The organism is Streptomyces aureus, assembly GCF_000725495.1.
Taxonomy (GTDB): Bacteria; Actinomycetota; Actinomycetes; order Streptomycetales; family Streptomycetaceae; genus Streptomyces; species Streptomyces aureus_B.
Map to the genome: position 1 here is coordinate 55373 of NZ_JNZD01000015.1, position 56444 is coordinate 111816.

Consider the following 56444-nt stretch of genomic DNA (forward strand, 5'->3'; position numbering starts at 1 on the left):
CTGCCGATGTCCGCCTGCTGCAAAGCCTGTTGGAAGTTGTGCAGGAGATTCGGGCCGGGCCACAGCACGGGAGGGACACGCGCGATGTCGGCGTTGGACCGGCTCGCCGCGACGAGCGTGTAGTACAGCGGGAACATCGACGTCAGCGTCGCCAGGACGAGGAACGCGTAGGTGAGACGGCCCGCGTGCATCGTGCGGCCTGCGCGCTTGCGGCGCCGGGTGGTCGGCCGGTTCACGGCCGGCGCCCCGTTCGCGGGAGCCCGTCGGGTGTCTGTGAGAGTGGTGGTCACCGGGCGGTCTCCTTGGCCGGACGGCGGCGCGTGAGCAGGGCGTTGAGCCCGACGAGCAGCAGGATGAGCAGGAACATCACCCAGGCGATCGCGGCGGCGCGCCCGAGGTGGAAGAAGGACCAGCCCTGCTCGTACATGTAGAGGCCGAGGGTCTGGTACTGATGGCTGATGCCCCCGGACGCGGAACCCTCGAAGAGCAGCGGTTCGCCGAAGAGCTGGGTGGCGCCGATGGTGGACATGATGACGGCGAAGACGATCGTGGGACGCAGTCCGGGCAGCGTCACATGGAAGAACTGGCGCCAACGGGAGGCGCCGTCCATCTCGGCGGCTTCGTACAGGTCGGCGGGAATGGACTGCATGCCCGCCAGGAAGATGAGGGCGTTGTAGCCGGTCCAGCGCCAGATGACGATGCAGGACACGGCGGTCTGCGAGGTCCATGTGCCGGTCTGCCAGTCGACCGGACCGATCCCCACGAGGGACAGCGCATAGTTGACGAGCCCGAAGTCGTGCCCGAAGAGTTGCGCGAAGACCAGGGTTGCCGCGGCGACCGAGGTGGCGTAGGGCAGCAGCATCACGGTGCGGAAGAGGGTCCGGCCACGGAGCTTGTAGTTGAGCAGGTGAGCCAGCCCCAGAGCGAGCATGAGCTGGGGAATCGTCGACAGCGCACCCAGCGTGAAGGTGTTGCGCAGGGCCGTCCAGAAGAACGGGTCGTCGAACACGGCGGTGTAATTGCTCCAGCCGCGCCAGAGTTTGTCACCGGGTGTCTGCAACTCGACCTTGTAGAACGAGATGTACGCGGTGTACAGCAGGGGGAAGAGGCCGAACGCGGCGAAGAGGGTGAAGAAGGGAGCGATGTAGCCGTACGGGGAGAGGGCGCGCAGAGCCCGGCGAGCGGGGGCCGGGGCCGGCGGTGACGGACGGGCGCCGGGCGCCGGTGCGACGAGAGTCATGGGGGTGGTCCTTCGGACGGGGGTGCGGGAGGCGAGCACTCTTGGGCGGCTCACCCGCGGGAGTGCGGAGCCGGGGCCGGAGCAACACGGGGGCGTGCGTCGGGCGTCGGGTCGCGGGTCAGCCGATGGCGTTCTGGACGCCCTTCCTCGCGTTGCCCCACGCGGCGCTGGAACTCGTCCCCTTGCGCTCCACTTCGAACAGGGCCTTGGCGATCTGCTCCTGCACATCCTGGTCGTTCACGCCGAGGATCTGGACGGGTGCCTGTTCCGCGGCGGTGCCGAAGAGCCGGCCGATCGGCGCGTTCGAGAAGTACGGGTCCTTGGTGTCCGCCACCTTCTCGATGGCGGGGATGCTGGAAGGGAAGTTGCCGACCTTCTGGAACAGCTTGGTCTGCTGTTCCGGGGCGGTCAGCCACTTGATCAGCTCGTAGGCTTCCTTCTTGTGCGGGCTCATCCTGGGAATGGAGAGGTAGGAGCCGCCCCAGTTGCCGGCCCGGCCGGGCAGCTTGGCGACGTCCCACTTTCCGGCACCGCTCTTGCCCGCCTGGCCCTTGATGTAGCCCAGCATCCACGCCGGGCAGGGCAGGGTGGCGAAGGATCCGGCCGCGAACGCCTGGTTCCAGGAGGGTGACCACTGGTCGAGCGAGCCGCTCAGACCCGCATGCGCGGCCTCGACGGACAGATCCCAGGCTTGCCTGACGGTGGGGCTGGTCTCCCAGATCAGCTTCCCTGAGGGGTCGTAGTAGCGCTCCTTGGACTGGCCGGCGACATTGGTGTAGATGCTGCGCACGCTGTCGATCCAGGCGCTTTTGCCGGGGGCGTTCTTCTTGTACTGCCGGCCGAGGTCGATGTACCCCTGCCAGGTGGCCCAGCGCTTGGCGAGTTCGTCCCGGTCGGTGGGCAGACCGGCCTTCTTGAGGAGGTCGGTGCGGTAACACATCGCTTCGGGGCCGTTGTCGGTGCCCAGACCGACCACCGCGCCGTTCTTGGCGGTGGCCGCTCCCCACTTGGAGGCGGTGAAGTTCTTCTTGAGCTTGGCCGCTCCGTACGCGTCGAGGTCCTCGAACTTGTCGCTCTGCAGCTGGGCGACGGAGGTGATGCGGCCGATCTCCACGCCCTGGATGTCGGCGAGTCCGCCGCCACCCGCGAGGCGGGTCTGCAAGGACTTCCAGTAGTTCTGTTCCTGCTCGGTGTCGGTCTGCTTGATGGTGATGTTCGGGTGGAGCTTCTCGTACTCCTTGTAGAGTCCGGCCTCCTTGAACCCGAAGGTGCCGAACAGGTCGATGCTCAGCGTGACTTCGCCGTTGCTCTGGCCGGTTCCGGTCGATCCCGACCCGCAGGCGGCGAGCAGGACCGAGGCGAGGGTGACGGCACCCAGCCGGACGAGATTGCTTCTCGCGGCTCGTGCGATGTGCATGGGAAGCCTCCCAGGGCTTTCTCGTGGATGTTTGGAAGCGCTCCCAGTTGACGGCGGGAGGCTGCCGTTCCCGCGATGCGGGCGCTGTGCGGTGACGCGAGGTGACGTGACGAGGAGATGGGCGTCGCGGGTGGTCAGCGTGCCCGGGTGGCCCGTGCCGTCCGGCTCAGCCAGAGCGCGCTGTGCTTGAGCCTGCGCTGTTGGGTCGCGAAGTCGACGTGGACGATTCCGAAGCGCTTGCCGTATCCGTAGGCCCATTCGAAGTTGTCCATCAGCGACCAGGCGAAGTAACCCCGGACGTCGACACCTTGCGCCCGGGCCCGCGCCACGGCGGCCAGGTGGTCGGCGAGGTAGGCGGTGCGTCGGGTGTCCTGCAGCCTGCCCTCGGCGTCGGTGTCGCACGTGCTGTCGTCGAAGGCAGCGCCGTTCTCGGTCACGTAGATCGGCGGAGCCGGGTAGTCGCGGTGGATTCCGACGAGCAGGTCGGTCATGCCCTGTGGGTGGATCTCCCATGGCATCGCCGTCAGGGGCAGGTCGGTCCGCGGAACACGCCGCGGTTCCTTGGTGTCGCCCGCGGCGATGGTGTCGCTGAAGTAGTAGTTGACTCCGAGGAAGTCGAGCGGCTGGGCGATGACACCCAGGTCTCCGCCGCGCACGGGCAGAGGGGCGCCCCGGCGGTCGAGTTCCTCCGTGACGTCGGTGGGGTAGCGCCCCAGCAGGACCGGGTCGAGGTAGAGACGTCGGCCCATGCCGTCGGCCTGATGTGCCGCCGCCAGGTCCGCGGGTTCCGTGCCGGCGGCGTACACCTGGGACGGGTTGAACGTGATCCCCACCCGGGCATGGCGAGAGGCGGCGGCTCGGATGCGCTGGGCCGCCAGGCCGTGGCCGAGGAGCAGGTGGTGCACGGCGCGCACGGCGGAGGGGAAGTGTGTGCGTCCCGGTGCGTGGCAGCCGAGGTGGTAGCCCAGCACCGCTGAGCAGAAAGGTTCGTTGAGGGTGATCCAATGGCGGACCCGGTCGCCGAGGCGTCCGGCGGCGAGCTCGGCGAAGTCCGCCAGCCGGTAGGCGGTGTCACGGGCCGACCAGCCGCCGGCGTCTTCGAGCTCCTGCGGCAGGTCCCAGTGGTAGAGCGTCGCCCAGGGGGCGATGCCACGACCGAGCAGCTCGTCGACGAGCCGGTCGTAGAAGTCGAGCCCCTTGGCGTTGGCCGGTCCGCGTCCGCCCGGTTGGACGCGCGGCCAGGACAGTGAGAACCGGTAGGCGTCCAGGCCCAGTTCGTGTAAGAGAGCGACATCCTCCGGCATGCGGTGGTAGTGGTCGCAGGCCACGTCACCGTGATCGTTGTTCTCGATGGCGCCGGGGGTGTGGCTGAAGGTGTCCCAGATGGACGCGGTGCGACCGTCCAGTGCCGCGGCACCCTCGATCTGGTAGGCGGAAGTCGCGGCTCCCCACAGGAAATCGGTCGGGAGGTCGAGGGCTGCAGGGGATGTCCCGACACGTGGATCGGGCAGGGCGGAGCGCTGCTCCGTACTCATGGGTGTCTCCGTCAGTGGCAAGGTACGACCGGATACGCGGGCTCCGGCCCGTCAGGCGGATTCCTGCTCGGCGGCTCAAACTTGGGAGCGCTCCCAAGAAGATGGGCCGCTATGAAGAACCTGTCAAGGGGTGCGCGGGATGGGTGACGGGACGCCGAAGTCCCGGAAATCCGCCGGTCGCAGGCGTTCTGTAGGGCCTGAACTGCGCTTCTGTCGGCAGGAGCGTCGTCGGCGAACCCCGCTCGGGAGGCGGGATGTTCTTGTCGTTCAAGCGTGTATTCACGTCACAACTGGCAGCGCTTCCAGTTCTTGGACACAGGCATCGAAGACGGCTCGCCAGCCCACGCGTAGCCGGTCATGACGGCCGATGAAGCTTCCTTCGGAAGGCGGGAATTGAGGCCAGGAACTCGCCAACGCCGGATTCATTGCATGAAGAGCCCGAGGCGCTCCGGTCGGCTCGTGGGCGTTGGGCGGACACAGGCAGAGAGCCGGACATCCAGGGAGAAGTGGCTCGGGAAGTGTGGTGCGCGATGTACTCCGGGCAGCCTTCCGTGTCGTGAACCGAGCCCCGGTCCGCGTCCGCGCCGTCCGCTGATCCGTACCAACAGCGTTCAATTCTCGAACAGTTGGCGTCGATCTGCTTGACATGCTGTCACCCCCCTGGCCATCCTGCACATCAGGAAGCGCTCCCAAAACAGGTCGGCCCACCGACGCCGACCTCGGGCCCCGTCACCCCCACCTGGAAGACGCCCGCACGGGACCACCTCCAGCTCCATGGCCACCGTGGACGGCACGCCCCTCTTCACCGTCCCGCGTCATCGCCCGCGTCCTGCCCGGACCGCAGGATCCCCCCGACAAGGGAGAAGCACCTTCATGAGCCGTGTCAAACCCATACGCCGACTGGCCGTACTGGCCTGTGCCGCCGTCGCGGTGGCCGGCCTGACCCCACAGGCCACGGCCACTCCGCGCCCCGTGAACGGCCATCAACTGGCCCACAGCACACGCTTCTACGTGGACCCGAACAGCAAGGCGGCCCGACAGGCGGTCGCCGATCTCCGCGCCGGCCACCTCGCCGACGCGCGGAACATGGCCAAGCTGGCCTCGTGGCCCGAGTCCTTCTGGCTCACCGAAGGAACCCCGCGGCAGGTGCGCACGAAGGTCCGGGGCATCATGCGCGCCGCGAAGGCGACCCACACGGTCCCGGTCCTCGTTCTGTACAACGTCCCGGGCCGGGACTGCAGCAACTATTCCAGCGGGGGAGCGGCCAGTGCCGCGGCCTACGACGCCTGGGTGCGGGCGGTGGCCGGCGGGATCGGCGACGGCAAGGCGCTCACCATCGTCGAACCCGACGGACTCGCGCTGCTGCCCCGGGACTGCGGCAACGGCGCCGATCCCGACGGAGCGCGTACCGCCGAACGCCTGAGCAGTATCAAATCGGCGATCAAGACGCTCGAACGCCGGCCGTCCACCTCCGTCTACGTCGACGGGGGCACGAGTAACTGGCAGTCCCCGGGCGTCATCACACAGCGCCTGCTCGCGGCGGGTGCGGACAGCGCGCAGGGCGTCGCCCTCAACGTGTCCAACTATCAGCCCACCGACCAGCTCAACCAGTACGCGACATGGGTGTCCAAGTGCATCCACTACGCAACCCACGGCGGCACCGGCACCGCGGAGAGCCGTGCGACCGACTGCGCCGGCCAGTACTACTCGGCGTCGGCACCCAACGACGGCAAGCCCGGAAACTCGGTCACCTTCGAAGATCCCAGCACCTGGCACTGGTCCGACGCCTGGTACGACAGCCACGTCGGAACCGTCCCCGCCGACCAACTCACCCACTACGTCCTCGACACCAGCCGCAACGGCCTGGGGGCCTGGACCGCACCCGACAAGTACACGGACGACGAACACTGGTGCAACGCGCCGGGCCGCGGAGTCGGTGTCCGTCCCACCGCCGACACCGGCCGACCGCTCGCGGACGCCTATCTCTACGTGAAGATCATCGGAGAGTCCGACGGAACGTGCCACCGCGGAACCCCTGGACCGGGCGACCCCGAGTACGGAGGGGTCGAGGACCCGCCGGCCGGTGCCTGGTGGCCCGACTTCGCCCACACCCTGGCACGCAACGCACGCCCCTCGCTGGAGTGGAACCTCGCCCACTGAGCGTCGCCCGAGCGAACAGCTACATGCGGAGCGGGCGGCGGCGTTCGCTGGCTGACGGCGGGACGAGACGGGGTCGGTGCGCACAGTCTCGTGGCGCCGGCCACGCTTCGGCTACGGGCACAAGTCGGGCCGTCAACGCTGGGACAGCGGTCAGGAGTCGGGCACCTCGGCCAGACGGTCCAGGGGGCCTGAGCCCGTGCCCTCCTCGGCCTCCCAGCGCAAGAGGTCACCCGGTTGGCAGTCCAGCACTTCGCAGAGCGCGGCAAGCGTCGTGAAGCGCACTGCTTTGGCGCGCCCGTTCTTGAGTACGGCCAGGTTGGCGGGTGTGATCCCGATCCGGTCTGCGAGTTCGCCCACGGACATCTTGCGCCTGGCCAGCATCACGTCGATGTCGACGGCGATCGGCATCAGATGACCTCGTCCAGGTCCGCTCGCATCTGGGCCGCTTCGACGTCACGGTCGACGGCCTGGGCGAGCAGCGTCCGCAGAACGAGCACGATGAGCGCAACTCCCAGGATGGCCAAGCCGATTCCGGCCATGATGAGGGTCACTCCAGGATCGTCCCGCTGGCCGGGCGCGTTCAGGGCCGTGACCGCGAACCACACGAGCGCAGCCGCGACGATCGCGCCGATGATGACGTCCACGTACCGGAAGGCACCGTGGGAGAAGACGGTTCCGCGGCGCACCATCGTGACCAGTCGCCATACGCAGACCAGGGCGACCTGCGCCGCCCCGATGCCCAGGATCGTGACGACACGCAGTGGGGTCAGCGGGAGCGACCCGTCCTCGGGGTCATTCCCGCTGACCAACGCCCACAGCATCAACGCCTGAACGAACACGCTGCCGGTGAGCACCATCACGAGCACGGCGCGCAACGCGCGCACTGTCAGCTTTCCCATGCCTCATCCTCCATCGATCTACGATGGAAATCTATCGAATATCGATACATGCGGCAATGCGGCGGGCGGGACGTGTTGGCACCCTCGAGTGAGGGCTCAGCGCTTGAGCGTGAAGGTGAAGTCGCAGGAGAGTCTGCCGCTCAGCCGGACTGCCGAAACGAGTGTGCCCTCCGTGATCAGTCGCTCGACCTCGGCCCGCGAAACACCGAACCCTTGAGAGATCAGTCGCACCGGTCGGACCGGGATCCGTGCCGCGAAGCGGACCGACACGTCGATCACCTCGCGGTCCAGGTGATCCGATCCGCCGGTGTCGAGGCGCCAGGCGTTGTCCCAGTCGAGGGCTATGCGATTGCGGCGCTGCACGACTGGATCCTGGAGCAACTCGGCCGCGAGGCCGGGGTCGTTGTTGTGCATCAGGTCGAGCAGATCAGGTCGTACGGAGCGCACGTTCACCCGTTCCAGGACCGTGAGCTTTGCCGTGTCGCCGCAAGCGGTGCAGAGCACGAGGAGCCAGGCGTCGAGGAGCTTGTGGTGTGCGTTGACGCGGAATTTGCCGTTCGCCCGGAAACGGTTGGACGCGCACGCGGGGCAACGGCGGAGAACGGTCGGCAGGCAGGTGGGCATGACCACCCAGACATTGAGCACAGAAGTACACCGGTTTCAGTGAGAAGTCCGCAGCAAAAAGCAGCGCGGCGCACAGGCGCGACGCGCGACAGATCAGCACTCGGGGGGTCTCACAGGGTGTACAACGGCACGTCCTTGCCTAGACGACTTGGCTCGGCAGCACGGTAAGGGCACACGGCGGCGCTGCTCCACTGGTTTTCGGGCGCCTCACCGCCAGGTTCTGCCGCGGGGATGTTCCCTGTGCGGTGGGCTCGGGCAGGGCCGCTGACGGCACTCGCGCGCATACGACTGCCGGGCCGCGCCAGATTCACAACCCACCGCTCGTCCTGCGACCGCACTGCCGACCGTGCCGGCCCACTCCCTCGTCGGCATCGACACAACCGCCTCGCCGAAGACCGTCCCGAGTAGATACTGCTGCGCCGGGCCGGTGCCGGCTCCCTGCATAGTGAAATGATCTGGTCTGAAGTGGGCCGAGGGTCGTCGCGTGATCGTGCGTGTGGTGCGGGAAGGGGTTGAGGGTGCACCAGGGGGAGTTGCTGGCCGGCAAGTACCTGCTGGAGGTACGGATCGGCCAAGGCGGGAAGCGCGTACGGGCGCCCGGTTGCAGCATGTCGGCATTACCGTCGTGTACGACATCGGAGAACATCAAGGGCACCCGTTCTTCGTGATGGAGTTGCTGGCCGGCACCGACTTCCAGACGCTGATCGAGGCCAGCCCAACTGGTCTGCCGGTCGTCAGCGTGGCGCAGTTGATGGCGCCGGTGGCGGATGCTCTGTACTACGCACACCGCAAGGGGGTCGTGCACCGTGACATCAAGCCGGCCAACCTGATGGAATTGTCCGACGGCGGGGTGAAGATCTGTGACTTCGGGATAGCCCGCTACGCCGATGCCACCACAGGCGGCACCGCGCCCGGCGGCATGCTCGGTACCCCCGCTTACATGGCACCCGAGCAGTACGAAGGCAAGGACGCCACTCCGGCCGGCGACCTGTACTCCTTCGGCGCCACCCTGCACGCGCTGCTTGTCGGACGGCCGCCCTTCCCTGGCCCGTCACTTCCCAGCCTCATGCGCCAGCACCTCACGCAGCCCCCGCCACGCCTCACAGATCTCCGGCCCGACATCCCCGCCGAGCTCGAACGGCTGGTCCTGGATCTGCTGACCAAGGACGTCGCCGGCCGACCCGCATCCGCGGCCTACGTGCGCGACACCCTCCGTGCACTCACCGGCGACCTCGTCCAGTTGACGCCCCCGCCAACGGTCCAGCGTCCGGCGGGTTGGGCTCCGCTTCCTCCGCTGTCACCGGCGGAAGAGCAGACACTTCGTTCCACGGACGCTGACATCTCCACCCAGATCGAGTTCGTCAACCTGCGCAGACAGGCCGTACGAATCTGCTGGCTCGACTACCAGGGCTCCCGCACCTTCTACACGCAACTCGCCCCAGGCATGTCCTACATCCAGCAGACATATGTCTCACATCCATGGATCATCACGGACACAGCAGAAATCCCGATCGCCATCTTCCATCCGACCACAGCACCGGGCCAGGCGACCATCTACTGACCAGGCTGGGCCACCGACCCCGCGAGATGGGGGTTTGGCGCGGACCCCCGTGGCTTCCTGGTGTTGGTGAGGCTCGCGTCGCCGTCGTAATGGGCCAGCAACCGTGGGTCCATGACTCGGCGCCACAGTGGTGGGGCCCAGGCGAGGACGATCATCGCCGCGTAGCCGGCAGGGAGCTGCGGGGCCTCGTCGAAGTGGCGCAGGGTCTGGTAGCGGCGCAGCGGGTTGGCGTGGTGGTCGGAATGCCGCTGAAGCTGGAAGAGGAACAGGTTGCTGACCGTGTTGTTGCTGTTCCAGCTGTGCCGAGGGGCGACCCGCTCGTAGCGGCCGTGAGGACGACGTTGGCGCAACAGGCCGTAGTGTTCGAGGTAGTTGACCGATTCCAGCAGGCCGATCCCGAGCACCGCCTGCAACAGCAGATAGGGCAGCACCACAAGGCCGAACACGGTGCTCAGCGCAGCGAAAACGGCCACGGACACCGCCCAGGCGGACAGGACGTCGTTGTGTCTGCTCCATGTGCGCCGCCCTCGGCGCTGGAGTCGACGCCGCTCCAGCGACCAGGCGGAGCCCAGACTGCCCATGACCGTGCGGGGCAGAAAGGCCCAGAAACTCTCGCCCATCCGTGAGCTGGCGGGGTCTTCCGGTGTCGCTACGCGTATGTGGTGACCGTGGTTGTGCTCGACGTAGAAGTGCCCGTAACAGCTCTGGGCGAGTGCCAGGCGGCTGAGCCGGCGCTCCAGATGCTCCCGTTTGTGCCCCAGTTCGTGGGCCGTGTTGATCGCGACGCCCGCCACCACCCCGGTGGTGGCGGCCAGTCCGATCGAGCCGACGATGCCCAGGCCGCCTCCGGACCACTGTGCACACGCCCAGAACAGGGACGCGAACTGCAGCGGCAGATACAGATAGGTGCACCAGCGGTAGTAGCGGTCCCGTTCCAGGCGCTCCACGACCTCCTCCGGCGGATTCCTTCCGTCGGCACCGGTGACCAGATCGAACAACGGCACCAGCGCGAACGCGAAGAACGGCCCCCACCACCAGAACACCGTCACACCGGTGAGGTGCACGAGGGCTCCTGCCTGCCAGGGCAGAGTCGGAACGGCGAGCGCCAAAGGCCACCACACGCGTTTGGGATCCCGCCAGCGAACGCCGTCGGCAACGTGGCTCATCGCGCCCACTCCTTCATCACTCGAATCCGCGTGCTTCCGCCCCTTCCGCCGGGTCGAGGCGGAAGCACGCGTTGGGGGGCCCTCAGACTGACAGCCCACCGAACGGCTGACAAAGGCGGCGCAGTGTAAACGTTCTGACGGATCATCAAGTGTGCTGGGAGGGATGCGGCGAGCCCAGCCGACAGGCGCGAGGTCGACGTAGACCTTCCGCTCGGTCGGCTCCTCGGAATTCGTCTCCCGGTGGTTGAGCTGGATCTTTCAACCGTCGTCGAATGCGTGACGCTTGACCGGAATGCCGTGTGCCCCGAATGAAGTCCGCACACATTCGCGTCGCGGAAATGCCGGCGGCCGGAGGGGCCGTGCTGGAGGTCATGGTTCCTGGCGTCACGGCGACCTCCGGCCGTGGTCCCCGACTACCCCGATGCAACGGATTCACGCGACCCGTCGCTCTCGCCTCCGCGGTGGCAGGTACGTGAAACGTGGGTGGGTCCCGGAGCCATGGCTCCGGGACCCACCCACGTCGATGCGCTGGTCAGGCGTGCTTACCAGCGATACCACCGGCCGCGCCTGCCGCCGCTGCCCGCGGGTCGGATCACGAATCCGAGAGCCCACACCACCAGCACGATGACAGCGATCCACCACAGGGCCTTCAGCGCGAAACCGGCGCCGAAGAGGATCAGGGCGAGCAGAAGAACGAGAAGAATGGGAACCATAGTTATCAACCTCCGCCGCCTCGTGTGCCCGGCCGTCACCTCTTCATTCCTGCCGATTTTATGTCTTGCCTACCGAGGTCGAGGCTGTGAAGTGACCTGCCATGGAATCGGGTTTGGAAGGGAAAAGCGGGGTGACACGAAGAAGCGTATTGACGTCCAGTGAGACAGGGTGAGTGGTTGTGGCTGCGGACGAGAAGGCACAGGCCAAGGGCGAGCAGGTCGAAGGCAAGGCCAAGAAGGTCGTCGGCGGCGCGGTCGGCAACGAGTCGCTGAAGGCGAAGGGACAGGCCGAGGAGTCCAAGGGCGATCTCCGCGAGGCCAAGGAGAAGGCCAAGGACGCCGTCAGGCCCAAGTAGACGCTGCATGTCCGAGCCCGGCGTTCGCCACGAGCGCCGGGCTCAGTGCTGTCCGCCCCGCCGAAGACTACGCCCATCCGGCCATCGGACAGGCTGATCAGCGTGAGCGGCGACGGCTCCGGGTCGGCGTCACCGTGCCGGCCGCTGCGAGATCCCACGGGAAGACCTTGCCGGCGGCGGTGGTGCCCACGTCTGCTCAGGGCCCGGCGCGGTTCGTCCGGTACGGCGTCCCGGGGCGGCGCCTGTGAACAGCCCAGGCGTGTGGCGACGGGTCCCGGCTGGACCGCCTTCCCCGGATCGGCGCCGTATGGGACGCACGTGCCTGGGTAGCCGGGTTGCGCCGATTCGTCGCCGTCCGCGCGTCGATCCAAGGCGATCCCGCAGGAGCGGATCGCCTGGCACACCACCCAGGGCGTCCACCACGCAGGCGTCGTGACGTTCCACCGGCTGAGCGACACCTCGAGTCGCATCAGCTTGCAGATCGAGTACGACCCGAAGGGATTCGTGGAGCACGTGGGCGCGCTCACCAACCTCGACTCCGTCCTGGCCAACTACGACCTCGGCCAATTCCAGAAGCTCGCCGAAACCGCAGCCGCCGGGTGACGTAGGTGCAGCCCCCGGACGGCGACGGCGCGGTCCGGGGGCTTGTGCATGGCTGGTGCACGGCTACCCGTTGAGCGGGTGTCCTTGAACCCGGCGAAGCTCACCCTCTTCAGGGCCGGACCGGCGACGAGAACCGGCCGGTGCCCCCTCGGGTTGACCACCACCGGCAGGCGGTGCTGGAGTCGCGACGTGGACAGCACCCCCGCCAACCGGCGGCTCTGGAACCGGATCAGCAGCGACTACCAGCACAAGCACGACCCGCACATCGGTGCCGAACCCCGGCTGTGGGGCATGTACTCCATCCCCGACGCGCACCTGCACGCCCTGGGCGACGTCACCGGCAAGCGCGTCCTCGAACTCGGCTGCGGCGCCGGCCAGTGGTCCAGGGCGCTCGCCGCGGAGGGCGCCGACGTAGTCGGGTTCGACCTCTCCGAAGCCCAACTTGCCGCAGCGGCCCGCACGATGGGAGCGGCCCGCTATCAGTTGGTCCAAGGCGCCGCCGAACAACTCCCCTTCGCCGCCGACAGCTTCGACCTGGTGTTCTGCGACTTCGGTGGGCTCAGCTGGGCTCCTCCGCACCTGGCCGTCCCGCAGGCGGCACGCGTCCTGAATCGAGGCGGGCGCCTGGTGTTCAACGTCGCCAGTCCATGGTTCGAAGCCTGCTACGACGAAGCCGCCGGCCGCGTGACCACGACGCTGCAGCAGGACTACTTCGGGCTGAACACGATTGCCGAGGGCGACGGAGCGACCAGCTATCAACTCACCTACGGCGACTGGGTCAGGGTCCTGCGCGGCGCGGGTCTCGTCATCGACGACCTCATCGAGCCGCGGCCCGCACTCGGAACACCCAACGGCTACAACGAAACCGACCCACCCGACTGGGCAAACCGCTGGCCGGCGGAACTGCTCTGGGTGACCCACAAGCCGTAAGTTCCGCCGCGGCCCTTCGGCGCACGCGGCCGCGCCGGAGCAGGGAGTCCGTCCGCGTCCGCCCTCCGATGAGGTGGCGCGCGCCATGGCGGCTCCGACGGATATCCGATGGTGCGCGGGGCGACAGAACGGGATCATGAACGACCGCCGCTCCGGACCAGGGGCGGCGGTCGTTGCCGTTCGTCCACCGGAGGAAATCTGCATGACCGATCTGCCACTGCTCCGCCGTGTCCTGGGCGACGAGCCCTTCGCCGAGACCGGACTGCCCTGCGTGGCCGTGCTCGACGGCCGTTCGCGGAGGATCGCCGTGGCCGGGGACGTCGGGTATCTGCAGTGGAGCGGCAGCGGCACCGCGGACTCGCGCTGGACGGGGGACCGGATCGGCGTCTACGACCGGGACACCCTGCGCTGCGAACACCTGGTGGCGTCCCGGTATCCCGTCAACGCCCTGGCCTTCCACCCCACGCTCCCCCTGCTGGCCGTCGGGACGGGGTCCTACGACGGCGGCTACTCCTTCGAGGGTGAACTGCTCCTGCTGCACCTGGACTCGGGCACCGTGGTGTCCGCGCTGCCCCACGGGCGGGAGGTGCTCGACGTCGCATGGCACGGTGAGACGGAACTGTGTCTGGTCCTGGCGCCTTGCGACGACTGGGAGAACCCCGACGCTCACGCGCAGGGGCACACGGTCGTGATCGCGCGCGACAGTTGGGGAGCGGTGGGGCCGAGGAACATCGGCCCCGAGGAGTTGGCGGCGCCCGCGCGGCCGGCCGAGCGTCCGGATCACCGGGAGGAGACCCGCCGTCTCCTCGCGGGCCTCGCCGAGGCGGCCGGCCGACGGTGGGCGCCCCGACGACGGGTGTGGGCCGTCGAGAGCGGGGCGGACGGCCGCGTGCTGGCCGCGCTCGACGGAGTCCTCGTAGAGTCCTGGCTGCCGTCGGGGGAACGGGAGTGGGCCGTCGAGGACGAGGAAGGCGGCCGCCAGCTGGTCTTCGCCGCCGACGGGACCTCGGTGTGGACCAACGCCGAACGCCGCATGCGCCGGCGCGAGGGACGATGGCAGCGGGACGCGCCCAGGATCGCCCGCGTCGCGCTCGGCACCGGCGAGGTCCTGGAGACCTTGAGTCTGGAGGGGTCCGGGGTTCTGGTGGCGGGCGGCAGCCGGGTGGTCGTGAGGCCGTCCGACCGCGGACACCGGCGCTCCGCCGTGCCGTCGACGGTGTTCGACCTCGACCACCGTGCGGAGGGGCCCGAGGTCGGCCGCTTCGACCTGTTCAACCACCCGTTCCCGGTCAGACACGCGAGTCGGCCGTACGTCCTCGTGGGTACGCGACAGGACGCACCGCACCGGGACAAGTGGATCGTGTCCCTGGCCGCGGACGGGACGACTCGGCGGCTCCTCCCGCACTCCTGGGCGCCGCAGGAGCACCACTTCGGAGGTCCGGCCGCCGAGACCGGGCGCTCCCTGGTGTACGCGGGCGCGGTCCATGACGGAGCGGGTCTCCAGCCCGGGGGCGCCTATGTCGTACGGCGGTCCCTCGACGGTGCTGTGGCCTGGCAGCACCGTACCGATCATCCGGCCACGGCGCTCGACGCCGACGAGGACACGGTCTACGTCGCCCACAACAACGGCGACCTGACCGCACTGGACGCCGCCACGGGTACGGTCCGCCGGCGCATCGGGATCGAGGTCGACGGGACGCCGACCACGGCACTCTCGCTCGCCGTCGCGCCGGGCGGACGACTGCTGGTCGGGACGGTCGACGGCCGGATCCTGGAGTACGTGGTCTCGAGCTGAGCGCGGACCGCCGCGAAACCGTGCGATCCGTGGCGCTACCAACCCGGACCCTGAGACGTGCGGCGGCGCTGTCACCCCACCCGACCCGCTCCGGATCGCACAACCCCACTGCAAGAAATCGACTAAGGCTTGCAGGATCTGAACTTAAGTATGGAAAGACATGTCCGACGTCTTGTCCGGGTGTCCCGTCGCGCCCTAATGTCCCGGTACGCAGCGGCACGGCGGCGGCCTGACCTGATCCCGCCGTGCCGCCGCACACCGAGCTGCCCTCGGTGTCCTCCGCTCCCAGAGAAACGAGAGATCCGATGGCGCGGTACACCCTCCATGCGGCTGCCGGGCAGGTCCGGGACCGTGCGCGAAGACCCGCTCGGACAGTCGTGGCGGTGACGGCCGCCGCCACCGCGCTGGTCCTCGGGCTCGGCACTCCCGCCCCGGCGGCCTCCGGGCCCTCGGCGCACGCGGGCCGCCCGGCCGCCCCGGTGGTGACCCGGGCCGCGCTCGACCCCGCCCTCGTCGCGGGGCGCGGCGCCGGCGTGGACTTCGACGAGCAGGAAGCCGAGAACGCGTCGACCGACGGAACCGTCATCGGCCCCGACCGCACCGCCTACACCCTGCCCTCCGAGGCGTCCGGCCGAGCGGCGGTGCGTCTGGCGCCCGGCCAGTACGTGGAGTTCACGCTGCCGCGCGCCGCCAACGCCCTCACCGTGCGCTACAGCGTTCCCGACGCCCCCGGAGGCGGTGGCATCACCGCGCCGCTCGACATCTCGGCCGGCGGTCGGCACCGCGCCACGATGACCCTGACCTCGCGGTACTCCTGGCTCTACAACCAGTACCCGTTCAGCAACGACCCCCGCGGCGACCTGCTGCACCCCGACTGGTGGATCACCGAATGCGGATGCGTTCCCGCCGCCACCACCCCGGCGCCCACCGTCGACAAGCCGTTCCGGCCGAGTCACTTCTACGACGAGCAGCGCCTCCTGCTCGGCAAGCGGTACGCGGCCGGTGACACCGTCCGACTCACCGCGCCCCGGAACAGTGCCGCGGCCTGGACCGTGATCGACCTGCTCGACACCCAGCTCGTCGGCGCGCCGCACGTCGAGAAGGGGGCCGCGAACGTGCTCGCCTTCGGGGCCGATCCCACCGGCCGACGGGACGCCGGCGACGCCTTCGACCGGGCCGTCGCCTACGCCAAGAAACGGCACCTGAAGGTGTACGTGCCGCCGGGCACGTACCAGGTGAACCGGCACATCGTCGTGGACGACGTCACGATCGTCGGGGCCGGCAGCTGGTACACGATCATCAAGGGACATCAGGTCACCCTCGACACCCCGGCCCCCGACGGCTCCGTCCACACCGGCGTCGGCTTCTACGGCAAGGGCGCGGCGGACGGCGGCAGCCACCATGTCCATCTGTCCGGTTTCACCGTCGAGGGCGACGTCCGCGAACGCGTCGACACCGATCAGGTCAACGCGATCGGCGGCGCGATCGGCGACTCGACGATCGACGGCCTCTACCTCCACCACACCAAGGTCGGCATGTGGTTCGACGGCCCGATGAGCGGCCTGCGGGTGACCCGGACGACGATCGCCGACCAGATCGCCGACGGCGTCAACTTCCATACCGGCGTAACCGATTCGAGCATCACCGACACGTTCGTCCGCAACACCGGCGACGACGGTCTGGCCATGTGGTCCGAGAAGACGAGCGACGCGCGCAACGTCTTCGCCCACAACACCGTGCAGACCCCGGTCCTCGCCAACGGCATCGCTCTTTACGGCGGCACCGACAACACCGTCACCGGCAACCTGATCGCCGACCCGGTCCGGGAAGGCAGCGCCATCCAGGTCGGCTCCCGGTTCGGCGCACAGCCCTTCGCCGGGCACCTGCGGATCACGGACAACACGACCGTCCGCTCCGGACCCTTCGAGCTCAACTGGAAGATCGGCCTCGGCGCCATCTGGTTCTACGCCCTGGAACGGGACATCGACGCCGACATCGAGGTGAGCGGCGACCACTTCCTCGACAACACCTACAACGCGATCATGCTGGTCTCCGACTTCCCGGTGAAGGACAAGTACGCGATCCGGGGCGTCCGCTTCAAGGACATCCGCGTGGACGGCACCGGCACCTCCGTGCTCAGCGCCCGCTCCGCCGGCTCGGCGTCCTTCGAGAACGTGGACGCGCGCAACGTCGGCGCGGTCGGGATCAACAACTGCGGAGCGTTCACCTTCCCCGCCTCCGGATCCGAATTCCTCGTCCACGACCTCGGCGGCAACGACGGAGGCGGCACCACCGGCCCCTGGCTCGCGTCCTGGGAGCTGCCGAACACCATCACCTGCGACGACCGGCCCCCGGTGGTCCCGCCACCGGCCCCGGGCTCCTGGGCAGGCGCCTCCTCCGCCCACTGACCCCGCTCTGCCCCCGGCGGCGACCGATCCCCATCGGCCGCCGCCGCGGTGCGTGGTCGTCCGTACGCGGGCGGGTCCTTGCCCGGGACGGATGCGTGGTCTCAGCAGCTATCCTTGCCCTTCGGCCGGGGCCGACCGTCGCAGCCAGGGGGACCCGGCTCGGCCCGGGGCCGATTCGCCGCGCGATCTTGGAATGGATGCCTCCGCGGCATTGCTGCACTCCTTGCGCGGACGCGTCCGCACCCCTGCTCCCGGACCCCGGCCCGCTGTCTTCGAAAGGTTCTCCTGCACCATGCCCTTGGCTCTGCTGGCCCTGGCTGTCGTCGCGTTCGGCATCGGCACGACCGAGTTCGCCACGATGGGGCTGCTGCCCCAGATCGCCGACGGGATCGGCGTGTCCGTACCGCACGCGGGCAACGTCGTCTCCGCGTACGCGCTCGGTGTCGTCGTCGGCGCCCCGCTGCTGACGGGCATATGCGCGCGCGTCCCGCACAAGAAGCTGCTGCTTCTCCTGACCGGACTGTTCGTGATCGGCAACACGGCCTCCGCCGTCGCCCCCGACTTCGGCACGCTCTTCGCCGCCCGCTTCCTGGCGGGTCTGCCGCACGGCGCGCTGTTCGGCGTCGGCGCCGTCGTCGCCTCGCGCCTGGTCGCCGCGGACCGGGCGGCACGCGCCGTCTCGAAGATGTTCCTCGGACTCACCATCGCCAACATCGTCGGGGTTCCGGCCGCGACCGCCCTCGGACAGCAGCTGGGCTGGCGCGCCGCCTACGGCGCCGTCGCCGTGATCGGGCTCGTCGCCCTGGCCGCGCTCGCCGCCTTCGTCCCGCACCAGCCGCGCGGGGCGCAGTCCGGCGTCCGGCACGAACTGCGGGCCATGGGCAACAAGCAGGTCGTCATCGGCCTGGCCACCGCCGTCGTGGGCTTCGGCGGATTCTTCGCCGTCTACAGCTACCTCGTACCGATGCTCACCCATCTGACGGGTATCTCCGACACCTCGACCACCTGGGTCCTCGCCCTCTACGGCGTCGGCATGACGCTCGGCACCCTGATCGCCGGACCGCTCACCGACCGCGCGCTGCGCCCGACGATGTACTGGGGGCTCATCCTCCTGGCCGCGGCGCTGGTGACGTTCTACTTCGCGGTCCACAGCACCGTGGCCGCACTGGTGACGATCACGTTCATCGGCGCGATGGGCTCGCTCATCACCACGCCGATCCAGATGCTGCTCATGGCCAAGGCGAAGGACGCCCCGACGATGGCGGCGGCCTCCAACCACTCGGCCTTCAACCTGGCCAACGCCGGCGGCGCCTGGCTCGGCGGCCTGGTCATCTCGGCCGGCTGGGGCTGGGCCTCGCCCAACCTGGTCGGCGCGGCCCTCGCCGTCGCCGGTCTGGGCCTCGCCTTCGCGGGCGGCGTCATGGACCGGGGCGGACGGACCTCGGAAGTGATCACGCAGGCGGCGCCGGTGAGCGGCCAGGAGGCGTCGGTCCGTACGGCGGACTGATCTGCCCGCCCGGCGCGCCGCGGACCGACCGGCCGGCCAGGCGCCGGCTCGCTCGGGCCTCCGCCTCGCCGGGCACCGGTCGACTTGGGTCTCCGCCTCGCCGGGCACCGGTGACTTGGGCCTCCGCCTCGCCGAGGGCGGGGCAGCCCGGCGCCGACCCGCTCGGGCCACTGCCTCACCGGGCGGTGGCCGGCTCGGGCCACCGCCTCAACGCGCGCGCCCGCCCGCCCAGGCCACCGCCCCCAGCCCGCTCGCCCCGGCCCGCCCGGACCGGCCCGCCCGGACCCGGCCGCCCGGACCGGCCCGGGGGCGGGCCCCCTCGGAACTACTCGGCCCTGCCCGCGCCCTCCACCGCCGGATCGGCGGCCTGCGCCGGGCCGGCCTGCTCGCCCGCACCGGCGTCGCCCGCGAGCGCGCCCGCGTGGCGCGCCGGGCCGGTCATCCCGCACGGCGCGCACCCGGACGCCGTCCCCGGCCGCAGCGGTACGCCGTTGGAGCGCAGGACGTCACGCAGGTCGAGGATGAGCGGGAACACCTCGTGGTTGTGGTCCTCGCCCTGCTCGTCCCAGGCGCGCTGCTCGGCCTCGACCGCCGTCCGGTCCTGGGCGAAGACCCGCTCGGTGAAACGCCGGATGAGCGGCCAGGCCAGATGCAGCGCGCCCGGCACCGAGGGCTTGGCGATCGTCAGCAGACCGTAGGCGTGATTGACCCGCTGCTCGGCGTCCTCGGGAACGTAGGCGGCCCAGAGCGAGAACACCGGGAGCTCGCTGCCCTCGGGAACATCACGAAGGGTCTGGTACGGGTACTCGGTGCGGATCGTGATGACGTCGGGCCGGTCCTGGCCCCCGAACCCCTCCGCGGACAGCAGCCCCGCCCCCCGGTCCTTGCGGCCGCCGGCCGGGACGAAGAGGTAGCGCGCCTCGACGTGCCGCGGCCCGGTGTCGTACCCGAGCAGTTCCGGCCGGATCCTGCCGAGCACGCTCCGGTGCAGGAACTGATGGTTCATGTCGAGCAGGTTCTCGTGCATGAACGAGTAGTGGCAGCGCACGGTCCGGGAGAACGTCATCGTGCGATGCCCGGGGGAGTGGTACTCGGGCAGGAACGGGAACGGCGCCTCCTCGGCCAGCTCCGGGTCACCGGGGAAGACGAACACCAGGCCGTAGGCCTCCCGGACCGGATACGAGCGCACCCCGCGCGGCGGCCGCTCGCAGCCCTTCGGCAGGTACGGGATCTGCGAGACGCGGCCGTCGCCCCGGTAGGCCCAGGCGTGGTAGCAGCAGCGCAGGATGTCGCCCTCGACCACGCCCATGCTCAGCGGCACCTGGCGGTGCGCGCACCGGTCCTCCAGCGCGTGGACGACACCGCTGCGCCCCCGGTAGAGCACGATCCGCTCACCGGCGAACACCGCCGCGAACGTCCGGCCCCGCCGCACCTTGCGGGACGTGGCCACCGGATACCAGTGGTCCGGCGCGATGCCGATCCGGCGCAGGTCGTGGATGGTGCCGGGGCGCTCCGTGGGGCGGCTGTCCGTGTGGCGCGGCTCCGGTCCCTCCGGGCGGGAGGCCGATTGCCGGTCCGGTCCGGGGCGGTCGTGCCGGGCCTCGGTCATGTGCGGTGCTCCCTTGCACTCGGGGCGCGAGATCGCGTCGTGCGGCAGCGGGGCGCCGCGCGGCGGGCCCACGGGTCCGCGGTTCGCCGCGCCGCCACCCCGTCGGGGGAACCCACCCCGCGGCGGTAGGCGGTTCAGCCCCGCCGGGGCGGGGCTCCACCCGTCCACGGTCACCGCGTGCGCGAGGACCGGCAACCGCGGGGGTGCGTTGGTGTTACGCGCGCCGGTGCCGCTCGGTCCGTGGGACCGAGCGGCACCGGCCTTCCTGCGAGGGCGACGGTTCGGGACGCCCCGTCGCCGGGTCGTTCCTACGAGGGTTCTCCGGTCGTGTCTAAGAGGCGGGGACCCCGGTCTTCGCGAACTCGGTGACGAGGGCGTCGCAGAACTCGGGAAGATCGTCCGGCTTGCGGCTGGTGATCAGCGTGTTGGGGCCCGCCTCGAGCCGCTCGGAGCATCACGCCTATCCGGAACAACCGGGACCAAACGGGATCGCCCGGGTCACGGCGGGGCGTCGCCGAGGTCCCGCGCCCGGCACAGCAGCTCGTCCAGGTCGGCGAGCCGGTCCAGTCCCCGGACGGCCTGGGCCGTGCGGTGGTTGCCGGCCAGCCGTTCGCGGTGCCGGTGCAGGAACGCCCAGTACCCGGTGGTGTACGGACAGGCCCGGTCGCCCGAGCGTTCCGTGGGCCGGTAGGCGCATCCCGCGCACAGGTCGCTCATCCGGTTCACGTAGGAGCCGCCCGAGGTGTACGGCTTCGTCGTCATCCGCCCGCCGTCGGCGTACTGGGACATCCCGACGACGTTGGGCAGCATGACCCAGTCGTAGCCGTCGACGAAGCACCGGTGGAACCAGTCGGTCACCGCCCGCGGGTCCCAGCCGTGCTGCAGCGCGTAGCTCCCGAGCAGCATCAGCCGGGGGATGTGGTGCGTCCAGCCGGTGTCGCGGACCTGCGCGAGTGCCGTGGCCAGGCAGCGCGCGGTCACGGCGTCGGCGTCCAGCTCCAGGAACCAGTCCGGGAGCGGGGCGTGGTGCCCGAGGGCGTTGCTGTCCCGGTAGTCGTCTCCGAAGTGCCAGTAGAGCTGCCAGACGTACTCGCGCCAGCCGGCGATCTGCCGGACGAACCCCTCCACGCTGTTGAGCGGCGCCTTGTCGGACCTCCAGGCGTCCTCGGCGAGCTCGACGCATTCGAGCGGGTGCAGCAGACCGAGGTTCAGCGACGACGACAGCAGGCTGTGGCTCATCACCGGGTCGGCGGCCAGCATCGCGTCCTCGTGCGGGCCGAAGCCGGCCAGCCGATGCTCGGTGAACCGGCGCAGCGCGGCCAGCGCCTCGCGGCGCGAGGCCGGGAACCGGCGGTGGCCGTCGCGTCCGACGAAGCGCGCCACGCCCTCGCGTTCCCACCGGTCCAGGTCGTGCCGCACCTCCTCGTCGATGGCGTCCTCCCGCGGCCGGTACGGTGCGGGCGCGCCCAGGGTGTCCACCCGCGCGGGCGGGGGTTCGCGGTTGTCGTGATCGAGGTTCCAGTGCCCTCCCGCCGGGTCGTCGCCGTCCATCAGCAGGTCGTGCTCGCGCCGCACCCAGCGGTAGAAGTCCTCCTGGCGCAGCCGCCGCGTGCCCCGCTCATCGGCCCAGGCGTGGAACTCGGTCAGCGGTACGAGGAATCCGCGGGGCGGGAGCACGGTGACCTGCTCGAGCGAGCGCACCAGACGCAGGGCTGCGTGGGAGGTGGGGTGGTGCACCGTCACCGGTGCGTCGCCGACCGCCTCGCGCAGGCCCTCGCGGTAGGTCTCGCTGCGGACGTAGCGCACGCGGTCCCCGAGTTCGGCCGCGCGGTGCCGCATCGCCGACAGGACGAGATGGGCCTTGGCGCGGTGGAAACGGCGGCGGCGGAAGACGGAGCGCGCCTCGATGATCACCACCGGCGCGTCACGGTCGGGGCCCTCGGCGGCGGGGGCGAGGAAGTGAGGGCCGAGCTGGTCTCCGAACAGCCAGTGGGCGGTGGTCATGTGGGGGCCCGGCTTTCGTCAGTGGTGGTCATGTGGGGGCCCGGCTTTCGCCGGTGGTGGTCAATGTGCGAGCCGGCTTTCGTGGGTGGTCGTCATGTGCGGGCCGGGCCTTCGTCGTCGGTGGTCATGCGCGGGCCCGGGTGCCGCCGTCGTCCGTCAGATGGTGGGGATGCGCAGCGCGAGCAGGGCGATGTCGTCCCTGGGGTCGGGCCCGGCTATCCGGTCCGTGATCTCGTTCAGCAGGACGTCCAGGGAACGGCCCTCGTGGGCTGCCAGCAGGCCGGCGGCCTCGTCGATGGCCAGATCCATGTCCCGGCCGGGGCGCTCGACCAGGCCGTCGGTGTAGAGCAGGAGCAGGCTGCCGGGCGGCAGGAGCAGCCGGTGCTCGACGCGGGGCGCCGTGTTCAGGCCGGGGAAGAGCATGATCCCGTGCGCGGTGAGCCGGTCGACGGCGCCGTCGGGCCGGACGAGGAGCGGGGGCGGGTGTCCGGCGTTGGTCCAGGTCAGCTCCCAGTTGCCCGCCTCGGCGGAGCGGGGGCGCAGATGGGCGTGGACGAGGGTGCCGCTGGCTTCGAGGCGGAGGGCGGCATTGGCATGTTCCAGCGCGTTGACCGCACGCGCGGGCCCGCCGCCGGCGTGGTCGAGGTCGGCCTGGCGGAGCATGCTGCGCACCTGTCCCATCAGGGTGGCCGCCCGCATGTCGTGCCCGGTGATGTCACCGACGGACAGCACCAGCACGGCCGGGGCCGTGGACTCCTCCCCGCCCTCGGCCGCGGTCGGCAGCGGGTAGGCGTCGTACCAGTCGCCGCCGACCAGGTCCGTGCGCGCGGCGGCCCGGTACAGCGCGGCCAGGTCGAGGCGCGGCACCGAGGGGACGTCGGTGAGCAGCGCCTCCTGCATCTCGCGGGCCGCGTCGACGCGGTTGTCCACGAACAGCGCCCGTTCCACCGCGCGGGCGGTGTAGCCGGCCAGCGAGGCGAGGACCGCCTGCTCCACGATGTCGATCTCGTGCCGGTGGTCCCAGCCCAGCACCAGTGTGCCCAGCGGGAGGACCGTGCCCGGCAGCGGTACGCACACCGCGGTCCGCAGCCCGAGTTCGGCGAACGTCTCGGCCACCTCGGGCGCGTAGTCGCGCCGCAGCTGCGCCGTGTCCGTGACGGTGATCGTCCGGTTCTCCCTGGCCGCCCGTGCGGTGGGCCAGTCGGCGTCCAGCGTGTAGGTCTCGTGGGTGCGTTCCATCGCCGTGGTGCCCATGACATCCACCATGCGCCGCAGCCGCTTGGTCGTGCCGCCCTCGACCAGCACCAGGCCCACGTAGACGGGCTTGAGGTCGCTGCTGACCAGGTCCCGCACCTGCTCGCTGACGTCGGCGAGACCGGTGGTGTCGGCCAGCGCGTCCGCGGCCCGCAGCAACAGTTGCGACCGCTCCAGCGCGGCGCGGTGGCGTCCGGTCGCCTCGTCCGCCTCGGCTCGCGCCCGTGCCTCGTCGGCGCGGGCCTGCTCGCGGTGGCGCGAGACGATCCGCAGCCGCAGCTCCGCGCTGCAGGCCGCCGCCAGGTCCTGGAGCAGCTCCAGCTCCCGGGTGGTCCACTCCCGGGGACGGGTGTCGAGCGCGCACAGCGAACCGAGCACATGTCCGGCGCCGTCGGTGAGCGGCATCCCCGCGTAGCCGACGACACCGAGGTCGGGGATGGCCGCGCTGGTGGAGGTCAGCGGATTCTCGCGGGCGTCGGTCACGACGAGCGGCCGGCCGCTCGTCACGACGTGCCGGCACAGCGAGTGCGTCAGCGGGGCGCGGCGGGCGTCGGCCCAGGGCGCGGCGAGCCCGACCATGCCCGGGAACACCTGACGCGAGGACTCCACCAGGCACACCAGGGCCATGGGCACACCGATGACGTCGGCCACGAGCCGGGCGAACCGGTCCATCCCCGGATCCGCCGCAGCCGACAGTCCTGTCTCGCGCAAAGCCGCCAGCCGTCCCCCGTGGACGGCCTCGGACGGCTCTCCCGCCCTAGCCACAGTTCGCTCCCGAAGCCCTCTCGCCGACGCCAGAACACTTGACGGACGGCAACGATAGACCTTCTGCTCCCGGTACGTCCCCTTCCCGCGACCGAAGGGGACAACCACTGCCGGGACCTTCCAGTATCGCCGTCGACGGCGGACGCGGCGGGCCGCTGCCCCCGCCGTCCCGATGCCCGTGCCATCAGAACCGCCCCCGTGCGAACACTCCGTGCGGATCGAGGGCCTGACGCAGACGCTCGTGGAGGAGGCCGCGGGGCCGGGGAAGGGGGTGATCGATGTCGGGCCGGTAGGGCAGGTGGCCCTCCGCCGCGAACGTCTCGTGCAGACGGTCGAGCGTGCGGTGGGCATCGGCGACGGCCTGCGCGTCCCGCGGCGGGAAACCGAGCGTGACGACATGGTCGATCGTGTCGGCGTCGAGCACGTTCATGGTGACGCCCGGTGCTGCCGTGCGGCCCCGCAGCGCCGCGGTGATCAGCTCGCTGGCCCGCGCGACGGCCGAGCCGCGGAAGGGGATCACGGGAAGGAACATCAGCAGACCCCGGGCGGTGTCGAGACAGCGCGCGCAGCAGCCGGTCTTGCGCAGGAAGAGGGTGTCGTCCGGGTCCGGCAGGCCCGCGTAGGCACGGTGCACGTGCCCGTCGGCCGCGTACGGGGGCCCCGGCGCGAACGGGGAGCCGTGCCGTCCGGCGTTCTCGGCGACCAGCCGGGCCTGCGCGGCGACGAGACCGGCGTCGCCGGTGAGGCAGATGTGTACGAGGCAGCGGTCCGCGACTCCGTAGGTCCGGGCGGCGACGGGGTTGTAGACCTTGGTCGTGGCGGGGATCAGATGCTGGGCCGTCCAGGATCGCAACGTGTCCACGGCGGCGGGGAGTTCGGAGGCTGCGAAGGTCAGCGGCAGAACGCGTACCTCCTCCGGCCGGGGGAGCAGACGGACGACGGCCGCGGTGGCGACGGCCATCGCGGACTGGGTGAAGACGTGGTTGAGCGAGGGGCCCCGGCCGTGCGGCTGGACGGTGCCGGACCGGTCGTCCGGCCACCATCCGCAGCGGGTGAACGTGCCGTCCGCCAGGACGAGTTCGAGCCCCGCCAGATCCTCCGCGCGGCTCCGCCGCAGACCGACGCCGCGCTCCAGGAGGTTGCCGAGGACGCTGGTCTGCTGCGAGGCGCCCGTGAGGTTGAGCGTCCGCTCCGATCCGACGAGCCGTGCTGCCAACGCGCCCTGCGTGACACCGGGTTCGACGACCGCGAAGCCCGCGCGCGGGTCGAGCGTCCGGACCCGGTCGAGCCGGGAGAGATCGAGCACGGTGGCACCGTCCTCGACCGGACTGCCGGATCCGAGGCCCCAGTTGAGGCCGGTGCTCACCGGATGCAGAGGGGAGTGCGTTCGGGTGGCCGCCCGTCGGGCGGTGTCCCGCACGATGCGGGCCACCTCCTCGGCGTCGCCGGGCCGCAGCACCGCGGACACCCGCCGGGCGCGGAACCTCCCCGACTCGACCCTGCCGTCGTCCGTTGCGGACCCGGGGCGAACGGGCGCGCCGGTCAAGGGTTCCGCGTCGTGGCGTGGCGCGTCGTGCCGTGGCGCCCCACGCCCACGCCCGGGCGGGTTCCCGTCGCACCCCGGGCAGCCCGCTTCACCAGGGTCGTCGGCGGCTGCGGTAACAGCGGACGTTCGGGCGGATGCTCCCGGAACAGTGCTCATCGTGTTCTCTCCTGGACGCGAACTCCGGCTTGGCCGGGCCGGAGTGGAGCGGTCGCGGTCGCGGCCGCAGGGGCGGAGCGTCGGCCCGGCCAGTGCGGGCTCGGCCGGTGCGGGCTCGGCCGCCGGGAGGCCGTCACCGCGGTGGGCGAAGGCTCGCCCGCCGCGAGGCGGTTACCTCGACGGGGCCGGGCTCGGTCGCCAAGCACCGGGGGCGAGATGGCCGAGGCGCTGCCGGGCGAGGCGTTCGGCCGCTTCGACACCGGTTTCGGGTCGCTGCGAGCCCGGTTGCTGGGTGTTCTGGGCCATCAGCAGACTCTGTTCGGTCGATCCGCCGAACCGGGCGCACACCCAGACGTGGGCGTCGTACAGATGCTGGACCGAGGCGTGCACGGCGGTCAGGGATGCCGGGGCCAGCCGGTCAAGGACGCCACTGCTCCTGGAGCGGCGCATACGGTCGACGAGCGCGTGATGGTCCCTCGTCTGCAGCCCGCTGAAGCCCGCGTTGACCGTGGGCGGGGTCATGGTGTCGCGCACCGGGCCGTACAGGTCGGGCGGGAAGTCGGCGGCGTAGCGCATGGAGACGGCGGTGCTGCGGCAGAGCCAGCCGAAGGCGCGGACCACCTCTTCCTCCTCACGATCCGTGCCGCCGTGGTCGAGGTCGCACATGGCGACGATCAGCAGTTGCAGCATGACGAAGAAGCGCTGATGGCCGACGAGCCATCGCTCCCGGGCGGCGGCCGCCGGGTCGGCGGGCTGCCACCGTGTGTGCTTGACGGCTGGGCTCGGCCTGTCCGTGAGGAAGGTTCCGACCCCGAGCAGCAGGTTGTCCGGGTCCTCGTCGAGTGTGCTGCCGTTGCGGGCGAGGTCGTCGCGGACGAGGACGTCGCTGACGACCAGCGCCGCGGCGAGCAGTCCGGCGGCACTGCCCCGGGCCCGCCGTACCGAGAAGAACCGGTCGTGGATGTCGCCGCCGGCGGGACGCGAGCCCTCGACGGGCTCACCCCGCTCCAGCCGGGTACCGGCCCAGGCCAGCAAGTCGGAGCGGGCCGCAGCCGCGGCTGTGCCCTCGGAGAGGGCGGCGGTGTACAGGCCCGGTGGCAAACCCTCGTGCAGACGGGTGAGTTGCTCGCCGATCCGGGCGGTGGTGGCGGGAAGATCCGTGGGCAGCGGCAGGGTCAGAACGGTGGGGCTGCCGGGCACGGCGTCGTTCGTCACAAGTCTCTCGGCTTCGATCGGTAACAGAGTGTCCTTGATCCACTACTCTAGGTGTTCACGGGGAGTGCTTGTGACACACATGACTGCCGAGCGGGAGTTGCGCCATGCATCAGACGATGGAGAAGGCCGCGAAGGGGCCGGTTCAGGCACCGGTGACGGACGGCCCGGACACCACGGCCGCGCCGGGAGGGCTCACGCCCGTCCCGCTGATGGAACTGACCACCGGTTTCTGGCGTTTCAAGGTGCTGGCCGCCGCCGTGGACCTCGGACTCTTCTCGGTCCTGTCCCGGTCCGGCGCCCTGGACGCGCCCACGCTCGGCCGGGAGTTGGGTCTGCATCCCCGGCCCGCCCGGATGCTGCTCGCCTGCTGCACCGCTCTCGGACTGCTGATCCGGGAGGACGGCCGTCACCGCAACGCGCCCATCGCCGAGGAGTTCCTGGTCGAGGGCCGGCCGCACTACTTCGGCGGCTTCGTCCGGTACTCGGACCGGCACGGATACGCGGGATGGGGCCGGCTCCAGGAGGCCGTCCGCGACAACCGGCCCACCACGTGGGACCCGGACCTCCAGGAATCGGCGTTCGTCACCGCGGACCCGGAGATCCTCGACGGGTTCTGGGAGGCGATGTTCACCCTGTCGTCGTTCACCGCCCAAGCTCTCTCCGGCGCCTACGACTTCACCGCACACCGCCGCCTCCTCGACGTGGGCGGTGGCACCGGGGCGTTCCCGGTCGGGCTGTGCCGCCGTCACCCCCACCTCGGCGCCACCGTGCTCGACCTGCCGCACATCACGGAGATGACCCGCGCCAAGGTCGCCGCGCTCGGCCTGGCCGACAGGATCGGCACGCACGACGGCGACTTCCTGTCCGCGGAGCCGCTGCCTCCGGGGCACGACGTGATCCTGCTCAGCATGATCCTGCACGACTGGGACGAGGCGACCGGACGCCGCCTGCTGGAGAAGTGCCACGCGGCGCTGCCCGACGGCGGAGCGGTGATCATCTGCGAACTCGTCCTCGACGACGACGAGACCGGTCCCGCCCCGGCGGCGCTGATGGGCCTCAACATGCTCGTCGAGACGCGCTCGGGCCACAACTACACCTACGGCGAGTACCGTCGCTGGCTCACCGAAGCGGGATTCACCGACATCTCGGTGGCACCCCTGGACGCCGCCGGCGCGAACGCGGCACTGATCGCCTGCAAGATCGGCGGACACCGGCCGCTCTGAGGCCCCCGATCCGCCGACGGCCGCGATGACTAGGCTCGACCGCGTCCGAGTGATCGCCCCCCGCCCTGGTCCTGGGCACCGAGGAGCCGTCGATGCACACCCCGGAACCACGTCATGCCGCCCGGCTCGCCTCGTACGGGAAGGTGGCCACGAGCCTGGCCCTGCTGAGCGACCGGCGGCTCGGCGAGGCCGTGGCCGCCGCGTCCCCGCTCGGGTCCGGGATCGGCGGCAGATCGGCGGAGCTGGACGTCGACGGCACCCGGGTGTTCGTCAAGAAGGTGCCGTTGACGGACGTCGAGACGCGGCCCGGGAACGTCCGGTCCACGGCGAACCTCTTCGGGCTGCCGATGTTCTACCAGTACGGGGTGGGCTCGGCCGGGTTCGGAGCCTGGCGCGAGCTCGCCGCGCACACCATGACGACCAACTGGGTCCTCGGCGGCGCGTACGAGGGCTTTCCGCTGATGTACCACTGGCGCGTCCTGCCCGACACGCCACCCGAGGGGTTCACCGACGTGTTCTGCGGCATCGACGGAGCCGTCGAGCACTGGGAGGGGTCGCCCGCGGTGCGAGCGCGCCTGGAGGCAATCGGCCGGTCCTCCGCCTCCCTGGTCCTCTTCCTGGAGTACGTCCCGCGGACCCTCGCCGACTGGCTGCACGACCACCGCACCGCCGCCCCGGACGGCGGCGACGGCACTCCCTACCTCTGGGTGGAGGAGGAACTGGCCCGCGGCACCGCCTTCATGGGCTCGCGCGGATTCGTCCACTTCGACGCCCACTTCGCCAACGTCCTGACCGACGGCCGGCGGCTCTACTTCGCGGACTTCGGCCTGGCACTCAGCTCGGACTTCGAACTCGCTGAGGAAGAAAGGCGGTTCCTCTCGGCACACCGTCTCTACGACCGCAGCCACACCGCACGCCATCTGCTGCGCCACCACCTTCCGGCGGGCCCGGGTGGCGACGGTGACTACGAGGGGTTCCTGCGCGACTGGATCGCCGGACACCGTCCCGAGGGCGTCCCGGGCCCGCTCGCCGCGATCGTCGACCGGAATGCCCACGCCGCCCTGGTCATGGGCGAGTTCGGTCGGCGGCTTCTGGATGAGAGCAAGCGGACGCCGTATCCGGCGGCCGAATTCGAGGCGGCCTGGGCCACCGCCGAGGCCGCGCGGACCGCGTGAAGTCGCCCCTAGGGTGAACTGCGCGGCGCGCAACTCGGCTGTCATCGGGGCCGCTTGATGTGCGGCCCCGCCAACTGCGGCCCCTCAGGCCGGCGTACGGATCAGACCGTTGAACCGGATTCGGTCGGCGAGGTCACCGTGCGACGGCGTCGAACAGCCCCCACCACCAGGTCGGTCGCCAGGAACCCGGCGAGCGGTATGCCGAAGAGGGGGAGCGCCCAGCCGAGGGCGACGACGACCACGACGCCGGCCGCCAGGGCCCCGTACGGAATGCCGCGCCAGGCACCGCGGGCGGGCGGAGCGCCGAACAGGGCCCCGCGGTCGGCGCGGGTGGGACGCCGCTGCCACCACATGCGGTAGCCCCAGAAGATCATGCAGGTCAGACCGATCGCCAGGACGGCCAGCAGGATCTGGTTGACCAGGCCGAACAGCGTGCCCATGTGGGCGTTGATGCCCCAGCGTGTCAGCTTGGCCAGGACCGGCCAGTCGGCGAAGTCCACCCGGTCGACGACCTCGGCGGCCTCGGCGTGCGAGGCGTCCGAGGTGTTGGAGGTATGCGATGCGTCGACGGCGACGCTGTCGCGTCCGACCGGCCACAGATTGCGCGTCTGCGACACCTTCCAGGCGGTGGTCCCGTCCTGCGGCACGTCGATGGCCACGGGGCCCGAGAGCCCGTCGCGCCGTGCCGCGGCGAGGACGTCGTCGATGGCCGCCGGGTCCGCTCCCTGCCCGGAGTGGGAGGCGGTACCGCCGTGGTGATGGCCGCTCTGATGGTCGGCGGAGGCGCCCGGCAGCGCGGTGGACACCCCCGGGGTACCGGAACCCAGCGAGTCCAGGGCCTCACCGAAGTGGCTGCCCGCGAAACGGGACCAGGTCAGACCGGTCGCGGAGAGGACCAGCAGACCGATCGCGAGCCACACCCCCGTCACCGCGTGCCAGCCGCGGGTGCGGCGCACGCCCTTCTTCGCGGCGAGGTCGGGCAGCAGCAGCCGTCGGGCGGTCCGGTTCCGGCGCTGCCGACGCCACCAGAGGACCAGGCCGCCGAGGACGAGGACCCAGAGCCAGCTCGCCGCGATCTCCGAGTAGTACCGGCCGGTCGCGCCGAGGTGCAGATTGCGGTGCAGGTCGTCCAGCCACGTCTTCAAGGGCGTGGATCCGTACCAGGTGGTCAGCCGGCCGTTGACCTTGCCCGTGTACGGGTCGACGTAGACCGTGTGCGCGCGCTCGCCGAGCTCGGGCAGCGTGAAGTCCACCTGGGTCGTCCGGTCCCCGGTTCCCGGGCGGACGGCGACGAGTGCGCCCTCCGGGTGACGGGCCCGCGCGGCGTCCACCTGCTCGGCCAACGGCCTTGCGGTACCGGCCGGGTGCGCGACGGTGAGTTCCTTGTCGTAGACGAACGCGTCGAGTTGGGGGGTGAAGGTGTAGAGCAGCCCGGTCACCGCGGCGACGAGCAGGAACGGTGCGACCAGGACTCCGGCGTAGAAGTGCAGCCGCGCCAACAACGGCCCGAGGCCGGAGGGTTGTGGCACCGGCCTGGGCGTCCCGGCCGCGCTGTCCGTCTGGTTGCTGGTGCCGGTGCCGGTGCCGGTGGCTGTGCCCGTGTCGGCGCCGGTGGCTGTGCCAGTGTCGGCGTCGGTGTCGGTGTCGGTGTCGGCCCGCTCGGCCGGGTCGGTGACCGCCCCGCCCGGGGCGGGCAGGTCGGGTGCATCGGAGCTGACGGACATCGGTACCACCTCGTTCTGTAACGGCTGTGCGCGACACCGCCCCGGGTCCGGGTGACGGGCACCCGGGAGACGGCCGGGCTGCGGCGTCCTTCCGACGGCCTGGTCGCGGCCGTGCGGTGAAGCAGTCGGACGGGAGGGCCGCCGAGTTCCCGGGCCGGTCGGAAATTGCGAGGCAATCCACCGGCGGCCGCGTTCGGGCGACGGTGTCGACGGGCGGAAGGCTGCAGAAATGAGCCCGGACGGCGGGAGGGGGCGGGGGAGCGGCGACCGGGCGTGCGGCCGGCCGGGCGGGCGGTCTGGCTCGTCACGCTCCACGATCATCCGTTCACCTTGTGTCGCATTATCCCGATATGTGTTTATCGCTCCGAAGGTCGGGGGACCCCAACAACAAGTGCTTCGGATAAAAGGCACGTCCGTGAGAGCGTTCGCTCCATGCCACGGCTGTGTCTCGAAACTGTGTGCGCCCTCATGGTGTTTCTGTTCAGCGGCAACCCCTTGAGGGAGCTGTCAGCACATGACCACCACTGTTGCGACGCAGCGCCGTCGGCACGACGACGCCCCCGATACCGACGCGGCCTTCTCGCACCTGGCGGGTCTTCCCGACGGGCCCGAGCGTCAGGTCCTGCGCGAGCAGATCGTCGAGGCGTGGATGCCGATGGCGGAGCGCATCGCCGGCAAGTATCGCGGCAGGGGTGAATCCGTCGAGGATCTGACCCAGGTCGCCGCGCTGGGCCTGGTGAAGTCCGTCGACCGGTACGACCCCTCGCGGGGCAACGCCTTCGAGAGCTACGCGGTCCCGACCATCGTGGGCGAGATCAAGCGCCACTTCCGCGACCACATGTGGGCCGTGCACGTGCCGCGCCGGGTCCAGGAGGCCCGTAACCGTGTTCGCGGCGCCGTGAAGGACCTGGCGCCGACGAACTCCGACCGTCAGCCCGGCGTCGCCGAGATCGCCGAGTACGCGCAGCTGAGCGAGGACGACGTACGCGTCGGCCTGGAGGCCCTCGAAAGTTTCACGACGCTGTCCCTGGACGCCCGGCTCACCGACGGTGACGACGGGTACTCCCTGGCGGACGCGATCGGTGAAACGGACACCGGCTTCGATCTCGTTGTGGACCGCGAGGCGCTGAAGCCCGCGCTGGCGAGGCTGCCCGAGCGCGAGCGGACCATTCTCTACCTGCGGTTCTTCCGCGACATGACCCAGAGCTGCATCGCCGAGCGGCTGGGCGTCTCGCAGATGCACGTCTCCCGCCTGCTCAGCAGCTGCTGCGCGGCCCTGCGTGAGGAGGTCCTGGCGGAGACGGCCGAGGCCCTGGACACCCCCGCGTCCGCTGCCGCCTCCGGGAGCGAGGCCTGATCCGGCATCCGAGCCTTATGGCGAGTGGGGGCCTTCGGCCACGAGTGGGACTGCGGCGCGAGACCGACCGCGTGTCCCGCCCGCGGCAGGCCGCATGCCTCGCCCGCAGTCGTGCGGGCACCTTCCACGCGCGCAGTCGTGCGGGCATCCTCGACCAGCCGTGCGGACACCCTCGACCGGCGTGTCGACGTCCACCTTCGTGCGCGGGCGGCCCGCGTCTACGCCGTCGCCCGGAAGGCCCGGCACACCCCGACATCAGCCGGCCGATGGCAGGGTGACGCGGCGTCAGTGCTGACGCCGCCCGGCCTTCTCCGTCACTCATGAGATGGGCAAGTGCCGCATAAGGGTCGAGCGCACGGGAACCCGCCGTTCGTACGCGGAAATCGTTCCGCGGTGAACGTCCCGACACGGAGGCTCTGATGTTGTCCCGCACCTTCGACCACGGCGTCCTGGTCGTCAGGGTCCACGAGGATCCCGGCGCGGGGCCCAGGGGAGCGTTCACCGCGCAGATCCGCGATCTGGTCCACGCCTGTGAGCCGGCTCCGATCGTCGTGGTCGTCGACGTGGCCGCGGCCACTCCCGGTGTCGTCGGCGCGCTCATGGCCGCCTACGGCGAGTGCGGCGACCTCGACGTCCTCACCTCGGTGGTCACCCACAGCGCGGTGGCCCGCAGACTCTTCGAGGCCGCCGTCGTCAGGGACGGGTCCCGGCTCGTCGTGCACTCCCGCATCGACGTCGCGGTCGCCACGGCGTACGCCGTCACGGCGTGATGGACAGGCGGGGAACCCCACCCAACACCGCACCGGGGCCTGCCTGACAATGCCCGTCCCCGCGACGACGTAAATTGTCAGGTGGGCCCCAGGCACTGTCTCTTGGACCGTGCTTGAGAACCCCGCCTACTCGTCGGTGACGCGGAGGCCGAAGACGCGTGCCGCGCAGGTGTCGAGCAGGGCCCCGAAGACCTGGGCGGAAGTCATTGCCGGGGCAGGGATCACGCCTGCGTCGTCGATGCTCGTGATGTGGTCGACGTCGGCCCACCCGCCGCGGTAGAGGACAACGTGCAGTTCGGCGTCGCGCGAGTTGCGTACGTGGATGCCGATCGAGTCGGGATCACTCACCTTGGACCTGTCGGTCTCGAGCCGCTGCGGCCACGGAGCAGCTTCGTCGCGCCAGGTCACAGGCTTGACCGTCAGTCCTGCTGCCTGCCAGGCGGGCCGGCGCGCGGCGACTGCGGCAGCAGCTTCGTCGAGATCTATAACTCGCTCCATGTGGCGATGATCGCCGATCGCGCTCGTCCGGTAGATCCCGTCGAGGCGAGCAGGTTCGGTACTTCCGCGCGATGGCCTCCGGAGTTCGGCGGTGAGTCGGCCCACCGCCGACTTCGGACCGGATCGGCCGGCATCAGCGGCTCGATCCAGCTCCACATCGGATAGCTGATCACTGGTCGGACGGACTGCATCCGATCGACCGACCGACCGATCTACGAGACACCCTTCAGGCCGCCGGCCAGGCTCCCACTGCCCGGCGGTATGCCACATGTCCGCCCAGTGCGCCGGTGACGCCGACCGCCGCCAGGCCGCCCAGGGACCACAGTCGTGCCTTGGCCGGGTGGTGCCGGAGCCGTGCCGTGAGGGACGCCGCGAACATGGCGACCGCGGCCACGTTCGTCGCGGCGTGGACGAGGCCGACGCGTGCCTGCTCGGGCGGCAGGTCGGCCCAGTCGACCCACCCGGTGATCGCGGCGGGGGCGACTCCGGCCAGTCCGACGGCCGTCAGCGTCGTCGCCGCCCGCTGCCCCGCCGGCATGGCGTCCATGACGGCGGCCGACAGCCAGCAGCCGATCGGGACCTGCACCAGGACGGGATGCAGCGGATGGCCCAACGGCCTCCCGCGCAGCACTTCGCGTGCCCCGCCCAGCGGCAGCGCGCGGATGCCCCGCTGCATCGTCCGGATCAGGGGGTCCGCGACCTTCGACCGCTCGACGCGGTCCAGGCCGGCCAGCCAGCGGGCCGAGACGGTGCCCGAGCCGAAGGCCGCCCGTGCATCCGGGGAGATGTCGGAATCGTATGCGTTCATGTCCAACGACTACCCGGCGCGACGGTGCTCTCCCACCCGCCGCACGTGTGGCACGCGGGGGGAGGGGGGTGGGGCGCGCCGGGTGGCTGTCGTGCCGCGGGCGGGAATGCCGCGGGCGGGTGTGCCGCGCACACGCCGAGGGCGCGCCGTGGTGGCGGCGCGCCCTCGGTTCCGGACCGTGTCCGGCCCCTCAGCAATACAGGTTGGCCCCCGGCGTGACGCCGAGGATCGAGGTGAAGCGCTGGTACGCGTCCACGCGGCTCTGCACCTGCGCGGGGTTCCTGCCGTCGCACTCCAGCGAGCCGTTGATGCTGCGGATGGTCTGGCCGAATCCGGCGCTGTTGACCATCGCGTTGTGCGGGGTCATGGTGCCGGGGCCCGACTGGGTGTTCCAGTACCAGAGGCCGGTCTTCCAGGCGACGGCCGCGTCGGTCTGGACGAGGTTCGGGTTGTTCAGCAGGTCGATGCCGAGCGCGTCACCCGCGGCCTTGTAGTTGAAGTTCCAGCTGAGCTGGATCGGTCCGCGCCCGTAGTAGGCCGACTGGCCGGCCGGGCATCCGTACGGCTGGCTCCAGTCGCAGTAGTGCGAGTAGTTGGCGGTGTTCTGCTCCACCACGTAGACCAGGCCGCCGGTCTCGTGGTTGACGTTGGCGAGGAAAGCCGCCGCCTCCTGCTTCTTGACGGTGTCGCTCCCGGTCTTGGCGAAGCCGGGGAACGAACTCAGGGCGGCCTTCAGGCCGTTGTAGGTGTAGAAGGAGTTCCGGTTCGGGAACATCTGGTTGAACTGCGCCTCGCTCACGACGAAGCCGTCGGAGGGGTTGGTCCCGCCGCCGTCACAGGCGTAGGGGTCCCAGAACCAGGTGCTGATGGTCGGGTCGTAGCCCGGGTTGTCGTGCTCGGCGATGTAGGCCTTGCCGTCCGTGTACCGGACGATGTTCCCGGTGACGTACGACTTGCCGGCCACCCAGTTCGGGTAGCTCGAACAGGAGGCGGCGGACGCGCTGGTGGCCGGCATGAGGACCGGCGCGGCGGTGCCGATCAGCAACGCGGCCAGGACGGAGGACACGCGACGTTGTGACACAGGATCAGTCCTTCGTGGAGCGTGGCCGCGAGGGAGGCAAGGCTCGGCCTTGTGCGCGCCGGCAACGGCCGGAGCCGCGCAATCCGCGACCGGGGTGGGGGGTGTGAGCCACACTCAACAGCTTTGGTCTGTACCAGTCAAGGTCCAGACCAATCGGCGCGCGCGTCGTTGGCGGAAAAGTGCCGTGTGCGCAGCGGTCCTCAACCACCCTGATTGCCTGCGTAGTTGGGCAGGGTGGATGGGTGCGACCTCGGGTCGGCGACGGTCGTCGTTGGGCAGAATTGCTCGATCGCGCCCCTGGTCGCCGCCCGGCTCAGTGGGTGCGGCCGGCCTTCGACGCCGAGAGCGGACCGCATGTGAGCCGATAAGCCTCGTTCACCCAGGCCTCTTTGGCGCGGGGGTTCACGCCGCAGGCCAGGGACGCCCCCGAGTTGCCGAACCACGTGGTCACGCTGCCGTACACGTCCCCGTCGGGGCAGGTCGCGGTGAAGCTCGCGTCGACCACCTGGACCGCCTCGGCATCCACGAAGAGCCCCGCATGCCCGAGGAAGTCGGCCTTGACGGGGTGGCGTTGACGATCGGCGGATTCCTCGCCGGGTGCGGCCAGTTCCTCGACGTCCCACCACTTGAGGTGCTTGGCGAGCGCGGCGAGGACCTGGTGCGCCGATACGCGGTCGTCGCTCGTGGAGACCTGGGGCACGATGTTGCGCACGAGCCCCGGGTGGAACGTGACCGAGCCGTCGTCCTTGCCGACCTTCACGACCGGCGAGACTTCGGTGAGCCGCCGTTCCCGGTTCACCGAGGACCACCGGACGGCCCCGCCCGCGCAGTACGGCGCTGTCGCGGTGGCCTTCGTCCGGGCAGCGGTCGTCTTCTGTGTCAGGGGCTTCCCGGTCGCCGCAGTACAGGCCGCCGCCGACGGCGCCACCGCGCACAACAGTGCCACCGTCAGCCACCCGCGGCGTCGCGCCGTCCTGCTGCCTGTCATGCTCGTCGTTCCGCTCGCTCAAGTGCCGGACCCAGCCCGTTCGGGCAAGGGTCCAAGATCCGGGAGCTTGCGAATATAGGCCCTCTGACCAGCCGAAACGGAGTTCGTGATGCAGTCGTGACGGACGGGGGCCGACGCCCCGGATTCCCGCCCTCGCCGGCCGCGGCCTCCGCCTATGATCAAGTCGTGCAGTCGCCTTCCGTCAGCAACGCTCCGCTCGCCGCGGCGTTCCCGGCCGAGCTGGCCGGCGACGTCCAGGCAGTGCTGGCGGTCATGCCCGCCTCCCGATCCGAGTCGCTCGTCGACCCCTTCACGGTCGTGGTGGGGGGCCGCCAAGTCACCATCCCGGGGCGCCTCTACCGCGACGAGCCGTCGGCCGACGCGGTGGCGTCGTTGTCGGCACGCCAGCGGCAGCTCCTGCACTGCTTGTACTCACGGCACTGCGACGGGAGGGTCCGCCAGCGCCACGTGGAGCAGCTCGTCACCTCTGCGGATCCCTGGGTCGTTCCGTTCGTGGTGCAGCTGGTCGGCGAGTACGTCCTGGAGATCCTCGTCGTCATCCGCGACGGGCTTCGCGGTCTCGCCACACCGGGCACCCCCGGCCATCTCGCCTACGGGACGTTCGTCGCGGACAACCCGGCGTTCTTCGCGCGCACCCAGCGACGGGTGGTGAGCTACTGGAGCTGCTACTACCGCGGCGCGTATACGAGTTTTCAGGGCTACCCGGGCTCCACACTGCTCGACCTCCTGCGGTCGGCCGCCTCCGACATCACCGGACGGCCCTGGCCAACCCTCGCCCCGTCCGCCGGCGCCAGGGTGGACGGTTACTGCTAGGGATCGGCCCGAACCCGGCCAGGGCGTCCGCGGCGCCGAGCGCGGGGCCGCAACGGCCCGACCGGCCGTGGCAGGTCCTGGACGGCGGCGCGGGTCAGGCCGTCGGTTCACCCGTCCCGCCGATGCGGCGCAACAGGCCCAGCAGCACGGCCCGTTCGCCGTCGTCCAGCGGGCCGAAGGAGGCGGCGAGGACCTCGCGGGCGACGGTGGTTCCCGCCGACAGGACCTGCTCGCCGGTCGCGGTCAGGTGGTGCTCGATCCGCCGGCCGCGGCCGGGGCGGCGCTCGATGAGGTGCTGGGCCGCGAGCCGGGAGGCCAGGGTGCCGAAGGACTGGTCGCCCTGGAAGGTCGCCAGCGCCAGCTCGTGCGCGGACGCTCCGGGCGTACGGGCGATCGCCCTGAGCGCGTCCCACTGCGCCAGCGTCGTGCCCACCGCCGCGAGCCGTGTGTCGAGCGCGCGGTGGTGCCGGTACTGCGCCTCCTTCACGGCCCGCCCCAGCTCCTCGAGATCGGCGGCGGCGGAAGAGAAGGGGGCAGGAGGCGTGGGGGAGGGGGACGGGTTCGCGGTCATGGGCGCATCCTAATCCAGAATCTAAGCTTGCGTATATACGTATGCGTATATACCGTGGAGCGCATGACCGACACCGAGATCACGCGTACCCGTACCGTCCACCCACGCCCGGGCCTGGCCCTCACCCTCGCCGAGCACGGACCCGCCGACGGCCGCCCCGTGCTCGTCCTGCACGGCGGTGGCGGGCCCGCCACCGTGCAGGGCATCGCCGCGCACCTGGCCGACCGGCACGGCCTGCGTGCCGTCATCCCCACCCATCCGGGCTGGAACGGGACCGTGCGCCCCGACTGGCTCACCGGCGTCGGCGACCTGGCGGGCGTCTATCTCGACTTGCTCGCGGGCGAGGGGCACCAGGACGTCCTGGTCGTCGGCTCCTCGGTAGGCGGCTGGATCGCGGCCGAGATGGCCCTCCGTGACGACGCCGGGGTGATCGGCTCGCTCGTGCTGGTCAACGCAGTGGGCGTGGCCGTCCCCGGAGAGCCCGTCCGGGAGATCTTCGGACTCCGGCCGGACCAGATCGCCGCGTACTCCTTCCACGACCCGGCGCGTTTCCCCGCCGACCCGGCCGCCCTCACCGAGGAGCGGATCGCGGCCCAGCAGGCCAACGCGGCCGTCCTGCGGCTGCTGGCCGGTGACCCGTACATGCACGACCCGAAGCTCCTGGAGCAGCTCGGGCGGGTGGAGATCCCGGCTCTCGTGCTGTGGGGCGAGAGCGACCGCATCGTCACGCCCGCGTACGGGCGGGCCTACGCCGGGGCGTTCGCGCGAGGGCGGTTCGAGTCGATCGCCGAGGCCGGCCACCTGCCGCACATCGAGCGCCCCGAAGCGACCTTCGCCGCACTGGACGCGCACATCCTGGGCTCCGCCGGCTGACCCGGAAGGCTTCACCCGGCCCCGGAAGGCCTGACCCGGCCCCGGAAAACCCCACCCGGCCTCGGATGACCTCCCCCGGACCCGGATGCCCTCACCCGGCGGAGCCGTCGTCGTACCCGACCGCAGCGGGCACAGAATGTCGGGTGCGGCAGGCTCGGTCCTTCCTACGTTGGTGACCGAACGAAAGGAAGGAGGCCGGGGTTGCTGGATCGGCTGAACCAGGCCATGGACCACATCGAGGGCCACCTCGACCAGCGCATCGAGGTGTCCGCGCTGGCCCGGATCACGGTCACGTCCGAGTACCACTTCCGGCGGCTGTTCTCGTCCCTGGCGGGGATGTCGCTGTCGGAGTACGTCCGGCGTCGACGGCTGACCGTCGCGGGGGCCCACGTGCTGGCCGGGGAACCGACCCTGCTGGAGATCGCGGTCCGCTACGGCTACACCTCGGGGGAGGCCTTCGCCCGGGCGTTCCGCGCCGTGCACGGGATCGGCCCCGGCGAGGCCCGGCGCACCGGCGCGGCTCTGAACGCCCAGCCCCGGCTGTCCTTCCGCCTCACCGTCGAAGGGAACAGCACCATGCGATACCGCGTCGTGGAGAAGGAAGCATTCCGGGTCGTCGGAAAGAAGGCCCGCGTCCCGCTGATCCACCGGGGCGTCAACCCGCACATCGCCGAACTCGTCCGGAGCATCCCGCCGGAGACCATGCTGCGGATCGCCGGCCTGTCCGACCAGGACCCCGAGGGCGTGGTGTCGGCGACCGTGCGTCTGACGGACAGCTTCGAGGAAGGCGCCGAACTCGACTACTACCACGCCGTGGCGACGGCCGCCGCGGACCTGCCCGGGGACCTCGACGTGCTCGACTGCCCCGCCGGCACCTGGGCCGTGTTCGAGAACACCGGACCGTTCCCGGAGGCGCTGCAACAGCTTTGGGCCGACGTGGCCGCCCAGTGGATGCCGTCCAACCCGTACGAATACCGTCCGGGACCGGAGATCCTGCGCACCCGGCCCGTGGAGGGTGACCCGGCGCGGTCCGAGGCGCAGCTGTGGATCCCGGTGGTGCGCACGGGGGTCTGAGCCGGGACGTCGGGTGACGTGCTCGGATCTACTGGGCCCTTCCGTACGGCAGTTGGCCTGGCGTCACGCGGCGGTAGGGAAACGCGGCGGAGCAAGCCGGCGCGAGGGAACCCCCTCGCGCCGGAATCCGTCTCCCTCGGTACGCGGGCTTGTATCGATCGTTTGACACAAGATGGCGCCCCCGGGCATCTTGTACTCGCCACTTGGTACAAGATGATCCGAGGGGGATCCCCATGCTCGACGCCGTCCCGTTCCAGCGACGCTTCCTCGAGCACGCCGACCACTACGCCCGCTGGTCCGGGCTGGCCATCGGCGTGATCGTCGCGCAGGCGCTGTCCACGCTGGGCCAGGTCGAGTTCGAGCAGCGCGTCGTCTTCTGCATCACGGCCTTCGGACTGTGCGCGGTGGCCGGGGTCCTCCTCGCCGACGCGCTGACCCTGGTCCCCCAGGACGCCGTACGCACCGCGAGCCTCGCCCCACGCCTGGTCAGAGACCATGTGCCGCCGCGCATGGGTCCCCTGATCGCCCTTCAGGGAATCTCGCTCACCGTGCTGCTGGCGGTCGCGGCGGCCACGGCCTCCGTCGACCCCGACCACGTCCTCAGTACGGGCAAGGTCGTCGCCGTCACCTGCAACGGGATGCGGGCGTCCCTGGGCCCCTGGCCCGGCCTCTACTACAGCCTCCCCATGGTCGGCGCGCTCGCCGTGGCCACTCCCACCTGTGTGTGGGCCCTGCGCCGCATCGCCCACGGGCCGGGCGGGGCGCAGCAGCGCCGCGACCGAGCCTGGGCGGTGACCGGGGCCTGGGGCCTGCTCGTGTCGAGCCAGCAGCTGTACGCCGTGCTGATGGTCTCCGTCTCGCTGACGGACACGGGCTGCGCCGGTGCGATGGGCGCGCTGACGTTCTGGGTGTTCTACCCTCTGGCCCTGGTGAACCTGTTCACGGTCGGCTGGTCCCTGGTCACCCTGGTGGTCCCGCGGGCCGTCGACGACCATGCGGCGGAGGAGGGTCCCGGCCATGCATGAGCTCGCCGTCCGCGTCGACACCGGCAGCCAGGTGCCGCCGTACGCCCAGATCCGCGCCCAGCTCGGCGCGCTGATCCTCACCGGACGCCTCGTCGAGGGCGACCGGCTCCCGACCGTGCGCCAGCTGGCCACGGACCTCGGCCTCGCACCGGGCACGGTGGCCCGCGCCTACCGGGAGCTGGAGGCCGCCGAACTGATCCGCACCCGCCGCGGCGCGGGCTCCCGGGTCGCCGCGCCCCCGCCCGCCCCCGCATGGCCCAGCGCCCCCCAACTCGCCACCCTCGCACGCGACTTCACGTCGGCGGCCCGAGCCCTGGGCGCAGACACCGAGGCCATCCTGACGGCCGTCCGCGAAGCCCTGGACCCGGAAGGAAGCTAGGCCGGCGGGCTCTGCGGCCGGAGCCCCTCGTGCGGGCTCCGGCCGTATGCCGGATGTGCTCGAACGGGGTGGGGTCGACGGACACCACCCGGCTCAGGTCCTCGTCGGCGCCCACCGGGGCCGGCAAGGTGGTGAACACGCGCTCCCGGGTCCCGTCGAGCGCCCGGTCCCGCAGACGCCTGGCCGACCGGACCTCGGTCAGTCGATGCCTTCGACGATGCGGAAGTCGCGCTCGACGCCGTCGGAGAGGGCCTCCAGCGCCTCCTGGTAGGCCGCGCTCTCGTACGCCGCGACGGCCTGCTCGAAGCTGTCGAACTCGACCAGGACGGTGCGCTCGGCGATCCCGGCGCCGTGCGCCACGACCCGACCGCCACGGACGAGGGTCCGACCGCCCTCGGCCGCGACGGCCGGACCGGCCAGCTTGTTGTAGGCGGCCAGCTTCTCGGGGTCGGAAATGGTGCGGTAGGCGCTGACCCAGTAACCCTTGGGCATGGAACCTCCAGTGTTGGGATGAGTGGATCCGACTTACGGGGTGGTCTCGGACGGGCGTCGGCGGGCGAGCGCGAGGCTGGTCAGCGTCGTGACCGCCATGGCGCCGATACCGACCAGGGCCGCGGTGGTGTAGGCGCTGTCGTCGGGGAAGAGGCGGCCGGGACCGGTGCCCGCGGCGAGGATCAGGCCGCCGACGGCGCTGCCCAGGGAGTACCCGACGCTGCGGACGACGTAGTTGAAGCTCATGGCGCTCGACGTCTCGCTCTTGGGGGTGACGGCCAGGATGACGCCGGGCATCGCGGCCGAGAAGCCGCCGACGCCGAAGCCGAGCACGCCCATCGCCGCGAACAGTTCGGCCAGGTTCGACCGGGCTGCCGCGAACAGGGCGAACCCGCCGCCGACCACGACGGCGCTGCCGGCCAGGAGCAGGGGGTCGGCGATCCGCGTCCGGATTCGTGGCGTGAGCTTGCCGGCGACGAACCCCAGCACCGAGAACGGTACGAGGACCAGTCCGGCGACGAAGGTCGTCAGCCCGAAGCCGTAGCCGTAGCCGGCGCCGTGGGGCGTCTGCGCGTACCGGGTGACGAGCGTGAGCAGGAGGTACATGCCGATCCCGCCGACGAACATCGCGAGGTTCGCCCCGGCGACCGCCGGGTGCCGCACCGCCCGCACATCGACCAGGGGTGTCGTGCTGCGCAGCTCGACGACGGCCCAGGCGCAGAGCAGCGCCACCGCGGCGACGGCGAGGCCTGTCGCCACGGCGAGGTGCCGGCTCCACAGATCCCGTTCGCCGGCGAGGAACAGCACCAGGAGCAGGGCGGCGGCCAGGACAACCGCGCCTGTCACGTCCACGTGGGCGGAGCGGCCTTCGGGGGCTTCGGGTATGGAGCGCCACGCGGTCAGGAGGGCGGCGGCGGTGACGACCAGGCCGAGGCCGTAGGCGGCCCGTACCCCGCCGAGCTCGGCGAGCAGTGCGGCCAGGGGGTAGCCGACGCCTGCCCCGATGATCGAGACCACCGAGATCAGGGCGATCACGGCCGCGCCGCGCTCCTCGGGGAGGTGGTCCCGGGCCACGCCCATCATCAGCGCCGTCAGCCCGAGCCCGACGCCTTGGGCCGCCCTGCCGGCCAGCAGCCATGGGAACGGCAGCGGCAGCACGGTGAGCGCGCTGCCGGCGACGACGACCGACAGCGTGGCGAGGATCGCGGCCCGCCGGTGCGGGCCGGCTCCGAGCCGGCCCAGGACCGGCGTGGCGACGGCTCCGCTGAGCAGCGCGACGGTCAGCGTCCACTGCGCGCCGGCGAGCGAGACGTGGAACGAGGTCGCCACGCTGGTGATGAGCGGCGTCCCGAGACTGGCGACCGCCGCCACGACAAGAGCGATGAACACCAGGGAGGGGACCAGCAGCCGCGCCTCGGAACGCGCCACCGGGAGCCCCTTCAGTGCGGCCCCGTCGACCGACTGCCCGGTCACCGCTTCGGCCCTTCGCGGTCCTGGCTCTCGAGCTCCGCAAGGTGCTTCAGCGCCGGAAGGGCCGCCATCAGCGCCTCGATCTCGTCGCCGCTGAGCTCGCCGATCAACCGCTCGTACGCGTGGACACCCGCCTGGTGCCGCGTCCGTACATAGGAGGCGCCGGCCTCGGTCAGGCACACCAGCGTGACCCGCCTGTCGGACGGGTCGCCCCGCCGCTCGACCAGGCCGGACTCCTCCATCACCCGGACCAGGGCGGTCATCGCGGGCTGGGTGACGCCCTCGACCGCGGCCAGATCGGTGATGCGCCGCGGACCGGTCCGGTCCAGGGTGGCCAGGGTGGCGGCGGACGTCAGGCTCATGTCCCGGGGCAGACGCCTCGCGGCCCTGGTGGCCAGGCCGTAGAGGGCGGCCCCGATGGCGGCGGTTGCGCCGGGAGCGGCGTCTGGACGACTCATGCTCGAAGCATAGCCCTTTTATATTCATCTTTTATGTAAATGGTGGACTGGAGTGGGCGGCCTCGACCGCCGGGATCCGGCTGCGTCGACAGACGGGAGTCGGCGACGTCGCGGTGCGCCGCCGCAATCGGCTTCCAGTGGGCCAACGCGGAGGCACGTACCGCCGATCGGATGACCGGTCGGTGCGGCACGGTCGGGGGGTGGCGGGTGCGGGCCTAGCCTGTCGCGCGTCCGGGCTCCCGCTGCGAGTTGTCCGGACCCTCGAACCGATCCGGAAAGGGCGTGACGGTGGCGCATTCGCCCGGGACCCGAAGCCTCCTGCGGGTTCTGCTGGCCCTGTGCCTGTCAGCGGCCCCCCTGCTGGGATGCCAGAGCACGAGCGGCGGGCCGGTCACGCTCAACTGGTACAACTTCCCCGACGACTCGGGAGCGCTGGCCGGCGCGGCCTCCAGCTGCACCAAGCAGTCCGGCGGCCGCTACCGGATCAGCTACAACAAACTGCCCCGCACCGCCGACGGGCAGCGCCAGCAACTGGTGCGCAGACTGGCCGCCAAGGACGCCACGGTCGACATCATCGGCCTCGACGTCACCTGGCCCGCCGAGTTCGCCGAGGCCAAGTGGATCCTGCCGTGGACCGGGGCCGACCGCGCCGCGGCCGTACGGGACACCCTGGAGGTGCCGCTGCGGACGGCCACCTGGAAGGGCCGCCTGTACGCCGTCCCGTACAACACGAACACCCAACTGCTCTGGTACCGCAAGGACCTGGTGCCCACACCGCCCAGCACCTGGGCCGAGATGCTCCTGATGGCCGGCCGTCTCGCGAAGCAGGGCAAGCCCCACTACGTGGAGATCCAGGGCGCGCAGTACGAGGGGCTCACCGTCTGGTTCAACACCCTGGTGGAGAGCGCCGGCGGTTCCATCCTGAACGCGACCGCCACGGCCCCCCGCCTGGGCCCGCCCGCCGTGCGCGCGGCCACCGTCATGAAGACGCTGGCCACCTCGGCCGCCGCCGACCCGTCCCTGTCCAACCAGATGGAGGACCAGAACCGGCTGGCCATGGAGTCCGGCAGCGCGGCCTTCGAGATCAACTACCCGTTCGTGTATCCGTCGATGAAGGCCAACAACCCCAAGCTGTTCAAGCAGTTCCGGTGGGCGCCCTACCCGGCCGTCGAACGCGGCCGGCCGGCCAGACCCACCATCGGCGGCATCGACCTGGCCGTCGGCGCCTACTCCCGACACCCCGCGGCCGCCTTCGAGGCGGCGCTGTGCCTGCGCAACCGCCAGAACCAGCTGTCCGCGGCGCTCAAGGGCGGACTCCCGCCGACCCTCCGCCCGCTCTACTCGGACCCGTCCCTGGTCAAGAACTACCCGTTCGCCTCCACCGTTCTGGCGGCCCTGGAGAGCGCCAGCATCCGGCCCAAGACCCCCGCCTACCAGAACGTGTCCATCGCGATCTCGCACACCCTGTCGCCGCCGAACGGGATCGACCCCAGACCGGACGTGCAGAAGATCAGTGGCCAGATCGAGGACGCCCTCGCCTCGAAGGGGCTGATCCCGTGACGCAGCCGGCTCCCACCGCCCCGGCGCGGGCACCCGCGCCCAAGGACCGCCGCGCCCTGTCCGAAGGAGCCCGGCAGGAACGCCGGCTTGGCTGGCTGCTGTGCGCGCCCGCCGTGATCGTCATGCTCGCCGTCACCGCGTACCCCATCGTCTACGCGGTCTACCTCTCGCTCCAGCGCTACGACCTGCGCTTCCCGCAACAGGCGCACTTCGTCGGCTTCAGCAACTACGGCGCCGTCCTGTCCTCCGAGTTCTGGTGGCAGGCCCTGTGGGTGACCGTGCTGATCACCGCGATCTCCGTGACCGTGGAACTCGTCCTCGGATTCGCCCTGGCCCTGGTCATGCACCGGGCCATCTTCGGCCGCGGCACAGTTCGTACGGCCATCCTGATCCCGTACGGCATCGTCACCGTCGTCGCCGCCTACTCCTGGCAGTACGCCTGGACCCCCGACACCGGCTACCTGGCCGCCCTGCTGCCCTCCGGCTCCGCGCCGCTGACCGAACACTGGCCCGCCATCGGCCTGATCATCCTGGCCGAGGTGTGGAAGACCACCCCGTTCATGGCGCTGCTGCTGCTCGCCGGCCTCGCCCTGGTACCGGAGGAGACGCTGCGTGCGGCCCAGGTGGACGGCGCCGGAGCCTGGCAGCGGTTCTTCCTGGTGACCGTGCCGCTGATGAAGCCGGCCATCCTGGTCGCCCTGCTCTTCCGGACCCTGGACGCCTTCCGGATCTTCGACAACATCTACATCCTCACCTCCGGCGCCCACAACACCGGTTCGGTGTCCATCCTCGGCTACGACAACCTCTTCACCGCCCTCAACCTCGGCATCGGCTCGGCCATCTCCGTCCTGATCTTCCTGTGCGTGGCCCTGATCGCCTTCGCCTTCGTCAAACTCTTCGGGGCGGCAGCCCCCGGTGCCCAGGAGGGACGCTGATGTCCGCCACCGGACGACGCAGGTCCCAGTGGGCCGTGATCAACATCCTCGTGATCGCCTACGCGCTCTTCCCCGTCTGGTGGATCATCGCGCTGTCCTTCAAGGACCCGAGCACCCTCACCGACGGCAACTTCATCCCGACCGAGTGGACCTGGGAGAACTACCGCGGCATCTTCCAGACCTCCGAGTTCACCCGCGCGCTGATCAACTCCATCGGCATCGCGCTGATCTCCACCGTGATCGCGGTCGTGCTCGGCACGATGGCGGCCTACGCCGTCGCCCGGCTCCGGTTCCCCGGCAAGAGCCTGCTGATCGGCATGTCGCTGCTGATCGCCATGTTCCCGCCGATCTCGCTGGTCTCGCCGCTGTTCAACATCGAGCGGATCATCGGCATCTTCGACACCTGGACCGGCCTGATCATCCCGTACATGACCTTCTCCCTGCCGCTGGCCATCTACACCCTGTCGGCCTTCTTCCGGGAGATCCCCTGGGACCTGGAGAAGGCCGCCAAGGTCGACGGCGCCACCCCCGCGCAGGCGTTCCGGCTGGTGATCGCCCCGCTCGCGGCACCCGGCGTGTTCACCACGGCGATCCTCGTCTTCATCTTCTGCTGGAACGACTTCCTCTTCGCGATCTCGCTGACGTCCACCTCGGCGGCCCGGACCGTCCCGGCGGCCATCGCCTTCTTCACCGGCAGCAGCCAGTTCGCCCAGCCCACCGGCTCGATCGCCGCCGCCGCCGTGGTGATCACCATCCCCATCATCGTCTTCGTGCTGCTCTTCCAGCGGCGCATCGTGGCCGGGCTCACCTCCGGAGCCGTCAAGGGCTGACCGGCACCAGCCGTCAGTCAAGGACCGACCGGCACCAGCCGTCCGCCGGCGACAAGAAGGACCGACCGTGGCAGAGATCGTTCTCGAAGGCATCACCAAGCGCTACCCAGACGGTGCGGTGGCGGTTAAGGACGTCAACCTCCGTGTCGAGGACGGCGAGTTCGTCATCCTCGTGGGACCCTCCGGCTGCGGCAAGTCCACCACCCTCAACATGATCGCCGGGCTGGAGGACATCACCGAGGGCACGCTCCTGATCGACGGTCAGATCGTCAACGACAGGACCCCCAGGGACCGCGACATCGCCATGGTCTTCCAGAGCTACGCCCTCTACCCGCACATGAGCGTGCGCGACAACATGGGATTCGCGCTGCGGCTGGCCAAGGTCGACAAGGCGACCATCCGCGAGAAGGTCGAAGAGGCCGCCCGTATCCTGGATCTGACGGACCATCTGGAACGCAAGCCCGCCAACCTCTCCGGCGGCCAGCGCCAGCGCGTGGCCATGGGGCGCGCCATCGTCCGCAACCCCAAGGCGTTCCTGATGGACGAACCCCTCTCCAACCTGGACGCCAAACTCCGCGTCCAGATGCGCACCCAGATCTCCCGCCTCCAGCAACGCCTCGGCAGCACCACGGTCTACGTCACCCACGACCAGACCGAGGCCATGACCCTCGGCGACCGCGTGGTGGTCATGCGCGGCGGAGTCGTCCAGCAGATCGGCACCCCTCAGCACCTCTACGACCAGCCCGAGAACCTCTTCGTCGCCGGCTTCATCGGCTCACCCGCGATGAACTTCCTGCACGCCTCCGTCCAGGACGACCGCCTGCACACCTCCGTCGGCGACTTCGACCTCGGCGACCGGCTGCGCCGCGCCCTGGAACGGCACGACGCCCCCCGCGACCTCATCGTCGGACTGCGCCCCGAAGCCTTCGAGGACGCCGCCCTCGTGGACCCGGCCAGAGCGGGATCCGGTACGGCCTTCAACGTGGACATCGACGTGGTCGAATCCCTGGGGTCCGACGTCTACGCCTACTTCACCGAGGACGAGTGGCAGCCCACCGCCACCTCCGAACTCGCCGAGCTGGCCGCCGACTCGGGCACCACCGACACCGGCGCGGGCGGACACCAGATCGTCACCCGCCTCGCCGCCGCGACCCGGGTCCGCGAGGGCAGCCGCGCCCAACTCTGGGTGGACACAACGAAGATGCACATCTTCGACCCGGCTACCGGCGCCAACCTGACACTCGCCGAGGAGCCCGGGCCTCGGGAGGGGTGAGTGGTCCCGTCGCGATGAGGAGGGGGCCCTTCCGCCGGAGGCCACCGACCGCCGGTCGGGACGCCGCCGCCCCGGACGCCGCCGCCCGGGACGTCAAGGTGCCGCGAGCGCTTCCGCCGTGTGCTCGCGCACCGCGATGCGGGCCAGCTTCGTCAGCATCATGCCGTTGCGGACCGCGACGATGTAGTCCACGGGGAGTCCGTGCATCCGGGTGCCGGGACCTCGCAGCGGGTGCCAGTCGAGGGTGAGGAGGGTGTGCTCGCCCCAGGGGAGCAGCTTCATCGCGATGCGGGCCGCACCGAAGGGATCCGCCTTCGCCTCCAGCTCCAGACGACGCCGCGGTTCGCACACACGGACCACGCAGATGTCGTCGAGGGTCAGCGGACCAGCACCGACACGGACCTTCAACCGGGCGCCCACCTCCGGCCAGTGCGGGTCGGCGGCGAGGACCTCCCGGGTGCCGGTCACCCACTCCCCGTACCGGTGGCCGTCGGACAGCAGACGCCAGACCTCGGACGGCGAACTCAGGATCAGACGGCGGTTCCGGGCCACGATCACGCTCCTGGACGACGGACGGCACAAGGACGCTTCCCGCCGGACGCCCCTCGCGACGAGGAGTTCGGCGGCGGCAGCGGGCACGCGGCGCCCGGCATGAGACCACGCCCCCTCCTCGGCCGACGGGTACGCACGACCGACCGCGGGGACATCCCGCCGCGGTCGCACACGTTCGGCTTCCAGCCTCGGGCCGGACGCCCGCCCCGCACAGTCCGGCGGGTCCGGACGGGTGAGCGGATTACCCGGGACGGTGCCGTCGGAGTCCTCAAGCGCCCCGGAAGGGGTGACCGCGGAGCCCTGCCCTGCGCGGGCCCCGCTCGGCGGGCACCACCGACGAGGTGACGCGGACGATCGGGCGTGCTGGGAAAGCGTGTGCGGCGAGGGGTGCTCCGTAGTACTCCTGGAGTGGTTCGAAGACCTGTCTGTCCGTTCTCACCTGGAGGCGTCGATGTCCGTTCGCCGTGTCGTGCCCAACATCCAGTCCGACACCGCGGGGGAGAACAAGGACTTCTACGGTCTGCTGGGGTTCGAGGAGGTCATGAACCACGGCTGGATCATGACCCTGGCCTCTCCGTCCGCTCCGGCGGCGCAGATCAGCTTCATGACCGACGACGCGACGGCGCCGGTCGCGCCCGACTTGAGCGTCGAGGTGGACGACGTCGACGCGGCCTACGCGATCATGCGCGACAGCGGAGCGGAGATCGTGCACCCGCTGCAGGACGAGGAATGGGGGGTGCGCCGTTTCTTCGTCCGCGACCCGAACGGCAGGGTGGTCAACGTACTGGGCCACAGCTAGCGCTCCGGCCGCGAAGGCCCACCGGGTCGCCGGTGCGCCGAACGGCCGGGCCTGGCGAGGAAATCCGGTAGCGGAGTCCGGGGCATGCCTGAGTCGGTGCGGTTTTCCGCAGTACCCATTGTGCTGTCCACCGATGCCCCTCTCCTAGGGCACGGTGAAGAGGACCTTGTCCTCGTCCGCGGCGGGGTCCGCCTGCTTGAGTCTGGCCCTGACGCTGGATCCGAGCTGGAGATCCAGGCCGTTGGTCGAGACGACCTTGGCCAGCACGGCTGGGTCGGCCAGGAACACTTTGCCCTCGCGCGGCCTGCCCCGCTCCGCGTCGGTGTCGATGACCGCGGCGTCGAACACCTCGCCCACGCGGTTCTTGAGCACCGCGGCCTCGGCCAGGTCCACGGTCTGCCGGTTCGCCAGGCCGCCCTTCCCCCGTGCCGTGTCGCACGGGAGGCAGGAAAGGGCGTCGAGCACCCAGTTCGGCGGGGCCTTGTCCGCGCACGCCATCACGCACAACTCACCGGTGTACCGGTCGACCAGGCGCCGCAGCGGAGCCGTGCAATGGGTGTACGAGGCCGCGATCGCTGCGTGCATCGTGTAAGCCGGCGTCTGGTTGTCGCGGAAGACGGTGTACTCCGCCTTGAGCATCGTGCTCGTGGCCTCGGTGAGGAAGGCCATGTGCTGCTGGTTCCGGGGATCGAGCCTGCGGACCAGCGTGGCGTACGAGATGCCGGGCCGCCAGACGATGCCCAGGGCCTTCGCGATGTCGTGCAGGCGCTTGATCACGTTCTGATCGGCCTGCTCCTTCTGGGTCCGCAGGATTCCGGTGCCCGTGTCCAGCATGATCTGGGCCGCGGACATCCCGGTCATGAGGGAGATCTGCTCGTTCCAGCCCTCGACCGGCAGCGCCGCCACGTAGCGCAGCCGGAACGATCCGTCCTCGAGGGTGACCTCCTGGTTCGGCAGATTCACGGAGATGCCGCCGCGCGCGACTTCGACGGCCTCCCGCAGCTCGCCGATCTCGCGCAGCAGGGCGAGGGAATCCTCCGCCGTGCCGTTCTCGATGGCCTGCTGGGCGCCGGCGTAGTCGAGCTGGGCCCGACTTCGGATCGTGGCCCGGCTCACGGAGGAGTCGGTCAGATTGCCGTGGGCGTCGAGGTCGTGCTGCCACAACAGGGCGGGGCGGTCCTTGTTCGGCAGCAGGCTGGCCGCGCCCTCGGAGAGGACGGGCGGGTGCAGGGGCACCTTGAGGTCGGGGAAGTACAGCGTCTCGATCCTGTCGTGCGCCTCGATGTCCAGAGGGCTGCCCGCCCTGACGAAGGACGCCACGTCCGCGATGGCGTAGTACACGCGGTAGCCGCCACCGGACCGTCGTTCCAGGTGCATGGCCTGGTCGAGGTCCTTCGAGGTCGGCAGATCGATCGTGAAGAACGGCAGGTGGGTGGCGTCCTTGTCCGGCAAGCGCGCCTCACCCGCGGCCTTGTCGGCCGCTTTGAGTACGCGCTTGGGGAAGCTCAGCGGGACCTTCAGTTCCGCGCGGAGTTCCTCCAGCGCGGTGCGCAGAGCGTCCTGGGCCTCGGCAGACATGTGCATCGGGCGGGGTCGCATGCCCCGAGCGTAGGGCGGCGATCACGAACCGGCGCGACGAGCGGGGCCGGGCGGCGGAGGGGACCAGGGCGCCGACGGCCACACGGGAAGGGGACCACGCCGGAGGGCGCGCGACGACGCCTACGGCGCCTTGCCGCGTTGGCGAAGCGCTTGAATACGCCCGGCATGAGGACGCCCCTCCGCCATTCGATGCACCGCATCTGACGCCCCGCGCTGATCCACCGGGGATTATGGGACAGCCCTCAGGCGCTGCGCCGGGGCTTGCGGGCCGTTGTCTTCTTGGCTGCTGCCTTCTTCGCTGGCTGCTTCTTCGCTGTTGCCGTCTTCGCGGGCGTCGTCTTCTTCGCCGCGGCCTTCTTGGCCGTGGTCTTCTTCTTGGGCATCTCGTGGACGGTGGCGTCGTCGCCGCGGGACTTGCGGGCCTTGTCCACGGATTCCTTGAGCGCCGCCATGAGGTCGACGATCTGCCCCGGGGCCTCCTCGGGCTCCTCGGCGGCGGGTGGCTCGCGGTGCTCTCGTTTCGCGTCGATGAGCTGTTCCACCGCCTCGGTGTAGCGGTCGGTGAACTCCTCGCCCTCCAGGTCGTCGCGGGTCAGCCGGTCGATGAGCTGTTCGGCCTGGGTGATCTCGGCGTCGGTGAGTTCGATGTCGTCCGGTCTCAGCTCGGCGGGGTCACGGATCTCGTCGGACCAGCGCATCGCGTGCAGGACGATGACGTTGTCGCGGACCCGGAGCAGGCCGAGGCGCTCGCGGCCGCTCCAGGCGTACTTCGCCACGGCCACCTTGGCGGACCGTTCCAGGGCCCGGCGCAGCAGGGTGTAGGGCTTGGCCGCGACCTTGCCGTCGGGCTGGAGGTAGTAGCCGTCGCCGATCTGGATCGGGTCGATGGAGTCCAGCGGCACGAACGCCTCGATCTCGATGGCCTTCGCGGTGGGCAGCGGGATCTCCCGCAGCTCCTCGTCGAGCACCGGGATGATCGTGTCCTTGCCCCACTGGTAGCCCTTGCCGATCTCGGACTGGGCGACCTCGCGGTTCTCCAACTCGCAGATCTTGCGGCTGCGGACCCGGCCCATGTCCTGCAGGTGCACCTGGTGGAAGCGGATGGAGTGGTCCTCCCGGGCGCTGACGACATGGATGGGCACGGTGACCAGGCCGAACGAGATGGCGCCGGACCAGACGGTACGGGGCATGGAAGACCTCCGCGACGAGTCCCGAGGCCTTCAGCCTAGAAGCAGCCGTGGCGGCGGGCGCGGCGAGTTTTGGCTGGTGAACGGCTTCAGGGCGCCCGGCTGAGGCGGGACGGAGTGGAGTCCACGCGGAGGCGGGACCGCGGCCCCGGGATCAGGGGCGGCTGCCGGTGAAGTGGACCGAGGGACCCCAGCCGTTTTGGGCCCGGCCCAGGTACCCGTGGCACAGCGGCTTCTCTTGGGCTGAATGCGTGGCGCAAGTGCTACAGGAAGGGTTTGTGCAGCTCGACGCCGCGGGAAGTCACGGCAGCGAGTGCAACATCTGCGGCGTCATCGCTGGATCGGGCGATTCGGCGCAGCAGCTTGTCGATGGCCGGCTCCCGGGCAGGGGTCGGTCGGCGATGACGTTCTTCATGACGCGGGCGGAGATCAGGCTGCCGGGGCGGGTGCCTTGGACTTGGCGACAGGGCACCCGCGGCCGACGAGAGGACCCACTCAGCTGTCCAGCCGGCGCCCTGCGAGCCAGGTGACCATCTCGGGGTCGTGGTGGTCGAAGAACAGGGAGCTGCCGGTGTCGAGGGTGGCGATCTGGGCCATCTGCTCGTCGGTGAGCTCGAAGTCGAAGACGTCGAAGTTCTCGGCCATGCGCTCGGCGCGCACAGACTTGGGGATGGCGACGACGCCGCGCTGGGTGAGCCAGCGCAGCACGACCTGGGCGACGGACTTGCCGTACTCCTTGCCGATCTCGGCGAGCAGGGGGTTGGTGAACAGGTCGTTCTTGCCCTCGGCGAAGCCGCCCCAGGACTGGATCTGCACCCCGTGCTCGCGCATGAGGTCCTGGTAGTCGGCGCGCTGGAAGAAGGGGTGGGTCTCGATCTGGTTGACCTGCGGGGTGATCTCGTTGTTGAGGATCAGGTCGATCAGCCGGTCGGGATAGAAGTTGGCGACGCCGATCGCCTTCGTCGCGCCTTCGCGGTTGAGGGCCTCCATGGCGCGCCACTGGCCGTAGACGTCGCCGAAGGGCTGGTGCATCAGGTACAGGTCGAGGTGGTCCAGGCCCAGCTTGGCGAGCGACGTCTCGAACGCGCGGCGGGTGTTGTCCTGGGCGGGGGCGTCCTGGACCCACAGCTTGGTGGTGACGAACAGCTCCTCGCGCGCGATACCGCTGGAGGCGATGGCGCGGCCTACGGCTTCTTCGTTGCCGTAGGCGGCGGCGGTGTCCAGTAGGCGGTAGCCGGCGGCCAGGGCTTCGGAGACGGCGCGCTCGGTGTCCTCGGCGGGGATCTGGTAGACGCCGAAGCCGAGCAGCGGCATCTCGATGCCGTTGTTGAGGGTGACGGTCTGCATGAGCGGGATGTCCTTCGCTGTGCGGGTGGGGGCGGGTGGTCAGAGGCGGATGAGAGCCTTGAGTACCTGGCGGTCGGCCATGGCCCGGTAGGCGTCCGGTGCCTGCTCGAGGGAGAAGGTCTGGTCGAAGACACGGCCGGGGGCGATCGTCCCGTCCAGGACGTCGGGCAGCAGCTGCTCGATGTAGGCGCGGGCGGGGCCGGCGCCGCCGGTCAGGGTGATGTTGCGCATGAACTCGGCCGGGCCGATCGGTCCCTGCTCGTACTGGGGAACGCCCAGCCGGCTGATGGTGCCGCCGTCCAGGACCGCCCCGAGCGCGGTGTCGAGGGCCGGGCGGGTGCCGACGGCCTCGATGACCTTGTCCACACCGCCGGTCAGCTCGCGGATGCGGGCGATGCCCTCCTCGCCGCGCTCGGCGACCACGTCGGTGGCGCCGAACTCACGGCCCAGGCCGGTACGGGCCTCGTGGCGGCCGGCGAGCACGATCCGCTCGGCGCCGAGCCGCTTGGCGGCCACCACCGCGCACAGGCCGACCGCGCCGTCCCCGACCACCAGCACCGCATCGCCGCGGCCGACGCCGGCGGTGACAGCACCGTGGTGGCCAGTGGTCATCACGTCGGACAGCGCCAGCAGCGACGGCAGCAGCGCGGAGTCGACGGCCACCGGCAGCTTCACCAGGGTGCCCTCGGCGTAGGGGACACGGACGGCTTCACCCTGACCGCCGTCGACGCCGTCGAAGCCGTACCGGCCGCCGTTGCGGCACGAGATGTGCAGGCCCTTGGCGCAGTAGTCGCAGGTGTTGTCGCTGTAGGTGAACGGGGCTACGACCAGATCACCGGCCTTCAGGCCGGTCACGTCCGCGCCTGTCTCCTCGATGACGCCGAGGAACTCGTGGCCCATGGGACGGCCCGTCTCGGCGGCAGGCATCGACTGGTAAGGCCACAGGTTGCTGCCGCACACACAGGACGCGACGACGCGCACCACGGCGTCGGTTGGCTGGACGATCTTAGGGTCGGGCCGGCTTTCGACGCGGACGTCGCCGGCTCCGTACATCACTGCTGCACGCATAAGGGTGTACTCCAGACGGGGGTCGTGCTGCGGCCGGGACGACGGGTGTCAGCGTTCGAGCATGCGGGCCTGGGCCTCGGTGTGGGTGGCGCCGGCGGCGGGCGGCAGGCTGGAGAGCCGGTCGAGCTGTTCGGCGGTCAGCGTGACGGCGTCGGCTGCGGTGTTCTCTTCGACGCGGCTGACGCGCTTGGTGCCGGGGATGGGGGCGATGTCGTCGCCCTGTGCGAGCAGCCAGGCGAGCGCCACCTGACCGGGTGTGGCACCGGCCTCGTCGGCCAACGACTTGACCTCGTCGGCGAGTGCCAGGTTGCGCCGGAAGTTCTCGCCGGTGAAGCGGGGGTTGTCGCGGCGGAAGTCGTTCTCGTCGAACTGGTCGGTGGAGCGCACGGTGCCGGTCAGGAAGCCACGGCCCAGTGGGGAGAACGGCACCAGGCCGATGTTCAGCTCTCGCAGCACGGGCAGCACGCGCTCCTCAATGCCTCGGGTGAACAGGGAGTACTCGGACTGGACCGCGGTAACGGGCTGGACGGTGTGAGCCCGGCGGATGGTGTCCGGACCGGCCTCGGAGAGGCCGAAAGCGCGGACCTTGCCCTCGGCGATCAGTTCGCCCACGGCGCCGGCGGTCTCTTCGATCGGCGTCTTCGGATCGACGCGGTGCTGGTAGTACAGGTCGATGTGGTCGGTGCCCAGCCGCTTCAGGGAGCCCTCGACCGCGGTGCGGACGTTGGCCGGGCTGGAGTCCAGGTTCCACGCGCCTTCCCCGGCGTGCGAGACCAGGCCGAACTTGGTGGCCAGCACCACCTGGTCCCGGCGGCCCTTCAAGGCCCGGCCGAGGAGCTCCTCGTTGGTGTAGGGGCCGTAGATCTCGGCGGTGTCGATGAGCGTGACGCCCAGCTCCAGGGCTCGGTGCACGGTCCGGATCGACTCCGCGTCATCGGTGCCGGAGCCGGTGTAGCCGTGGGACATGCCCATCGCGCCCAGCCCGATCCGGGAAACCTCCAGGTCACGCAGCTTGATGTACCGCATCTCGC

Annotated in this window: 50 protein-coding genes and 2 pseudogenes (1 of these 52 cut by a window edge); 22 read left to right on the forward strand and 30 right to left on the reverse strand. The window is 70.6% G+C overall.

Annotated elements, in window-relative coordinates:
- The 4 genes from IO36_RS21340 to IO36_RS21355 all read right to left on the reverse strand — a co-directional run.
- Nucleotides 1-191 carry the start of a carbohydrate ABC transporter permease gene (locus IO36_RS21340; RefSeq protein WP_078943361.1) on the reverse strand. It extends 622 nt beyond the left edge of the window, so 191 of the gene's 813 nt are visible here — the first part of the coding sequence; its start codon is at nucleotides 189-191; its stop codon lies off the left edge, out of view.
- Between the two features lie 95 nt (nucleotides 192-286).
- Entirely contained in the window at nucleotides 287-1240 is a 954-nt protein-coding gene (locus IO36_RS21345; protein ID WP_037622118.1) for a carbohydrate ABC transporter permease, read from the reverse strand.
- A 118-nt stretch (nucleotides 1241-1358) separates the two neighbouring features.
- The gene (locus IO36_RS21350) at nucleotides 1359-2657 is read right to left on the reverse strand and encodes an ABC transporter substrate-binding protein (protein ID WP_037622119.1); all 1299 of its coding nucleotides are present in this window, start codon (nucleotides 2655-2657) and stop codon (nucleotides 1359-1361) included.
- Nucleotides 2658-2791: 134 nt separating this feature from the next.
- Complete coding sequence (locus IO36_RS21355) at nucleotides 2792-4192, reverse strand: GH1 family beta-glucosidase (protein ID WP_051900772.1); 1401 nt, start codon at nucleotides 4190-4192, stop codon at nucleotides 2792-2794.
- Nucleotides 4193-5065: 873 nt separating this feature from the next.
- Here IO36_RS21355 and IO36_RS21360 point away from each other — a divergent pair.
- Nucleotides 5066-6352 (forward strand): glycoside hydrolase family 6 protein, encoded by a 1287-nt coding sequence (locus IO36_RS21360; RefSeq protein ID WP_037622120.1) that lies wholly within the window; start codon nucleotides 5066-5068, stop codon nucleotides 6350-6352.
- 150 nt (nucleotides 6353-6502) lie between these two features.
- On the opposite strand, the gene IO36_RS21365 is transcribed toward IO36_RS21360, so the two are convergent.
- The 3 genes from IO36_RS21365 to IO36_RS21375 all read right to left on the reverse strand — a co-directional run bounded on the left by IO36_RS21365 (nucleotide 6503) and on the right by IO36_RS21375 (nucleotide 7896).
- Complete coding sequence (locus tag IO36_RS21365) at nucleotides 6503-6760, reverse strand: helix-turn-helix domain-containing protein (RefSeq protein WP_051900774.1); 258 nt, start codon at nucleotides 6758-6760, stop codon at nucleotides 6503-6505.
- Nucleotides 6760-7251 (reverse strand): DUF2975 domain-containing protein, encoded by a 492-nt coding sequence (locus IO36_RS21370; RefSeq protein WP_037622121.1) that lies wholly within the window; start codon nucleotides 7249-7251, stop codon nucleotides 6760-6762. The genes IO36_RS21365 and IO36_RS21370 overlap by 1 nt, the downstream gene beginning before the upstream one ends.
- Nucleotides 7252-7347: 96 nt before the next feature.
- Nucleotides 7348-7896: a DUF1062 domain-containing protein gene (locus IO36_RS21375; RefSeq protein WP_037622122.1), complete on the reverse strand. Its 549-nt coding sequence runs from the start codon at nucleotides 7894-7896 to the stop codon at nucleotides 7348-7350.
- Between the two features lie 478 nt (nucleotides 7897-8374).
- On the opposite strand from IO36_RS21375, the gene IO36_RS43205 reads away from it, so the two are divergent.
- The gene (locus IO36_RS43205; protein WP_280923742.1) at nucleotides 8375-9436 is read left to right on the forward strand and encodes a protein kinase domain-containing protein; all 1062 of its coding nucleotides are present in this window, start codon (nucleotides 8375-8377) and stop codon (nucleotides 9434-9436) included.
- Here IO36_RS43205 and IO36_RS21385 read toward each other — a convergent pair.
- Both IO36_RS21385 and IO36_RS21390 read right to left on the reverse strand, forming a co-directional pair.
- Complete coding sequence (locus IO36_RS21385) at nucleotides 9430-10602, reverse strand: alkane 1-monooxygenase (RefSeq protein WP_051900778.1); 1173 nt, start codon at nucleotides 10600-10602, stop codon at nucleotides 9430-9432. The genes IO36_RS43205 and IO36_RS21385 overlap by 7 nt on opposite strands.
- Before the next feature lie 542 nt (nucleotides 10603-11144).
- Nucleotides 11145-11315: a DUF5670 family protein gene (locus IO36_RS21390; protein WP_037622123.1), complete on the reverse strand. Its 171-nt coding sequence runs from the start codon at nucleotides 11313-11315 to the stop codon at nucleotides 11145-11147.
- A gap of 179 nt (nucleotides 11316-11494) precedes the next feature.
- On the opposite strand from IO36_RS21390, the gene IO36_RS44710 reads away from it, so the two are divergent.
- From IO36_RS44710 to IO36_RS21415, 6 genes and pseudogenes are all read left to right on the forward strand, one after another.
- Complete coding sequence (locus IO36_RS44710) at nucleotides 11495-11671, forward strand: CsbD family protein (protein WP_078943354.1); 177 nt, start codon at nucleotides 11495-11497, stop codon at nucleotides 11669-11671.
- Nucleotides 11672-12049: 378 nt separating this feature from the next.
- Nucleotides 12050-12274: pseudogene (locus IO36_RS21395) on the forward strand (SRPBCC family protein); the annotation flags it as partial.
- A gap of 189 nt (nucleotides 12275-12463) precedes the next feature.
- Nucleotides 12464-13204, forward strand: a complete 741-nt coding sequence (locus tag IO36_RS21400; RefSeq protein ID WP_037622124.1) for a class I SAM-dependent methyltransferase — start codon at nucleotides 12464-12466, stop codon at nucleotides 13202-13204.
- Nucleotides 13205-13406: 202 nt separating this feature from the next.
- Nucleotides 13407-14999 carry a PQQ-binding-like beta-propeller repeat protein gene (locus IO36_RS21405; protein ID WP_037622125.1) on the forward strand — a complete coding sequence of 531 codons (1593 nt, stop codon included), beginning with the start codon at nucleotides 13407-13409 and terminating at the stop codon, nucleotides 14997-14999.
- Nucleotides 15000-15304: 305 nt separating this feature from the next.
- Entirely contained in the window at nucleotides 15305-17407 is a 2103-nt protein-coding gene (locus IO36_RS21410) for a glycosyl hydrolase family 28-related protein (protein ID WP_037622126.1), read from the forward strand.
- Between the two features lie 292 nt (nucleotides 17408-17699).
- A complete protein-coding gene (locus IO36_RS21415) occupies nucleotides 17700-18914 on the forward strand; it encodes an MFS transporter (RefSeq protein WP_037622127.1) in 1215 nt (404 codons plus the stop codon).
- A 325-nt stretch (nucleotides 18915-19239) separates the two neighbouring features.
- Here IO36_RS21415 and IO36_RS21420 read toward each other — a convergent pair whose 3' ends face one another.
- The 5 genes from IO36_RS21420 to IO36_RS21440 form a co-directional block, all read right to left on the reverse strand.
- Complete coding sequence (locus IO36_RS21420; RefSeq protein WP_078943355.1) at nucleotides 19240-20523, reverse strand: aromatic ring-hydroxylating oxygenase subunit alpha; 1284 nt, start codon at nucleotides 20521-20523, stop codon at nucleotides 19240-19242.
- Nucleotides 20524-21021: 498 nt separating this feature from the next.
- Complete coding sequence (locus tag IO36_RS21425) at nucleotides 21022-22527, reverse strand: cryptochrome/photolyase family protein (protein WP_037622128.1); 1506 nt, start codon at nucleotides 22525-22527, stop codon at nucleotides 21022-21024.
- A 156-nt stretch (nucleotides 22528-22683) separates the two neighbouring features.
- Entirely contained in the window at nucleotides 22684-24453 is a 1770-nt protein-coding gene (locus tag IO36_RS21430) for a SpoIIE family protein phosphatase (protein ID WP_078943356.1), read from the reverse strand.
- Between the two features lie 277 nt (nucleotides 24454-24730).
- Nucleotides 24731-26014 carry an FAD-binding oxidoreductase gene (locus tag IO36_RS43835; protein ID WP_063764891.1) on the reverse strand — a complete coding sequence of 428 codons (1284 nt, stop codon included), beginning with the start codon at nucleotides 26012-26014 and terminating at the stop codon, nucleotides 24731-24733.
- 405 nt (nucleotides 26015-26419) lie between these two features.
- Nucleotides 26420-27448, reverse strand: a complete 1029-nt coding sequence (locus IO36_RS21440) for a hypothetical protein (protein WP_158997420.1) — start codon at nucleotides 27446-27448, stop codon at nucleotides 26420-26422.
- 119 nt (nucleotides 27449-27567) lie between these two features.
- Here IO36_RS21440 and IO36_RS21445 point away from each other — a divergent pair, with 119 nt between their 5' ends.
- A complete protein-coding gene (locus IO36_RS21445) occupies nucleotides 27568-28686 on the forward strand; it encodes an acetylserotonin O-methyltransferase (RefSeq protein ID WP_245173390.1) in 1119 nt (372 codons plus the stop codon).
- Nucleotides 28687-28778: 92 nt separating this feature from the next.
- Entirely contained in the window at nucleotides 28779-29861 is a 1083-nt protein-coding gene (locus tag IO36_RS21450; RefSeq protein ID WP_037622130.1) for a BUD32 family EKC/KEOPS complex subunit, read from the forward strand.
- A gap of 101 nt (nucleotides 29862-29962) precedes the next feature.
- Here the strand turns inward: IO36_RS21450 and IO36_RS21455 are convergent, their stop codons facing one another.
- A complete protein-coding gene (locus IO36_RS21455) occupies nucleotides 29963-31585 on the reverse strand; it encodes a PepSY-associated TM helix domain-containing protein (protein WP_037622131.1) in 1623 nt (540 codons plus the stop codon).
- A 514-nt stretch (nucleotides 31586-32099) separates the two neighbouring features.
- Between IO36_RS21455 and IO36_RS21460 the strand changes: the two genes are divergently transcribed.
- Complete coding sequence (locus tag IO36_RS21460; RefSeq protein WP_051900780.1) at nucleotides 32100-32942, forward strand: RNA polymerase sigma factor SigF; 843 nt, start codon at nucleotides 32100-32102, stop codon at nucleotides 32940-32942.
- Nucleotides 32943-33361: 419 nt separating this feature from the next.
- Nucleotides 33362-33712, forward strand: a complete 351-nt coding sequence (locus IO36_RS21465) for a hypothetical protein (protein WP_037622132.1) — start codon at nucleotides 33362-33364, stop codon at nucleotides 33710-33712.
- Nucleotides 33713-33838: 126 nt separating this feature from the next.
- On the opposite strand, the gene IO36_RS21470 is transcribed toward IO36_RS21465, so the two are convergent.
- The 5 genes and pseudogenes from IO36_RS21470 to IO36_RS21485 all read right to left on the reverse strand — a co-directional run bounded on the left by IO36_RS21470 (nucleotide 33839) and on the right by IO36_RS21485 (nucleotide 37087).
- Nucleotides 33839-34210 (reverse strand): hypothetical protein, encoded by a 372-nt coding sequence (locus tag IO36_RS21470; RefSeq protein WP_037622133.1) that lies wholly within the window; start codon nucleotides 34208-34210, stop codon nucleotides 33839-33841.
- Nucleotides 34211-34232: 22 nt separating this feature from the next.
- Nucleotides 34233-34401 (reverse strand): annotated as a pseudogene (locus IO36_RS47730) (IS5/IS1182 family transposase); the annotation flags it as partial.
- A gap of 35 nt (nucleotides 34402-34436) precedes the next feature.
- Complete coding sequence (locus IO36_RS21475) at nucleotides 34437-35018, reverse strand: DUF2231 domain-containing protein (protein ID WP_051900782.1); 582 nt, start codon at nucleotides 35016-35018, stop codon at nucleotides 34437-34439.
- A 190-nt stretch (nucleotides 35019-35208) separates the two neighbouring features.
- A complete protein-coding gene (locus IO36_RS21480) occupies nucleotides 35209-36099 on the reverse strand; it encodes a glycoside hydrolase family 19 protein (protein ID WP_037622134.1) in 891 nt (296 codons plus the stop codon).
- 313 nt (nucleotides 36100-36412) lie between these two features.
- Nucleotides 36413-37087 (reverse strand): hypothetical protein, encoded by a 675-nt coding sequence (locus IO36_RS21485; RefSeq protein ID WP_158997422.1) that lies wholly within the window; start codon nucleotides 37085-37087, stop codon nucleotides 36413-36415.
- Nucleotides 37088-37273: 186 nt separating this feature from the next.
- On the opposite strand from IO36_RS21485, the gene IO36_RS21490 reads away from it, so the two are divergent.
- On the forward strand, nucleotides 37274-37921 hold the full coding sequence (locus tag IO36_RS21490; protein WP_037622136.1) for a hypothetical protein: 648 nt from the start codon (nucleotides 37274-37276) through the stop codon (nucleotides 37919-37921).
- A 94-nt stretch (nucleotides 37922-38015) separates the two neighbouring features.
- Here IO36_RS21490 and IO36_RS21495 read toward each other — a convergent pair whose 3' ends face one another.
- Complete coding sequence (locus tag IO36_RS21495; protein ID WP_051900783.1) at nucleotides 38016-38492, reverse strand: MarR family winged helix-turn-helix transcriptional regulator; 477 nt, start codon at nucleotides 38490-38492, stop codon at nucleotides 38016-38018.
- Nucleotides 38493-38555: 63 nt separating this feature from the next.
- Here IO36_RS21495 and IO36_RS21500 point away from each other — a divergent pair, with 63 nt between their 5' ends.
- From IO36_RS21500 to IO36_RS21515, 4 genes are all read left to right on the forward strand, one after another.
- Nucleotides 38556-39365, forward strand: coding sequence for an alpha/beta fold hydrolase (locus tag IO36_RS21500; protein ID WP_051900785.1), 810 nt, complete (start codon nucleotides 38556-38558; stop codon nucleotides 39363-39365).
- A gap of 201 nt (nucleotides 39366-39566) precedes the next feature.
- Nucleotides 39567-40439, forward strand: a complete 873-nt coding sequence (locus IO36_RS21505; protein ID WP_037622137.1) for an AraC family transcriptional regulator — start codon at nucleotides 39567-39569, stop codon at nucleotides 40437-40439.
- 233 nt (nucleotides 40440-40672) lie between these two features.
- Nucleotides 40673-41464, forward strand: a complete 792-nt coding sequence (locus IO36_RS21510; protein ID WP_209441240.1) for a hypothetical protein — start codon at nucleotides 40673-40675, stop codon at nucleotides 41462-41464.
- Nucleotides 41457-41843 (forward strand): GntR family transcriptional regulator, encoded by a 387-nt coding sequence (locus tag IO36_RS21515; RefSeq protein WP_037622139.1) that lies wholly within the window; start codon nucleotides 41457-41459, stop codon nucleotides 41841-41843. Before IO36_RS21510 ends, IO36_RS21515 begins: the two co-directional genes overlap by 8 nt.
- Nucleotides 41844-42041: 198 nt before the next feature.
- Here IO36_RS21515 and IO36_RS21520 read toward each other — a convergent pair whose 3' ends face one another.
- Genes IO36_RS21520 through IO36_RS21530 form a run of 3 tightly spaced genes read right to left on the reverse strand, consistent with a single transcriptional unit; the run spans nucleotide 42042 to nucleotide 44263 of the window.
- Complete coding sequence (locus IO36_RS21520) at nucleotides 42042-42335, reverse strand: DUF1330 domain-containing protein (protein ID WP_037622140.1); 294 nt, start codon at nucleotides 42333-42335, stop codon at nucleotides 42042-42044.
- A 33-nt stretch (nucleotides 42336-42368) separates the two neighbouring features.
- Nucleotides 42369-43808 (reverse strand): MFS transporter, encoded by a 1440-nt coding sequence (locus tag IO36_RS21525; protein WP_037622141.1) that lies wholly within the window; start codon nucleotides 43806-43808, stop codon nucleotides 42369-42371.
- Nucleotides 43805-44263, reverse strand: a complete 459-nt coding sequence (locus IO36_RS21530; protein WP_245173392.1) for a MarR family winged helix-turn-helix transcriptional regulator — start codon at nucleotides 44261-44263, stop codon at nucleotides 43805-43807. The genes IO36_RS21525 and IO36_RS21530 overlap by 4 nt, the downstream gene beginning before the upstream one ends.
- Nucleotides 44264-44551: 288 nt before the next feature.
- Here IO36_RS21530 and IO36_RS21535 point away from each other — a divergent pair, with 288 nt between their 5' ends.
- The 4 genes from IO36_RS21535 (at nucleotide 44552) to IO36_RS21550 (ending at nucleotide 48861) form a co-directional block, all read left to right on the forward strand.
- Nucleotides 44552-45823, forward strand: coding sequence for an ABC transporter substrate-binding protein (locus tag IO36_RS21535; protein ID WP_245173393.1), 1272 nt, complete (start codon nucleotides 44552-44554; stop codon nucleotides 45821-45823).
- Complete coding sequence (locus tag IO36_RS21540; RefSeq protein ID WP_037622142.1) at nucleotides 45820-46758, forward strand: carbohydrate ABC transporter permease; 939 nt, start codon at nucleotides 45820-45822, stop codon at nucleotides 46756-46758. The genes IO36_RS21535 and IO36_RS21540 overlap by 4 nt, the downstream gene beginning before the upstream one ends.
- Entirely contained in the window at nucleotides 46758-47588 is an 831-nt protein-coding gene (locus tag IO36_RS21545) for a carbohydrate ABC transporter permease (protein WP_037622143.1), read from the forward strand. The genes IO36_RS21540 and IO36_RS21545 overlap by 1 nt, the downstream gene beginning before the upstream one ends.
- 67 nt (nucleotides 47589-47655) lie before the next feature.
- Nucleotides 47656-48861 carry an ABC transporter ATP-binding protein gene (locus tag IO36_RS21550; protein ID WP_037622144.1) on the forward strand — a complete coding sequence of 402 codons (1206 nt, stop codon included), beginning with the start codon at nucleotides 47656-47658 and terminating at the stop codon, nucleotides 48859-48861.
- A 93-nt stretch (nucleotides 48862-48954) separates the two neighbouring features.
- Here IO36_RS21550 and IO36_RS21555 read toward each other — a convergent pair whose 3' ends face one another.
- The gene (locus IO36_RS21555; protein ID WP_107065772.1) at nucleotides 48955-49413 is read right to left on the reverse strand and encodes an SRPBCC family protein; all 459 of its coding nucleotides are present in this window, start codon (nucleotides 49411-49413) and stop codon (nucleotides 48955-48957) included.
- Nucleotides 49414-49864: 451 nt separating this feature from the next.
- Between IO36_RS21555 and IO36_RS21560 the strand changes: the two genes are divergently transcribed.
- Nucleotides 49865-50212 carry a VOC family protein gene (locus IO36_RS21560; RefSeq protein WP_037622145.1) on the forward strand — a complete coding sequence of 116 codons (348 nt, stop codon included), beginning with the start codon at nucleotides 49865-49867 and terminating at the stop codon, nucleotides 50210-50212.
- A 144-nt stretch (nucleotides 50213-50356) separates the two neighbouring features.
- Here the strand turns inward: IO36_RS21560 and IO36_RS21565 are convergent, their stop codons facing one another.
- The 5 genes from IO36_RS21565 to IO36_RS21585 all read right to left on the reverse strand — a co-directional run bounded on the left by IO36_RS21565 (nucleotide 50357) and on the right by IO36_RS21585 (nucleotide 56439).
- On the reverse strand, nucleotides 50357-51811 hold the full coding sequence (locus IO36_RS21565; protein WP_037622146.1) for an RNB domain-containing ribonuclease: 1455 nt from the start codon (nucleotides 51809-51811) through the stop codon (nucleotides 50357-50359).
- A gap of 242 nt (nucleotides 51812-52053) precedes the next feature.
- A complete protein-coding gene (locus tag IO36_RS21570) occupies nucleotides 52054-53001 on the reverse strand; it encodes a non-homologous end joining protein Ku (protein ID WP_037622147.1) in 948 nt (315 codons plus the stop codon).
- Between the two features lie 492 nt (nucleotides 53002-53493).
- A complete protein-coding gene (locus tag IO36_RS21575; RefSeq protein WP_037622148.1) occupies nucleotides 53494-54345 on the reverse strand; it encodes an aldo/keto reductase in 852 nt (283 codons plus the stop codon).
- Nucleotides 54346-54384: 39 nt separating this feature from the next.
- Nucleotides 54385-55413 carry a zinc-binding dehydrogenase gene (locus tag IO36_RS21580; protein ID WP_209441241.1) on the reverse strand — a complete coding sequence of 343 codons (1029 nt, stop codon included), beginning with the start codon at nucleotides 55411-55413 and terminating at the stop codon, nucleotides 54385-54387.
- A 48-nt stretch (nucleotides 55414-55461) separates the two neighbouring features.
- Nucleotides 55462-56439, reverse strand: a complete 978-nt coding sequence (locus tag IO36_RS21585; protein ID WP_037622150.1) for an aldo/keto reductase — start codon at nucleotides 56437-56439, stop codon at nucleotides 55462-55464.
- Between the last annotated feature and the right edge of the window lie 5 nt (nucleotides 56440-56444).

What these genes read in the sequence shown, in the direction of transcription:
- IO36_RS21345 (WP_037622118.1), bottom strand. Translation starts at nt 1,240, where the DNA reads ATGACTCTCGTCGCACCGGCGCCCGGCGCCCGTCCGTCACCGCCGGCC.
- IO36_RS21350 (WP_037622119.1), bottom strand. Translation starts at nt 2,657, where the DNA reads ATGCACATCGCACGAGCCGCGAGAAGCAATCTCGTCCGGCTGGGTGCC.
- IO36_RS21355 (WP_051900772.1), bottom strand. Translation starts at nt 4,192, where the DNA reads ATGAGTACGGAGCAGCGCTCCGCCCTGCCCGATCCACGTGTCGGGACA.
- IO36_RS21360 (WP_037622120.1), top strand. Translation starts at nt 5,066, where the DNA reads ATGAGCCGTGTCAAACCCATACGCCGACTGGCCGTACTGGCCTGTGCC.
- IO36_RS21365 (WP_051900774.1), bottom strand. Translation starts at nt 6,760, where the DNA reads ATGCCGATCGCCGTCGACATCGACGTGATGCTGGCCAGGCGCAAGATG.
- IO36_RS21370 (WP_037622121.1), bottom strand. Translation starts at nt 7,251, where the DNA reads ATGGGAAAGCTGACAGTGCGCGCGTTGCGCGCCGTGCTCGTGATGGTG.
- IO36_RS21385 (WP_051900778.1), bottom strand. Translation starts at nt 10,602, where the DNA reads ATGAGCCACGTTGCCGACGGCGTTCGCTGGCGGGATCCCAAACGCGTG.
- IO36_RS21390 (WP_037622123.1), bottom strand. Translation starts at nt 11,315, where the DNA reads ATGGTTCCCATTCTTCTCGTTCTTCTGCTCGCCCTGATCCTCTTCGGC.
- IO36_RS21405 (WP_037622125.1), top strand. Translation starts at nt 13,407, where the DNA reads ATGACCGATCTGCCACTGCTCCGCCGTGTCCTGGGCGACGAGCCCTTC.
- IO36_RS21410 (WP_037622126.1), top strand. Translation starts at nt 15,305, where the DNA reads ATGGCGCGGTACACCCTCCATGCGGCTGCCGGGCAGGTCCGGGACCGT.
- IO36_RS21415 (WP_037622127.1), top strand. Translation starts at nt 17,700, where the DNA reads ATGCCCTTGGCTCTGCTGGCCCTGGCTGTCGTCGCGTTCGGCATCGGC.
- IO36_RS21420 (WP_078943355.1), bottom strand. Translation starts at nt 20,523, where the DNA reads ATGACCGAGGCCCGGCACGACCGCCCCGGACCGGACCGGCAATCGGCC.
- IO36_RS21425 (WP_037622128.1), bottom strand. Translation starts at nt 22,527, where the DNA reads ATGACCACCGCCCACTGGCTGTTCGGAGACCAGCTCGGCCCTCACTTC.
- IO36_RS21430 (WP_078943356.1), bottom strand. Translation starts at nt 24,453, where the DNA reads ATGGACCGGTTCGCCCGGCTCGTGGCCGACGTCATCGGTGTGCCCATG.
- IO36_RS21445 (WP_245173390.1), top strand. Translation starts at nt 27,568, where the DNA reads ATGCATCAGACGATGGAGAAGGCCGCGAAGGGGCCGGTTCAGGCACCG.
- IO36_RS21450 (WP_037622130.1), top strand. Translation starts at nt 28,779, where the DNA reads ATGCACACCCCGGAACCACGTCATGCCGCCCGGCTCGCCTCGTACGGG.
- IO36_RS21455 (WP_037622131.1), bottom strand. Translation starts at nt 31,585, where the DNA reads ATGTCCGTCAGCTCCGATGCACCCGACCTGCCCGCCCCGGGCGGGGCG.
- IO36_RS21460 (WP_051900780.1), top strand. Translation starts at nt 32,100, where the DNA reads ATGACCACCACTGTTGCGACGCAGCGCCGTCGGCACGACGACGCCCCC.
- IO36_RS21465 (WP_037622132.1), top strand. Translation starts at nt 33,362, where the DNA reads ATGTTGTCCCGCACCTTCGACCACGGCGTCCTGGTCGTCAGGGTCCAC.
- IO36_RS21470 (WP_037622133.1), bottom strand. Translation starts at nt 34,210, where the DNA reads ATGGAGCGAGTTATAGATCTCGACGAAGCTGCTGCCGCAGTCGCCGCG.
- IO36_RS21475 (WP_051900782.1), bottom strand. Translation starts at nt 35,018, where the DNA reads ATGAACGCATACGATTCCGACATCTCCCCGGATGCACGGGCGGCCTTC.
- IO36_RS21485 (WP_158997422.1), bottom strand. Translation starts at nt 37,087, where the DNA reads ATGACAGGCAGCAGGACGGCGCGACGCCGCGGGTGGCTGACGGTGGCA.
- IO36_RS21495 (WP_051900783.1), bottom strand. Translation starts at nt 38,492, where the DNA reads ATGACCGCGAACCCGTCCCCCTCCCCCACGCCTCCTGCCCCCTTCTCT.
- IO36_RS21500 (WP_051900785.1), top strand. Translation starts at nt 38,556, where the DNA reads ATGACCGACACCGAGATCACGCGTACCCGTACCGTCCACCCACGCCCG.
- IO36_RS21510 (WP_209441240.1), top strand. Translation starts at nt 40,673, where the DNA reads ATGCTCGACGCCGTCCCGTTCCAGCGACGCTTCCTCGAGCACGCCGAC.
- IO36_RS21515 (WP_037622139.1), top strand. Translation starts at nt 41,457, where the DNA reads ATGCATGAGCTCGCCGTCCGCGTCGACACCGGCAGCCAGGTGCCGCCG.
- IO36_RS21520 (WP_037622140.1), bottom strand. Translation starts at nt 42,335, where the DNA reads ATGCCCAAGGGTTACTGGGTCAGCGCCTACCGCACCATTTCCGACCCC.
- IO36_RS21530 (WP_245173392.1), bottom strand. Translation starts at nt 44,263, where the DNA reads ATGAGTCGTCCAGACGCCGCTCCCGGCGCAACCGCCGCCATCGGGGCC.
- IO36_RS21545 (WP_037622143.1), top strand. Translation starts at nt 46,758, where the DNA reads ATGTCCGCCACCGGACGACGCAGGTCCCAGTGGGCCGTGATCAACATC.
- IO36_RS21560 (WP_037622145.1), top strand. Translation starts at nt 49,865, where the DNA reads ATGTCCGTTCGCCGTGTCGTGCCCAACATCCAGTCCGACACCGCGGGG.
- IO36_RS21565 (WP_037622146.1), bottom strand. Translation starts at nt 51,811, where the DNA reads ATGCGACCCCGCCCGATGCACATGTCTGCCGAGGCCCAGGACGCTCTG.
- IO36_RS21570 (WP_037622147.1), bottom strand. Translation starts at nt 53,001, where the DNA reads ATGCCCCGTACCGTCTGGTCCGGCGCCATCTCGTTCGGCCTGGTCACC.
- IO36_RS21575 (WP_037622148.1), bottom strand. Translation starts at nt 54,345, where the DNA reads ATGCAGACCGTCACCCTCAACAACGGCATCGAGATGCCGCTGCTCGGC.
- IO36_RS21580 (WP_209441241.1), bottom strand. Translation starts at nt 55,413, where the DNA reads ATGCGTGCAGCAGTGATGTACGGAGCCGGCGACGTCCGCGTCGAAAGC.
- IO36_RS21585 (WP_037622150.1), bottom strand. Translation starts at nt 56,439, where the DNA reads ATGCGGTACATCAAGCTGCGTGACCTGGAGGTTTCCCGGATCGGGCTG.